At 41.2% G+C, this 57,671-nt stretch carries 50 protein-coding genes (2 of these 50 running past the window's edge); 39 read left to right on the top strand and 11 right to left on the bottom strand.

Going from position 1 to position 57,671, the window contains the following annotated elements:
• The 21 genes from mshL to tldD all read left to right on the top strand — a co-directional run.
• Window positions 1-953, top strand: partial view of a pilus (MSHA type) biogenesis protein MshL gene (mshL, locus tag FW757_RS10165; RefSeq protein WP_182717713.1) — the 3' portion only. The gene continues 715 nt to the left of window position 1, outside the view; 953 of the gene's 1,668 nt are visible here — the last part of the coding sequence; its start codon lies beyond the left edge, outside the window; it ends in the stop codon at window positions 951-953.
• A gap of 2 nt (window positions 954-955) precedes the next feature.
• Complete coding sequence (locus tag FW757_RS10170) at window positions 956-1,858, top strand: ExeA family protein (RefSeq protein WP_182717714.1); 903 nt, start codon at window positions 956-958, stop codon at window positions 1,856-1,858.
• Window positions 1,855-2,922: a tetratricopeptide repeat protein gene (locus FW757_RS10175; protein WP_182717715.1), complete on the top strand. Its 1,068-nt coding sequence runs from the start codon at window positions 1,855-1,857 to the stop codon at window positions 2,920-2,922. Before FW757_RS10170 ends, FW757_RS10175 begins: the two co-directional genes overlap by 4 nt.
• On the top strand, window positions 2,919-4,646 hold the full coding sequence (locus FW757_RS10180; RefSeq protein ID WP_182785119.1) for a GspE/PulE family protein: 1,728 nt from the start codon (window positions 2,919-2,921) through the stop codon (window positions 4,644-4,646). The genes FW757_RS10175 and FW757_RS10180 overlap by 4 nt, the downstream gene beginning before the upstream one ends.
• A complete protein-coding gene (locus FW757_RS10185; RefSeq protein ID WP_404699704.1) occupies window positions 4,633-5,856 on the top strand; it encodes a type II secretion system F family protein in 1,224 nt (407 codons plus the stop codon). The genes FW757_RS10180 and FW757_RS10185 overlap by 14 nt, the downstream gene beginning before the upstream one ends.
• Before the next feature lie 2 nt (window positions 5,857-5,858).
• Window positions 5,859-6,452 carry an agglutinin biogenesis protein MshB gene (locus FW757_RS10190; RefSeq protein ID WP_182797531.1) on the top strand — a complete coding sequence of 198 codons (594 nt, stop codon included), beginning with the start codon at window positions 5,859-5,861 and terminating at the stop codon, window positions 6,450-6,452.
• 22 nt (window positions 6,453-6,474) lie between these two features.
• Window positions 6,475-7,008, top strand: a complete 534-nt coding sequence (locus FW757_RS10195) for a prepilin-type N-terminal cleavage/methylation domain-containing protein (RefSeq protein WP_182760715.1) — start codon at window positions 6,475-6,477, stop codon at window positions 7,006-7,008.
• Between the two features lie 10 nt (window positions 7,009-7,018).
• Entirely contained in the window at window positions 7,019-7,510 is a 492-nt protein-coding gene (locus FW757_RS10200) for a type II secretion system protein (protein ID WP_182740309.1), read from the top strand.
• Window positions 7,497-8,033 carry a type IV pilus modification PilV family protein gene (locus FW757_RS10205; RefSeq protein WP_446441186.1) on the top strand — a complete coding sequence of 179 codons (537 nt, stop codon included), beginning with the start codon at window positions 7,497-7,499 and terminating at the stop codon, window positions 8,031-8,033. Before FW757_RS10200 ends, FW757_RS10205 begins: the two co-directional genes overlap by 14 nt.
• Complete coding sequence (locus tag FW757_RS10210; RefSeq protein WP_182740311.1) at window positions 8,033-8,863, top strand: PulJ/GspJ family protein; 831 nt, start codon at window positions 8,033-8,035, stop codon at window positions 8,861-8,863. Before FW757_RS10205 ends, FW757_RS10210 begins: the two co-directional genes overlap by 1 nt.
• Entirely contained in the window at window positions 8,853-9,347 is a 495-nt protein-coding gene (locus FW757_RS10215) for a pilus assembly PilX family protein (protein ID WP_182717722.1), read from the top strand. Before FW757_RS10210 ends, FW757_RS10215 begins: the two co-directional genes overlap by 11 nt.
• Window positions 9,344-13,084 carry an H-type lectin domain-containing protein gene (locus FW757_RS10220; RefSeq protein WP_182760717.1) on the top strand — a complete coding sequence of 1,247 codons (3,741 nt, stop codon included), beginning with the start codon at window positions 9,344-9,346 and terminating at the stop codon, window positions 13,082-13,084. The genes FW757_RS10215 and FW757_RS10220 overlap by 4 nt, the downstream gene beginning before the upstream one ends.
• 335 nt (window positions 13,085-13,419) lie before the next feature.
• Window positions 13,420-15,441: an SUMF1/EgtB/PvdO family nonheme iron enzyme gene (locus tag FW757_RS10225; protein ID WP_182831172.1), complete on the top strand. Its 2,022-nt coding sequence runs from the start codon at window positions 13,420-13,422 to the stop codon at window positions 15,439-15,441.
• A 139-nt stretch (window positions 15,442-15,580) separates the two neighbouring features.
• On the top strand, window positions 15,581-16,624 hold the full coding sequence (locus FW757_RS10230; RefSeq protein ID WP_145238587.1) for a rod shape-determining protein: 1,044 nt from the start codon (window positions 15,581-15,583) through the stop codon (window positions 16,622-16,624).
• Window positions 16,624-17,466 (top strand): rod shape-determining protein MreC, encoded by an 843-nt coding sequence (gene mreC / locus FW757_RS10235; protein WP_182717725.1) that lies wholly within the window; start codon window positions 16,624-16,626, stop codon window positions 17,464-17,466. The genes FW757_RS10230 and mreC overlap by 1 nt, the downstream gene beginning before the upstream one ends.
• Window positions 17,459-17,938 carry a rod shape-determining protein MreD gene (gene mreD, locus FW757_RS10240; RefSeq protein ID WP_149982649.1) on the top strand — a complete coding sequence of 160 codons (480 nt, stop codon included), beginning with the start codon at window positions 17,459-17,461 and terminating at the stop codon, window positions 17,936-17,938. Before mreC ends, mreD begins: the two co-directional genes overlap by 8 nt.
• Window positions 17,938-18,507 carry a Maf family protein gene (locus FW757_RS10245; protein WP_145238593.1) on the top strand — a complete coding sequence of 190 codons (570 nt, stop codon included), beginning with the start codon at window positions 17,938-17,940 and terminating at the stop codon, window positions 18,505-18,507. Before mreD ends, FW757_RS10245 begins: the two co-directional genes overlap by 1 nt.
• A gap of 1 nt (window position 18,508) precedes the next feature.
• Window positions 18,509-19,981, top strand: coding sequence for a ribonuclease G (gene rng / locus FW757_RS10250; RefSeq protein ID WP_145238597.1), 1,473 nt, complete (start codon window positions 18,509-18,511; stop codon window positions 19,979-19,981).
• Window positions 19,981-23,826 carry a YhdP family protein gene (locus FW757_RS10255; protein WP_446441187.1) on the top strand — a complete coding sequence of 1,282 codons (3,846 nt, stop codon included), beginning with the start codon at window positions 19,981-19,983 and terminating at the stop codon, window positions 23,824-23,826. Before rng ends, FW757_RS10255 begins: the two co-directional genes overlap by 1 nt.
• A gap of 20 nt (window positions 23,827-23,846) precedes the next feature.
• Window positions 23,847-24,656: a carbon-nitrogen hydrolase family protein gene (locus FW757_RS10260; RefSeq protein ID WP_182740324.1), complete on the top strand. Its 810-nt coding sequence runs from the start codon at window positions 23,847-23,849 to the stop codon at window positions 24,654-24,656.
• Window positions 24,653-26,092, top strand: a complete 1,440-nt coding sequence (gene tldD / locus FW757_RS10265) for a metalloprotease TldD (protein ID WP_182717727.1) — start codon at window positions 24,653-24,655, stop codon at window positions 26,090-26,092. The genes FW757_RS10260 and tldD overlap by 4 nt, the downstream gene beginning before the upstream one ends.
• Window positions 26,093-26,178: 86 nt before the next feature.
• Here the strand turns inward: tldD and FW757_RS10270 are convergent, their stop codons facing one another.
• Window positions 26,179-27,069, bottom strand: a complete 891-nt coding sequence (locus tag FW757_RS10270; RefSeq protein WP_182785116.1) for a LysR family transcriptional regulator — start codon at window positions 27,067-27,069, stop codon at window positions 26,179-26,181.
• Window positions 27,070-27,184: 115 nt separating this feature from the next.
• On the opposite strand from FW757_RS10270, the gene FW757_RS10275 reads away from it, so the two are divergent.
• The 6 genes from FW757_RS10275 to FW757_RS10300 all read left to right on the top strand — a co-directional run bounded on the left by FW757_RS10275 (window position 27,185) and on the right by FW757_RS10300 (window position 31,299).
• A complete protein-coding gene (locus tag FW757_RS10275) occupies window positions 27,185-27,589 on the top strand; it encodes a lactoylglutathione lyase (protein ID WP_182785115.1) in 405 nt (134 codons plus the stop codon).
• Between the two features lie 39 nt (window positions 27,590-27,628).
• Window positions 27,629-28,729 carry an alkene reductase gene (locus FW757_RS10280; protein WP_182767502.1) on the top strand — a complete coding sequence of 367 codons (1,101 nt, stop codon included), beginning with the start codon at window positions 27,629-27,631 and terminating at the stop codon, window positions 28,727-28,729.
• A 33-nt stretch (window positions 28,730-28,762) separates the two neighbouring features.
• Window positions 28,763-29,302 (top strand): YbhB/YbcL family Raf kinase inhibitor-like protein, encoded by a 540-nt coding sequence (locus FW757_RS10285; RefSeq protein WP_182785114.1) that lies wholly within the window; start codon window positions 28,763-28,765, stop codon window positions 29,300-29,302.
• A gap of 19 nt (window positions 29,303-29,321) precedes the next feature.
• Entirely contained in the window at window positions 29,322-30,254 is a 933-nt protein-coding gene (locus FW757_RS10290; protein ID WP_182785113.1) for a polysaccharide deacetylase family protein, read from the top strand.
• 196 nt (window positions 30,255-30,450) lie between these two features.
• Window positions 30,451-31,020, top strand: a complete 570-nt coding sequence (locus FW757_RS10295) for a DUF2799 domain-containing protein (protein ID WP_182760724.1) — start codon at window positions 30,451-30,453, stop codon at window positions 31,018-31,020.
• A 90-nt stretch (window positions 31,021-31,110) separates the two neighbouring features.
• Window positions 31,111-31,299, top strand: coding sequence for a hypothetical protein (locus FW757_RS10300; protein ID WP_259399154.1), 189 nt, complete (start codon window positions 31,111-31,113; stop codon window positions 31,297-31,299).
• Window positions 31,300-31,370: 71 nt separating this feature from the next.
• Here FW757_RS10300 and FW757_RS10305 read toward each other — a convergent pair whose 3' ends face one another.
• From FW757_RS10305 to gorA, 5 genes are all read right to left on the bottom strand, one after another.
• Complete coding sequence (locus FW757_RS10305) at window positions 31,371-32,207, bottom strand: mechanosensitive ion channel family protein (RefSeq protein ID WP_145238627.1); 837 nt, start codon at window positions 32,205-32,207, stop codon at window positions 31,371-31,373.
• A gap of 115 nt (window positions 32,208-32,322) precedes the next feature.
• A complete protein-coding gene (locus tag FW757_RS10310) occupies window positions 32,323-33,054 on the bottom strand; it encodes a glutaredoxin family protein (RefSeq protein WP_182760726.1) in 732 nt (243 codons plus the stop codon).
• 114 nt (window positions 33,055-33,168) lie between these two features.
• Window positions 33,169-34,842, bottom strand: coding sequence for a hypothetical protein (locus tag FW757_RS10315; RefSeq protein ID WP_182760727.1), 1,674 nt, complete (start codon window positions 34,840-34,842; stop codon window positions 33,169-33,171).
• Between the two features lie 204 nt (window positions 34,843-35,046).
• The gene (locus FW757_RS10320) at window positions 35,047-36,093 is read right to left on the bottom strand and encodes a helix-turn-helix domain-containing protein (protein WP_182760728.1); all 1,047 of its coding nucleotides are present in this window, start codon (window positions 36,091-36,093) and stop codon (window positions 35,047-35,049) included.
• A 178-nt stretch (window positions 36,094-36,271) separates the two neighbouring features.
• Entirely contained in the window at window positions 36,272-37,633 is a 1,362-nt protein-coding gene (gene gorA, locus FW757_RS10325) for a glutathione-disulfide reductase (protein ID WP_182740612.1), read from the bottom strand.
• A 131-nt stretch (window positions 37,634-37,764) separates the two neighbouring features.
• On the opposite strand from gorA, the gene prlC reads away from it, so the two are divergent.
• From prlC to FW757_RS10350, 5 genes are all read left to right on the top strand, one after another.
• Complete coding sequence (gene prlC / locus FW757_RS10330; RefSeq protein ID WP_182719252.1) at window positions 37,765-39,816, top strand: oligopeptidase A; 2,052 nt, start codon at window positions 37,765-37,767, stop codon at window positions 39,814-39,816.
• A 127-nt stretch (window positions 39,817-39,943) separates the two neighbouring features.
• Window positions 39,944-41,125, top strand: a complete 1,182-nt coding sequence (locus tag FW757_RS10335; RefSeq protein WP_182719251.1) for a response regulator transcription factor — start codon at window positions 39,944-39,946, stop codon at window positions 41,123-41,125.
• 57 nt (window positions 41,126-41,182) lie between these two features.
• Entirely contained in the window at window positions 41,183-41,938 is a 756-nt protein-coding gene (locus FW757_RS10340; RefSeq protein ID WP_145238699.1) for a class I SAM-dependent methyltransferase, read from the top strand.
• A gap of 121 nt (window positions 41,939-42,059) precedes the next feature.
• Entirely contained in the window at window positions 42,060-43,985 is a 1,926-nt protein-coding gene (locus FW757_RS10345) for a methyl-accepting chemotaxis protein (protein ID WP_182740614.1), read from the top strand.
• Window positions 43,986-44,090: 105 nt separating this feature from the next.
• On the top strand, window positions 44,091-44,564 hold the full coding sequence (locus tag FW757_RS10350) for a peroxiredoxin (protein ID WP_145238704.1): 474 nt from the start codon (window positions 44,091-44,093) through the stop codon (window positions 44,562-44,564).
• A 108-nt stretch (window positions 44,565-44,672) separates the two neighbouring features.
• Here the strand turns inward: FW757_RS10350 and FW757_RS10355 are convergent, their stop codons facing one another.
• Window positions 44,673-46,799 (bottom strand): S8 family peptidase, encoded by a 2,127-nt coding sequence (locus FW757_RS10355; RefSeq protein ID WP_182831093.1) that lies wholly within the window; start codon window positions 46,797-46,799, stop codon window positions 44,673-44,675.
• A gap of 324 nt (window positions 46,800-47,123) precedes the next feature.
• Between FW757_RS10355 and FW757_RS10360 the strand changes: the two genes are divergently transcribed.
• The 7 genes from FW757_RS10360 (at window position 47,124) to FW757_RS10390 (ending at window position 54,020) form a co-directional block, all read left to right on the top strand.
• The gene (locus FW757_RS10360; protein WP_145238710.1) at window positions 47,124-48,308 is read left to right on the top strand and encodes an NAD(P)/FAD-dependent oxidoreductase; all 1,185 of its coding nucleotides are present in this window, start codon (window positions 47,124-47,126) and stop codon (window positions 48,306-48,308) included.
• Window positions 48,309-48,563: 255 nt separating this feature from the next.
• Window positions 48,564-49,214 (top strand): hypothetical protein, encoded by a 651-nt coding sequence (locus tag FW757_RS10365; protein ID WP_182794245.1) that lies wholly within the window; start codon window positions 48,564-48,566, stop codon window positions 49,212-49,214.
• Between the two features lie 574 nt (window positions 49,215-49,788).
• Window positions 49,789-50,973 carry an RNA ligase RtcB family protein gene (locus FW757_RS10370; RefSeq protein ID WP_182831094.1) on the top strand — a complete coding sequence of 395 codons (1,185 nt, stop codon included), beginning with the start codon at window positions 49,789-49,791 and terminating at the stop codon, window positions 50,971-50,973.
• A gap of 2 nt (window positions 50,974-50,975) precedes the next feature.
• The gene (gene prfH / locus FW757_RS10375; RefSeq protein ID WP_446441188.1) at window positions 50,976-51,626 is read left to right on the top strand and encodes a peptide chain release factor H; all 651 of its coding nucleotides are present in this window, start codon (window positions 50,976-50,978) and stop codon (window positions 51,624-51,626) included.
• Window position 51,627: 1 nt separating this feature from the next.
• The gene (locus FW757_RS10380; RefSeq protein WP_446441189.1) at window positions 51,628-51,957 is read left to right on the top strand and encodes a low molecular weight protein tyrosine phosphatase family protein; all 330 of its coding nucleotides are present in this window, start codon (window positions 51,628-51,630) and stop codon (window positions 51,955-51,957) included.
• Window positions 51,958-52,108: 151 nt separating this feature from the next.
• A complete protein-coding gene (locus FW757_RS10385; RefSeq protein WP_446441190.1) occupies window positions 52,109-52,753 on the top strand; it encodes an RNA ligase family protein in 645 nt (214 codons plus the stop codon).
• A 1-nt stretch (window position 52,754) separates the two neighbouring features.
• Complete coding sequence (locus tag FW757_RS10390) at window positions 52,755-54,020, top strand: AAA family ATPase (protein ID WP_182794247.1); 1,266 nt, start codon at window positions 52,755-52,757, stop codon at window positions 54,018-54,020.
• Between the two features lie 37 nt (window positions 54,021-54,057).
• Here FW757_RS10390 and FW757_RS10395 read toward each other — a convergent pair whose 3' ends face one another.
• The 4 genes from FW757_RS10395 to FW757_RS10410 form a co-directional block, all read right to left on the bottom strand.
• A complete protein-coding gene (locus FW757_RS10395) occupies window positions 54,058-54,897 on the bottom strand; it encodes a hypothetical protein (RefSeq protein ID WP_064668610.1) in 840 nt (279 codons plus the stop codon).
• Between the two features lie 94 nt (window positions 54,898-54,991).
• On the bottom strand, window positions 54,992-55,582 hold the full coding sequence (locus tag FW757_RS10400) for a TrmH family RNA methyltransferase (protein ID WP_149982672.1): 591 nt from the start codon (window positions 55,580-55,582) through the stop codon (window positions 54,992-54,994).
• 49 nt (window positions 55,583-55,631) lie between these two features.
• The gene (locus FW757_RS10405; protein WP_182732045.1) at window positions 55,632-56,450 is read right to left on the bottom strand and encodes a nucleotidyltransferase domain-containing protein; all 819 of its coding nucleotides are present in this window, start codon (window positions 56,448-56,450) and stop codon (window positions 55,632-55,634) included.
• Window positions 56,437-57,671: the 3' portion of a multifunctional CCA addition/repair protein gene (locus FW757_RS10410; protein WP_182785183.1), read on the bottom strand. The gene runs 34 nt beyond the window's last position; only the last 1,235 of its 1,269 coding nucleotides appear in the window; the start codon falls outside the window, past its right edge; it ends in the stop codon at window positions 56,437-56,439. The genes FW757_RS10405 and FW757_RS10410 overlap by 14 nt, the downstream gene beginning before the upstream one ends.

Consider the following 57,671-nt stretch of genomic DNA (forward strand, 5'->3'; position numbering starts at 1 on the left):
TAAAATCCTTGATTGGCACCGGTGATGGGCGCTATGTTATCGCCAGCCCACAAGCCAGCTTAGTAACGGTTAATGCATTACCGAGTGAAATAATGCAGCTAAAGGACTTTTTGCGGCAAACCCAAGAAAACTTACAGCGACAAGTGATTTTAGAAGCCAAAATAGTCGAAGTCACGCTTAAAGATGAATACCAGCAAGGTGTTAATTGGAACGAAATTGCGGGTTCAATTGGCAGTACAAGTCTGTCGTTCGCGACCACTGCAGCAGGGCAAATTAGTAATAGTATTACGGCCGCTCTAGGTGGTGTATCAAACTTAGTTATTAATAACGCAGACTTTACTGGGGTGATTAGCTTATTAGAAACTCAGGGCGATGTACAGATGCTTTCAAACCCCCGAGTGACTGCGACTAATAACCAAAAAGCGGTCATTAAAGTAGGTCAAGATGAGTATTTTGTTACGAATGTTTCAAGTACCACTGTAACAGGGAATGCCACCACAACAACCCCAGAAATTGACCTAACTCCTTTCTTTTCAGGGATTGCCCTCGATGTAACCCCACAAATAGACAAATACGGCTCAGTGATCTTACATGTTCACCCCTCCGTCACTCAAACTGAAGAGCAACAAAAGGTCATTACCCTTAATAATGATGAGTTTATTTTACCGTTAGCACAAAGCAACATTAGGGAATCAGACACGGTAATTCGTGCGCAAAGCGGTGAAATTGTTGTGATTGGTGGCTTAATGCAAACGATAACCACCGATGAAGAGTCTAAAACACCGGTATTAGGTGATATCCCCTTATTTGGTAATTTATTTAAAAGTATTAGTAAACGCCAAGAAAAGAAAGAGCTCGTTATATTGCTAAAGCCAACAGTTGTAATGCCAGATACGTGGAAAAAACAGCAAACACGCAGCCGCCAACTACTTAATACTTGGTATGAGAACTAGCTATGTATTTGAGCTTTTTTAATTTAAGTGAAATGCCTTTCACCTTAACCCCTAACACCGAGTTTTTCTGTGCGCTTGCACCGCATAATGAAGCAATGCAGGTGCTTATTACTGCACTTGAAATGGGAGAGGGGTTTATTAAGGTAGCAGGAGAGGTCGGCACGGGTAAAACTTTATTGTGCCGTAAATTACTTAATCAAATTGAGCATGATTACACCGTTGCTTATCTACCTAACTCATATTTAAGCCCAGATGAGCTACGCTGGGCACTCGCTGTAGAGCTAGGTATGGACGTTGATAAACAATTAGATCAGCAAGCACTAAGTCAGTTGATCAATCATCATTTATTAGCGTTACAAAAAGAAGGCAAAAAAGTTGTTTTACTGATAGATGAGGCGCAAAGCCTAAGCTGGGATGCTCTTGAAGCGTTACGACTATTTACCAATATTGAAACTGAAAGCGAAAAACTGATTCAAGTGGTGCTGTTTGGGCAGCCCGAATTAGACGAAAAACTAGCGCATACACGGGTTCGCCAATTACGCCAGCGTATTAGCTTTTCTTACCAGCTAAGACCAATGACTAGCGGCGAAGTAATTTACTATATTAATCATCGATTACAGGTCGCAGGTTTTAAAGGTGCACCGCTATTTACCAAGCAATTAGGCTTAAAAATAGCGCAAGCAAGTCGTGGTATTCCTCGGTTAGTAAATATCTTATGTCATAAAACCTTGCTGCAAGCTTACGGTGAAGGGCTCACCGCAGTAAGTAGCCGGCACATAAAGCTTGCGGTAAAAGACACCGAAGATTGCACCGTGAATAATTACATCAATGGTTGGAATATTGCAGTGGTGAGTCTATCGGCTATTGCCATTATGATAATTTGGGCGTGGAGGCAATGGCTATGAGTGTCATTAATTCTATGCTTAAAAATATTGAGCAGCGACAGCCAACAACTTCGTTAAATGAGCAAGGTACAGTTGTAGTAGACCCTGTTTATGATTCGCATGGTGTTATTAAAAAGCTACTAATAATCGCCATTGCCTTGTTAGTGGTTGTATTGAGCTATATTTATTTACCTACAGCAAGTGATGATGCTGCTCAATTACCAGAACGAATGGATCTAGTTACCAAAGCTCAAAGCTCAAAAGAGGCTGAGCAAAATAACACGCCAGTGTTAATTAATGCTCCTGTGGTGAGTAACTCTGATGTAATTAAACCAGTTGCTAAAGTAGAACCCATTATTGAAGAAGTCGCAGCGGTAAAAACGGACACCAAAGAGCCGTTTGTAGCTGAAAAACCCATGGTTGCAGCTATCACGGTTGAGCCAAATACAGTGCCTAGTGCCAATAAACAAAGTAGTTTTCAGGTTAAAAAAGTGACTCAGCAACGAACAGAGCAACAGCAAATAGCTGAGCTACTGCGCCAAGCTAAGCAAGCCCTCGAATTTGGTTTATATCAGGAAGGCATAGATGATTTAAGCCAAATTCTTAATCGAGATAAAGGGAATATAGCTGCAAGAAGTTTACTCGCAGCAACTTATTTTCAGCAGCAAGATATTTTATCCGCGCAAAGTATTTTAGAACATGGCATTGCGTTTGACTCGCAAGTACTCGAGTGGCGAGTGCAGCTTAGTAAAATTTATATTACGCGCAAGCAATATTCAGTGGTACAACAATTATTAAGCGATGATTTTGATAGCCAAGGTGATGCGCAATATTGGGCGCTTAAAGGCACTGCTGCGCAGCAGTTAGGTGATCATACTCGTGCATTGGTTTGCTTTGAGCAATTAACACAGTTACAGCCTCAGCAAGGTAAATGGTGGTTAGCTATGGCGACTTCTAAAGATGCACAAGGTGATTACCTCTCGGCGAAACGTTATTACCTAGCTGCAATCGAAGTGGGTAACTTAAACCCTGCAGTGTTAAAACATGCAAAGCAACGTTTGCAGACCTTAGGAGGTGTGTCATGAGACCCAGTCTACGTCTAAGGTTAGGTGATTTATTAGTTGAAGAAAACATGATCACTGAAGCGCAATTGAGTGAAGCGTTAAACGTGCAGGCTGCAACCGGGCGTAAGCTAGGTGCAACGTTAATTGCTCTTGAGTTTATTAGTGAGCCACAATTACTAAGGTTTTTAGCTCAGCAATTAAAAGTTCCCTTTTTAGATATTTCGCAACGCAAAATCTCACCTGAAGTATCCAAGTTGCTTTCTGAAGTAATGGCGCGCCGCTATAGAGCGCTCGTTATAGAAGATAATGGTGACTCAGTACTTGTGGGGATGAGTGATCCGGCCGATTTAAGAGGGCTTGATCAACTCGCACCAATTTTAGCGCCAAAGCGAATTGATTTAGCGGTAGTGCAAGAAAGTCAGATCATGACTGCTTTTGATAACGTTTACCGGCGGACAGAAGAAATTACCAGCTTTGCCGAGCAGTTACATGAAGAGTATGAAGATGTAGAAGAATTTGACTTAAATTCGTTAGGTGATGAATCCTCTGATGCGACCGTAGTAAAATTATTACAATCGATTTTTGAAGATGCGGTTCAGGTCAGAGCGTCAGATATACATATTGAACCAGATGAAGGCATGTTACGAATTCGTCAGCGTGTTGATGGGGTATTACAAGAGCATGTTCTCAATCAAGTTAAAATAGCATCAGCATTAGTTTTACGACTTAAATTGATGTCTGGCTTAGATATTTCAGAAAAGCGTTTACCACAAGATGGCCGTTTTAATATTAAAGTGCACACTCATAGTATTGATGTTCGTTTGTCTACTATGCCGGTTCAATATGGCGAATCGGTTGTTATGCGGCTGCTTGATCAATCTGCCGGGTTACTATCATTAGATGAAACCGGTATGCCTGCAGCGTTGCTAAAACGGTTTCGCTCAATCTTAAAGCGCCCTCATGGCATGATTTTGGTAACCGGGCCAACAGGCTCAGGTAAAACAACCACTTTATATGGTGCGTTGAGTGAGCTAAACCAGCCAGAAAATAAAATTATTACAGTAGAAGATCCGGTGGAGTATCGCATTGGCCGGATAAACCAAGTACAGATTAAAAATAAAATAGGGCTTAGTTTTGCCAGTATTTTAAGAACCGCGCTACGTCAAGACCCTGACATTCTAATGGTGGGGGAAATGCGTGATAAAGAAACGGTTGATATAGGCCTGCGGGGCGCATTAACAGGGCATTTAGTGCTTTCAACTCTGCATACTAATGACGCAATAACCAGTGCAATGCGGTTAATTGATATGGGAGCGCCAGCCTATTTAGTTGCCAGCTCACTAAGAGCCATTATTGCTCAGCGTTTAGTTAGGCGGGTATGTCAAAATTGCAAGCATACATATACACCCGATGCTCAAGAGGCAAGCTGGTTAAAGTATTTAAATGTTAATGTAGACAAAACCGAATTTTTTTATGGTAAGGGGTGTACCGCGTGTAATCACTCAGGTTACAAAGGTCGGGTCGGTGTTTTTGAGTTACTCGAAATGGATGAAGCCATGATGGAGTGTCTTCGTCAAAATGACACTCAAGGTTTTGCTCGGGCTGCCAAGAACAACCCTTACTTTGCGCCGTTATCTACCATGGCGTTAGGGTATGCCAAGCAGGGGATAACCACTTTAGATGAAGTATTTAAAGTGGCTGAATATATTCCTGAAATGGTAGGAGGTGATGATGCACCTTTATAACTATCAAGCTAAAGACCAAAAAGGCATTTTAATTAAGGGGCAACTTGAAGCTGCTAGTCAAGCCGGTGTTGCCGATAGCTTGTTAAAACGCCAATTTACGCCGATATCGATTACCCAAATTGATAGAGAAAGCGATATTAACCTACCGCTAGGCCAGTTATTTAAAGAAAAAATAAACCTTGCAGACATGATTATGTTTTCTCGGCAAATGTATTCGTTGCTCAAAGCGGGTATACCGATTATTCGTGCCATGGTGGGGTTAGCTGATACCACACAGAATAAAGAGTTTAAGCTAGTTTTAACAGACATAATCAAACAACTAGAGCAAGGTCGGGATCTTTCCAGTGCCATGACCATGCACAATAAAGTATTTAGCAGATTAACTATCGCAATGGTTTTGGTGGGCGAAGGCTCAGGGCGATTAGAAGATGCTTTTCACCAACTCGCTAGTTATTTTGAGAAAGAACAAGAAACGCGCAAACGCATAAAAGCCGCAATGCGCTACCCCACTTTTGTGATTGCTGCGTTATTAGTTGCCATGGTGATTTTAAATATATTTGTGATCCCGGTGTTTGCCACCATGTTCGCTAAATTTGATGCAGAACTACCATTAATGACCCAAATTTTGGTGGCAACAAGTTACTTCTTCGTTAATTACTGGTGGCTTTTATTACTAATACTGGTTAGCAGTGTGATCGCTTGGCGCCGATACCTAACAACAGAAGTTGGTTTATATAATTGGGACCACTACAAATTAAAAATTCCTATAGTGGGAAACATTATTCATCGCTCATTACTTGCAAGGTACAGCCAAAGTTTAGCTATGGTATTGCGCTCGGGTGTACCTATGACTACAGGACTATCGTTGACTGCAAAAGCGGTTGATAACAGTTATATGGAGCGAGCAATTTTAAATATTCGTCAAGATATAGAAAAAGGTGACAGCCTGTTAAGGGCCTCAAGGAGTAGCGAGCTTTTTTCCCAGTTAGTGCTACAAATGGTGGCTGTTGGTGAAGAAACGGGCCGAGTAGATGAACTTTTGCAAGAAGCTGCCGATTATTATGAGCGAGAAGTTGATTACGATTTACGCAGTTTAACCGCCAAGATAGAGCCTATTTTAACCGTGATAGTGGCTGTTATGGTGCTTATTTTGGCATTGGGTATTTTTATGCCGATGTGGAACATGATGTCAGCAATTAAAGGTGGTTAGTAATGCTGGGTAGAGTGCGCCATATGGCTGGTTTTTCGCTTTTGGAACTTGTGCTTGTGGTTATTTTATTGGCGATTGTAATGAGTGTTGCTGTACCGCAGTTTTTAGATATTAAGGAGCGAGCCCATCGTTCAAATATTGATGCCGTTGCTGGTGGTTTTGCCAGTGCTGTTGGTTTAATTAGGGGGCAATGGGAGCTGGACGCGAGACCATCTGGAAATGGGGTTTCGCAGTTTGTTACGCATATAAATTATGGAGGTGTAGTTGTTGGTGTTGATGGCAGTTTAGGCACGCCAACAAGTGATGATACAGAGCAAGAGAACACGCAGGCATTAGCGATGAGTTGTACCAAATGCCAACAGGTGCTGAATGTAGTTTTACAAGACGCGCCAAGCAATACCCTAAGTAGTGACGCGTCAGTAGTTAAAGATTCAATGTTTTTAGTGAGGTATAACGCAGATAAGCTGCAATGTATTTACTATTTAACTCATTCTTTAGATGCGAAAAATATTCCAATAGATGGTGAACCACACGTTGGCACCAGTGGATTTTCGTATTTTCCTGTAACAGGCAAAGTACAGATTTTTAAATCTTAAGTAATAACAAAGAGGCTTACTTATGAAAACGCAATCAATGAACAGTAACATAGTGAATAAACAAGCAGGTTTTACTTTAGTAGAACTGATAATCGTAATCGTCATTTTAGGTATTTTGGCCGTTGTTGCAGCTCCTCGCTTTTTGAATCTGCAGGGAGATGCTAATGCATCAACACTTGAGGGCGTTCAAGGCTCTATTCGCAGTGGGATGAATATAGTCAATGGTAAAGCGATAATCGCAAACGTGCAAAATTATGCATATGACGACGCCAATGTAACCCCAGAAGTGGAAGGCGTAGCACTTCATTATGGCTACCCTGTTGGTACCATTGAAGCATTTGAGAAATTCTTAGATATTGATTTTGCAGATGTGACTGCTGTTGCTTCAAATGTAAATGGTGCTGATTTCAATCTGGTCGATGGTGATAGTGAAACCACAATAGTTACTATCTTCCCTAATAGTTATGTTGTAACCGATAATTGCCGTGTTGAGTACACACCAGCAACGAGTAAAGATAATCCACCAGTAGTTAATATCGTATTGGATGAGTGTTAATTCATTAACAATGAAATATACGTGTAAGCAACGATTGCGTGGCTTTACTTTGGTTGAATTGATTATCACCTTAGTTATTTTGGGTATCCTGTCGGTAACGGCAGGGCCCAAGTTTCTAGGGAGTTCAACGGAAGACGCTTATGCATATCGCGATCGGGTATTAGCAGTGCTAAGAACAGCTCAGTTACGAGCAATGCAAGATACTGGGCTTACGAGTTGTCATAAATTGTACATAACCGCGACCTTAATTGCAGGACCGACACCGGATACCTGCACAGGTGGTGCTGATGTAAATAACCCGGAAGATTCAGTAGTAGCTATTAAAACGCAGCGCAGTGATTTTGTTTTTACTGCATTGGACGATAAAGGGGCCCAATTTACGCAGATTAATTTTGATCCTTTAGGTCGAAGCGATCAAAGTTGTGATGGCACTTGTCGCATTGATATATCGCTTGCCGGTGTGTGTATCAGTGGCGAAGGGCTTATTTATGCGTGCCCATAATTATGGGTTTACCTTAATTGAATTGATTATCAGCATTGTCATTTTTGCCATTGCACTGACGATTATTACAGGGTTAATTGCACCTCAAGCACGGCAAAGCGCAGACCCTATCATACAGTTGCGGGCAAATGAGTTAGGGCAATCATTAATGAATGAAATTTTGGCCAAGTCATTTGATGAGCACAGCGAGCGTGCACCGCCATTTAGGCGTTGCTCTGAAAGTTCATTAGATGCTGAAGATTGTACAAGCTCAGAGAACTTAGGCTCAGAAGAGGGCGAAACACGCACCACTTATGATGATGTTGACGATTATATTGCATTGAGTGATCAGCCTATAACAAATAGTTTGGGTCAAGTGCTTACCCAATATCAAGGCTTTAATGTGGTCGTTACCGTTGTATATGACAGTGACTTTAATAGCGCAACAGCAAACGATGGTGTACTAGCAAAGCGTGTCACGGTAATTATAAGCAGTCCCAATGGCGAAGAATACGGTTTTAGTGCATATAAGGGTAATTATTGATGAGTAAGTACCTAAAACAATCAGCATTTACCTTAATAGAGCTTCTGCTTGTTATGGTTATATTGGGGATACTGGCTGTTACTTCTTTTGCTTTTATTAACTCTGGATTTAATATTTATAGTCAAGGGGTGGAGCGCCAAGAGGCTGTAGCACAAGCACGCTTTATGTTGACACGTTTAGCAAAAGAGCTACGCCATGCGATGCCAAACTCTTTACGTTTAAGCTGTGAAAATAACTGTGGTTTGAGCCAATGCCTTGAGTTTACGCCTTTTCAATCAGCTACCCATTACACTGGCTACTTACCTAACACTGCTCCCTTTATTGTTACGGCAGTAGATTTTGAATTAAATGACTTAACTCAACCAAGTCTTGGCGATTGGGCCAGTATTTATCCATTAGATCCAGCAGAAGTCTACGACGTAAGTAATAATAAACGTCTGCAATTAACTAATTTCGTATCATCTTCAAACAGTGAGTTAGATCAATGGCAATTTGATCAAGCATTTGCACAAGAGTCACCAGCAAAACGAATTTACTTACTGGCGACGCCTGTTAGTTTTTGTGTAGAAGGGACACAGCTTTATCGTTATCAAGATTATGGCTTCAATAGCTCCCAGCTGGATGCAGTTGAGCTACAGGCTACAACAGGCGTTAAACGTGATCTATTAGCGCTCCATATAGAAAATAACCTAGCAAATAATGCATTTTTTAGAATTGGGGATATTGCATTAACTCGTAATGCAGTGCTGAACATTCACGCGATTATGGCGTTTAATGATAATGAAGCTATGATGTTTAATCATGAGGTGCATATACCCAATGTACCTTAGCCCACGAATAAAAAGAACGGTTATAAATAAAGCTTATCAAGGTGGTAACCTACTGATTGTCACTTTGGTGATCATTGTTGTGATGCTAGTACTTGGCTTGGCTTTAGTCAGGATTTTATCGGCATCTTCGCAGCAAAATGTGATCGAGTATTATGGCTCTCGCGCTTATTTAGCTGCACAAAGTGGGTTAGAAAGCGGGCTAACTGAAATATTTCCACTTAATAGTCCAGCACTAAACTGTGCAGCAGTAACTACCTCCCCTGTTTTTCAAACTCAGTATTTAGAGAACTGCACAGTAACGATAACTTGTCAGCAATACTTGAATGTACCTGATAGCAGTAATAGCGCAGGCTCGGTGAATGTTTTTTATTTACAAAGCCGTGCCACATGCTCGCCAAGTAGTTGTGCTATCGGCGAAGCATGTCGTAAAGACTACTGGCAAACTCAGCGTACACTCTCTGTCGAAGCGAAGACTTTGCCATGATATATAAGTTATTCATCTTCATAATCATAATGATCTTTAGTGCTAACAGCATTGCTGTAGTTCCTAAAATTGAAGGGCGCTTTATTGAGTTGCAAGACACTTATGTCTCACCGATTTGGACCAAGATAAACTTTCAACAAGAGTACGAAACACCTCCCGCGGTGTTTATGCTATCAACTAATCAAGGGGGTAACCCTGCGATTGTACGAATTCGTAATGTAACAACAACCGGATTTGAAGCTCTACCTTTGGAACCTACCGGGGAAGACGGTGAGCATATTACTATGGGAGCACATTACTTAGCGGTCGAGTACGGTGTTCATGAATTTCCAGATGGCACAATAATGGAGGTTGGCAGTACAGATATCCAATTAGAGATTCAATATGGTCCTAAGTCTAACTACGTTTTGCCTAAAAGTTATCAGGCAATAAATTTTGCTCAACCTTTTGCTGTTAGGCCGAACTTTTTTCACTCTCTACAAACCATTAATAGTTTGGAAAGCAATCCACCTACAGATGCATTACGACCATTTTTAACGATTGCCGTAGAAACTAACTCGCTAACAACTTCGGGGGTTAATATTGCGCTAGAAGCCTCAGAGACACGAAGTGGCTTAATAAATAGTGAAAAAGTGGCTTATTTAGTTGTTGAGCCTGGCAACAATCGTACCTTTGTTGATGATAATCAGGTAGAAGTTTTATGGGAGAGCTTTTTTACTGGTTACAATGTCGATGGTTGGAGTGACGGTTGTAACTATTTTTATTTCTCAAATAATTTTGCTACTGCTCCATTGGTTGTTGCAAGTAAAAATAGCCGAGTGGGCGAAGATGGTGGTTGGCTACGAAGTTGCAATTTGACTCGTACGCGTTTGGGAATAGTTGTTGATGAAGACCGTGATGGAGACAATGAGCGTAGGCACCCAGACGAAGAAGCCTCTATCTTAGCTATGACCAGTACGTTTGTGTCAAATGGCGATGTTCTAAGTTGTGACACATTATTCCCCGGTGCGATTGCAACCTATAACAATGGCCAAATTCAGTTAGTCCAAGGAGTGACAGTCACCGATAACAACGCGAATATGCTTACGACCACAAACTATATTTCAACGGCATTAACTAATATCCCTCTTTGTAATGGTCAGCCTTGCGCTGCAAAAGGTGAAAATGCGTTAACTGCAGGACAAGCTTCACAAGTACCAACAGTGGCCAATGATGGCTCATCGGGTAGTGCAATTCCTACAACACTCGGTGGTGACTATTTTTTTGATGAGTTACAAATGACCATGATTGCGCCTGAGTATAGAGTAACCGCACCCACACGTATTTTTTTACAAAACTCTACTACGTTACTGTCGACGTCATTTTTAACTGTGGCGAATACTAAAATTACAATAGAAAATGGGGCGTATTTAGCGATTTATGTAGATGGTGCGGTGTCGATTGGTGCCGCAGTCGATTTTTCAGCTTTTTTAGTGGCAACAGGTGAAGTACGCATTGCACAAGAAGCTCATTATACTGGCATGATCACCTCAGGCACGGAGATAATTGCTGAAGAAAGTTCATCATTTACTGGTACTGCAGTACCAAATAACATTCCTGGTTTTTGTGGTATTAATACGCCGGTTTTATTGGATCATTACCGATTATCAATGAGTGATAATAAAGGCCTTACCTGCGAAGCCAAAGAACTAACGCTAACTGCTTGTGCTAATGATGCATGCGATATAATTTATGATGAAGTATCCACTTTAGATTTATCACCAAATAATAGTACTCAACAAAGTTGGGTGACGGGTGAGGTGATAACTTTTACTGGCATTACAGATTTACAGTTCGCTAAGCGTACTACAGGGCAAGTGCAATTTGGTTATAATGTTGCAGACCCATCAGCGCCGCTACGTTGTTATATTGGTGGTACAAATGTGGGCTTAGGTGGTTGTAAGGTTACTTTTTCAGACGCGGGGTTTATTTTTAGCGATGAGACTAATAACACCACATCAATTTTAAACCAATTATCAGGTAAACCGTCAAACACCGGGTTCAATGCATCACAATTAGCAATCCAAGCTGTGAAAACGAATACCACAACCGGAGTGTGCGAAGCTGCTTTTCCTGCTGGTGGAGAGGTGGCTATAGATTTAGCCTATAGCTGCAGTGCAGGCTCTACGTGCATCGATAATCTTGCTCTAACAAATAACAGCACAACCCATAGCATTGGTCAAAGTTATCAAACAGTGCCTTTAAAGTTTGATAGTGATTCAAAAGCACCGATTGTGATTAATTATCCCGATGCTGGCAAACTGAGTTTGAATGCAAAATTAAACTTAGTGCTCGATCCCGTGACTAATTTATCGGTGAATTTAACGGGTAGCTCAAATGAATTTGTGGTTAAGCCCTTTGGTTTAGCAATGAACTTTGCTGATACCAGTGCGCAAGCTAATGATGCCAGCGGCAGTTTATTTAAACTAACCGGCGAGTCATTTTCGCTAAAAATGAATGCGGTGCAATGGCTTGATAACCAAGACACCAATAATGATGGCTACCCAGATAATTACAGTGCTATTTCAAGTAATCCAGTCGCTAAGCACTTTATTGGTGAGCAACCGGATGTGCAACCCAGCGTTTATTTGCCAACAGCGGGTGTGCTGGGTACGTTACAAGAAGAAAATTTAGTTGCGTTTGCAGATACCGGTAACTTAAGTGAATCAATATCAAGTTATAGCTACGACCAAGTTGGTATTATTGATTTAGTTGCGGGGCTCAAAGATGCCGACTATTTGGGGGCCGGTGATGTGCGCGGAGCGATTACTCGTGTTGGTCGTTTTGCGCCTTCGCAATATGCGGTACAAAATATTCAAGCCAATGCACAGTGCACCCGTTATGGCAGCAATAGCACTTATTTGAGTGAACCGTTTACGTTAGGGTTTACTGTTCAGGCGCTTAATCAAAATAACCAAGTAATGAAAAACTATATAGGCGGGTTTGTTAATTCAACGGTAAGCATTAATGCAGAGAACAGTGAAGTAGGAAATTATGTCTCGGGTAGTAGTTTAACTCCTAGATTGCAAAACTTAGAGGCTAGCCAGTGGGGCAGTACCGCAGCCCTAGCAGGACTTTTTACTATAAGTGATAGCGATACTATTTTAGCTCGACGCGGCTTTAATGATCCCGATGGCCCATTTGAAAGTGTAAATTTGATGGCAACTGTGACGGGAATTGAAGGGGCTGTATTAACAGCTGCCGACGATAATCCTAATTTAGCAACCGACTGCGCAGCAAACAGCAGCTGTAATAGTGTTGTGCTTAACGATACGCCTATTAGTTTTCGCTTTGGCCGCTTAGTGCTGGGTGATAATGCAGGGTCTGATTTAGATAATTTACTTGTGCCTATGCAGGCGCAGTATTTTAATGGCAGCGAGTTTGTACTTGATACTAATAATAATTGCACTGTCTTTGCACACCCACAAATAACACAAATCACTCCTAGCACGCCTGAGCTCAGTTATATTTATGGCAGTGGAAGAAGTGGTCAACTCGAACAAGGCATTTACCCAGCGAGTAATGGTATCTATGCTGAGCCTAAAGGCGCAGGTATTTTTACACTTGAGTACGATACAGAAAATTGGCTTGAGTGGGATTGGCAAGGAGACGCAAGTCAGTTAAATCCGCAAGGAATTTTACAATTTGGCCGTTTTAGAGGAAATGATCGTGTTATTTACTGGCGTGAAGTACGGTAATAACTGTATGTCAAACCAGCTTAAAATTCAGAGCTTAATGTTTCACAAAGTTGGTTCCTATAAAGCGCTTTATGGGCTGGTTAAAAGCTAATTTATATTAGGTTACTTTTACAGGGGGCTGATCTTAACAAGGGAACAGCCATCATTTGCAACTAATGCCTAGCTTAAATCACTTTTAATTCCAACTGAAGCTCGCATCTTGAGGCTAATTAGGTATAAACTCAGATAATTTTTGAACAAAGCTTGTGTTTTGCCTTGCAAGTACATAGCATAAGAGTTTAATTATAAAAAATAAATAATGACCAAATAATTGCCGCTTTTTGGGAATGGAATATATGCGAATTGCTCCTTTATCTCTGTTAATTTCAGCTAGCTTGTTTGCATCAAGTGCATTTGCACAAGATACAGCCACAGTTACTGGAATTGAATCTGAGATCAGTATTAAACAAGCTGAATACGATAACGCTACACAGATACTTGAAAAACATTTAAAAGAAGAAAGTCAGTTACAAAGTCAACTTGATTTATTACGCACTCGTTCGACTGAGCTGGACAAAGAAAAAAATCAAGCACTTGATGCCATGAATGAAATGTATCGTCGTTTAATTGATGATCCCACTATTGATATAAGTGCTGCACAGGCGCGATACCAGCAAGCTGTGGTTGATCATAAGCAAAATAAAGACGATATCGCGATGCAGTTGGCGGCAATTGCATCCCACCGCAAAGACATTGAACAAATTCGCGTAGCAAAACATACCCAGTTAAATACACTCGAAAGCTTAAAAGAACAATTAACAACAGCCCGAGTTGAGCGCTTACGTAATGAGTTTACCCGTGAAGGGACGCTAGAAGTTAATCACACTATCAACTGTAAACGTACAGAAACATTGGCAGCCTGTGAGCAACGAGGCCAGCAAATGGGCTTACAAAAAGCAACCAAGCGTTTTGTAGATCAAATATTTGCTAACTTAACTGAAGAGCGCCTAGTTGAACCAAAGCGCAATATGGCTGGTGCGCAAGTACAGGTTTTAAGTAGCCATGTGGTCAATAGTGCTTTTAGCGGCCAAGGCAATTATAACGTTAACTTAAGCGTCACTATGCGCGGTGATGTGAATAGCAGTCGCTTATGTAATTTATTGAGTGTTGATAATCGCTATTGTTCAGAGTACGGCACGCCGCTAACGGCAACCTATCAAACTCGGTATGACACTACTTTTACTGATAGTCAGTTAACATTCAGTGATGGTCAGGATAATGCCAACGTTTCGGTGTCACGCTTGAGTGAACAACCAATACGTGATTATTCAGTCAAACCAATGCCAACGGTTAATACACAAGTCGTTGATAGTAATAAAATGATTGAATTTACACTGCGTTCAAACGTATACGATGACGAAGTGTTTATTGATGGCGTAAGTTTTGGTTCAACACGTTTAGCAACGACTTTACCAAGTGGTATTCATGATGTTGAAGTTCGCAAGCAGGGTTATAAACCTTATCGCGTGCGTGTTGATTTACGAAAGCCGCAGACGATTCATGCTAAGTTGGTAAAAAAGCCTGAGTCGATTGCTGCACCGACATACACCAGTGAGCAACGTAATACGACATCAGTAACCAGTACAGCTATAGGCAATGCCGCAGCTGCTGACGTGGTAGTCATTCCCGCAGGTAAGTTTGAAATGGGTGATATCAATGGTAATGGACTTGCAAATGAGCGTCCAGTTGTTGAAAAAACCATTGCAAACTCATTTGCGATGCAAAATAAAGAAGTGACAGTCGGTGCTTATCAAAAGTTCGTCAGCAACACTAATTATAAAACTGAAGCTGAGCGTAATCGTGGTTGCGCCTATTATTTAAATGGCGAACCAGTCTGGGAAGCAAATTTAAACTGGCGTAATCCAGGTTTTGAGCAAGGCAGTGATTTTCCTGCCGTGTGCTTAACCTACAACGATGCGAAAGCATACGCTGATTGGTTGTCTGGTCAAACAGGTCAACAATACCGGTTACCTAATGAGGTTGAGTGGGAGTATGCAGCACGCGCTGGTACTAAAACTGAATACCCGTGGGGTAATGAAATAGGTAAAAATTTAGCCAATTGTGGATGGTGTGGTAGTGAGTGGTCAAATAAAAGTGCATCGCCAACTGGCTCCTTTGCACCTAATGCGTTTGGTCTCTACGACACGGTAGGAAATGTATGGGAATGGACTCATAAGTCAGCTGAACAAGCGGATGTTACTGTCCGAGGTGGTGCGTGGAATTTTGCACCTAGTTTAGCTCGTGCTTCAACTCGTTTGATTTTAGCGCCAGACTTTCGTGCAAACTATATCGGTTTTCGTCTAGTACGCGAACGATAAAATTAATTTAAAAAGGAAGCGTTGCTTCCTTTTTTACCCAATTAACAAAGGTAGCTGCACTTTTTATTGCCGAACTGATTCAGCATGGTAAAGTTGCATAAGCTAATATAAGAACGTTTTTCAAAGGTCATCCAGCCTCATGTTTAAAAAGCTCCGTGGTATTTTTTCAAACGATCTATCGATCGACTTGGGTACAGCCAACACCCTCATTTATGTTAAAGACGAAGGCATTGTCCTTAATGAACCATCTGTAGTTGCGATCCGCCAAGAACGCGCTGGTGGTCCTAAAAGTGTTGCCTCAGTAGGGACTGAAGCAAAGCAAATGCTAGGTCGAACGCCTGGTAATATCAAAGCCATTCGACCAATGAAAGACGGTGTAATTGCTGATTTTTATGTAACTGAAAAGATGTTGCAACACTTTATCAAGCAAGTGCATAACAATAACTTTTTACGTCCAAGTCCGCGTGTGCTTATTTGCGTACCGTGCGGTGCTACGCAAGTAGAAAAACGCGCAATTCGTGAATCGGCTATGGGCGCAGGTGCGCGTGAAGTTTATTTAATTGAAGAGCCAATGGCTGCGGCAATCGGTGCCGGTTTACCGGTATCAGAAGCAACAGGTTCAATGGTTGTAGATATCGGTGGTGGAACCACTGAAGTTGCAATTATTTCACTAAACGGCGTGGTGTACTCATCATCTGTACGTATTGGTGGGGATAAGTTTGATGAAGCAATTATCAACTATGTACGTCGTAATTTTGGTAGTTTAATTGGTGAAGCAACGGCTGAAAACATTAAACATCAAATTGGTTCTGCGTTTAAAACAGATGAGCCAATTGAGATTGAAGTACGTGGCCGTAACCTTGCCGAAGGTGTTCCGCGTTCATTTACGCTTAATTCACATGAAATATTAGAAGCCTTGCAAGAGCCATTAATGGGGATTGTTAGTGCGGTAATGGTTGCCCTTGAGCAATCGCCACCAGAGCTGGCGTCAGATATATCAGCCAAAGGCATGGTATTAACAGGTGGTGGTGCATTACTTAAAGATTTAGACCGTTTATTAATGGAAGAGACCGGCATTCCTGTTGTGGTTGCTGATGATCCATTAACGTGCGTTGCGCGTGGCGGCGGTAAGGCACTTGAGATGATTGATATGCATGGTGGTGATGTATTTAGTTACGACTAATGAAGTTAATGTTCGGGCGTGCCATTTCTTTGCAGCTGCGACTTTTTGTCGCAGTGCTTTTGAGTATCGTGTTGATCGTAGGCGATCGTTATACGCAAGGTGGCACCACAGTACGCACTAGTTTAAACACCTTAGTTAGTCCGTTATTGTATTTAGCCAATTTACCTTATGAAGTATTTAGCCTCGGGGCTAAAAGCTTACACACGCGCGATCAATTATTAACTGAAAACGAAGCCCTCAAGAAAAAACAATTACTGCAAAGCGAACAGCTTCAGCAATATCAATTCTTAAACAAAGAAAATCAAAAGCTACGCGCGTTACTTGGTTCTTCTGCTAAGCAGTCAAATCGTAAAATTATTGCTCAAGTTCTCTCAGTTCATTCAAATCCTTATAGCCATCAAGTGGTGATCAATCGTGGCACGATAGATGGCATCAGTGAAGGCCAAGCGGTGATTGATGAAATGGGGGTCGTCGGACAACTTACCAAAGTAGGCTCAACGACGTCTCGGGTGTTACTGATGACCGACACAACCCATGCCACACCGGTACGTATTTTACGTAATGATGTGCGTACCGTGGTTGAAGGGATTGGTAAAATTAATTTAGTTAAACTCTCCCATGTACCCCATAGTTTAGATGTACGGATTGGCGATGTGTTAGTGACATCAGGACTTGGAGGCACTTTTCCTGAGGGCTACCCGGTTGCGGTGGTAACTGAAATTAATCGCGATGAGGGCCGCCCGTTTGCTCAAGTATACGCCGAGCCGATAGCTCAGTTAGATCGTATTCGCTTATTAGTGATCTTATGGCGTAATCAGCAGGAAACTATCAGTAATGAATAGTCGTTACTTTTTATTAATCGCCGTGAGCATCTTCCTTGCGTTGATCATGGCATTGATGCCATTGCCTTTTTCGTTTGAACCCTTTCGCCCTGACTGGGTGTTATTAGTATTAATGTACTGGTCTTTAGCTGTTCCACATCGATTAAATATTGGTACGGCTTGGGTAGTTGGCTTGCTGATTGATTTAGCCACAGGGTCACCGCTGGGAATTAATTCACTCACTTACTCAATTTGTATTTTTGTAACCGCAAGTAACTTTCAAAAAATTCGTAATTTTTCAATTTGGCAGCAAGCGATACTCGTGGGCTTATTTTTAACCTTATATCACTTAATGCAATTTTGGCTTAATCACTTTTTAATGGACGTTTATTTCAACCCGCAGTATTTATGGCCGGTCGTGACTGGCATGTTAAGTTGGCCTTGGATTTTCTTATTGCTACGTAAATATCGCCGTCATTTCAGGATCAGGTAATGCAAACTGCCATTTATTTAGCGTCAGCTTCTCCTCGGCGCAAAGAATTACTAACTCAACTTGGTATCGAATTTTCACAATTTAGTGTTGATGCTGATGAAAGCCAGCTAGCAGACGAAACTCCCCTTGAACTTGTTGAGCGTTTAGCGCGTCTAAAAGCTCAAACCGGTGTTGCTATGGGGTATACAGATCGCCCCGTACTCGGCAGTGATACCGTAGTGGTCATAGATAATCAGTCACTAGGTAAACCCCGTGATAAAACTGACTTTATGGCAACCCTAAAACGTTTATCTGGGCGCAGTCATCAAGTGTTAACGGCAATTGCATTTGCTACTGAACACAAGGTCATGAGTTGTGTAGTAACCACGCAAGTGAGTTTTAAAACACTCTCAGAACAAGAATTAGCAGCATATTGGCAAACTGGTGAACCACAAGACAAAGCCGGTGGCTATGGTATACAAGGACTCGGTGGGCGCTTTGTTACTAATATTTCCGGTAGCTATTTTGCGGTAGTAGGCTTACCTTTATATGAATGCGAAAAATTATTAAGCGAATTCCTAAGTAGGTAACATGAGTATAGAATTACTGATCAACGTCACCCCGAGTGAAAGCCGTGTTGCCCTGATTGAAAACGGTGTATTACAAGAAATTCAACTAGAGCGTATTGGCAATTTAGGTATCGTCGGTAATATTTATTTAGGTAAAATAAGCCGAGTGTTACCGGGTATGCAAGCTGCGTTTGTTGATATTGGTTTAGATAAAGCGGCTTTTTTACACGCGTCTGATATTGTAAATAGCGCCTCTATTGTTGAAGGTGTTGACGAGCAACCAATCAAAAAAGTACAAGATATTCGCGAGTTAGTGCGCCAAGGTCAATACATTATGGTGCAAGTGGTAAAAGATCCACTGGGTACTAAAGGCGCACGTTTAACAACTGACATCACCATCCCTTCTCGTTATTTAGTGTTTATGCCAGATGCCACCCATGTTGGTGTGAGTCAGCGTATAGAAACCGAAGAAGAACGCGCGCGATTGAAAAGCATTGTAGGTGAGTATGGCGATGAAGACGGCAGCTTTATAGTTCGTACTGCAGCTGAAGGTGCCAGCGAAGCTGAGTTGCGTCACGATGCCGAGTTTTTAAAAAAACTATGGAAAAAAATCGTCACTAAACGTAAGAAAACCAGCAAAGAAAGTATTTTGCATGAAGATTTAACCTTAGCATTTCGAACTCTACGAGATTACGTAGGGGAAGACATGGAACGTATTCGGGTTGACTCAAAGCTAACCTATGAAGAGCTAAAAACCTTTACCGCAGAGTTTGTACCAATCCTTTCCGATGCTTTAGAGTATTACCCAGGCGAGCGACCAATTTTTGATTTGTTTGATGTTGAAAGTGAAATACAAAAAGCCTTACATCGTAAAGTGACGTTAAAGTCAGGTGGCTATTTAATTATCGACCAAACCGAAGCGATGACCACGGTCGATGTTAATACCGGTGCCTTTGTTGGCCATCGAAATCTCGAAGAAACTATTTTTAACACCAACGTAGAAGCTACTTCTGCGATTGCCCGTCAGCTTAGGTTGCGTAACTTGGGCGGTATTATCATTATTGACTTTATTGACATGGTTAGCGAAGAGCATAAGCGCAGGGTATTGCATTCACTTGAGTCTGCACTGGGTAAAGATCGCGTTAAATCAAATATTAATGGTTTATCGGCATTAGGCTTAGTGGAAATGACCCGCAAACGTACTCGAGAAAGTCTTGAGCATATTTTATGTGATGTATGTCCGGCCTGCTCTGGGCGCGGTTCACAAAAAACCGTTGAAACCGTATGCTATGAAATACTGCGTGAAATTGTCCGAGTAAACCGTGCTTACGCGGCTGATAAATTTATGGTTTATGCAGCTCCCGCGGTAAGTGAGGCATTACTTAACGACGAGTATCATAATCTTGCAGAACTAGAGTTATTTATTGGTAAGCAAGTCAGCATTCAAACCGAAAGCCTCTACAGTCAAGAGCAGTTTGATGTGGTTATGATGTAATGAAAGCAAAGACGGTCTGTTTTTTTTGTATCCGTAAGTTATGGCAAGTGTTCGCCATAACGCTGGTACTGCTTGCCGTTGTTGTTTCGGTTTTAAAATATACCCTGCCGTATGCCAATGACTATAAAGGTGACCTTGAAAGTTACCTATATGATAAGTTTGCAGTTAATTTATCAATTGGGGCTATTTCTGCCAGCTGGCATGGCCAAGGTCCTTCTATTGTCTTGGAAGATATCACCTTTGAAGATAATAAAAGCTCACCCATCGCACTGACTATCGCTAAAGCTAGCCTTGAATTAAACGTCTGGGAAACCATCAAAACACGACAGTTAAAATCTAACTACTTTGTGATCAACGGTTTCCATGCTGATGTTGATATGCCGACTATGTTGCAGTCGAACAGCAGTGAGGTATCGTTTGAACAAAAAGAGCTGATTGAAGGCTTATTCTTAGGTAAAACCGGTCATTTTGCGGTTGAAAATAGTAGTCTTAATTTTATCTTGGCAGATGGTAAAGAGCGTCGGGTGATGCTTGAAGACATCGTTTGGCAAAATCAATACGAACAACACTTAGCTAGTGGTACTTTAGCTTTGCCCGGGATTTCAGTGGGTACATTTGATGCTCGCTTGGCATTAACCGGATCGACGCTAGAAACCATGCTGGGTGATATTTATGTGCAAGCAAATAATGTTGATGTGTCGAAATGGCTGGCTCAGTATATTAATGCTAGTAAAGAGCAGCTCAATTCTGACATTAACTTAGAATCATGGTTGAGTATTGAAAAAGGCCTGATCAAAGATGTCACAGTTAAATGGTTGCCAAGCTTTATTAATTGGCAGCAAGATACAAAAAGTCATCAATTTAGTTTAAGTGAAGGGGGTTTTCGCCTTTACCCTTGGCAGCAAGGTTGGCGGTTAAAAAGTTCAGGGGTGCGGCTCTCAAACGATCAACAGCATTGGCCCGACTTTCAATTTGAAGCGCAGCTGGATAACAAGCAACAACAAATTTGGTTGCAAGAACTCGATTTTGACTTGGTTACAAGGTTAGCCCAGTTAAGTGATTTTGCTGAATTAGAGCCGCTGTTAAGTCGTCAACCCAGTGGTCAAGTTAAGCGCGCTTATGTGCAGTTTACATCAACACAGCAATGGCAATTATGGTTTGAAGCCCAGCAATTGGGCTGGTTTGCAGAGCAAGGTGTGCCAGGTGTGCAGGGCTTACTTGTCGATGGTTTGTTAAATCAAGAACGTGGTCGCATTAATCTGTTTGGCGAAAATAGCGAGTTACTTACCGCTGATACTTTTAGCCAGCCAATCAAATATAACCAACTGAATATGCAAATTGATTTAGCCAATAGTGAGCAAGGTTGGCAGATCAGCAGTGATAATATGTGGTTGGACAATTCAGAGGTAACAGTTGCAGCTGAGATGAAGCTTAGCTTAGGCGAACAGCCTCGGCTTGATTTATATGCAGAAGCATTTGCACCAGATGCCAGTGTTGCCAGCCATTATTTCCCACGCCCTGTGATGACTAAAAATTTAGTTGATTACTTAACTGGGGCTATTAAAGGTGGTGAACTTACGCAAACACAAGTGCTGTTTTCTGGGCCATTAACGGGCTTTCCGTTTGCTGATAATTCAGGACAGTTTGAAGTATTAGCGCAGGTAGATAACGCCAATTATCAATTTGCCCCTGATTGGCCTGCAGTAACTCAAGCGAGTGCAAAATTATATTTTGAAAATCAGCGTATGGATATTTACTCTGAGCATGGGCGGCTTGTTAACTTAGCGGTCGGTGATGCCGTGCATGTCAGTATTACAGATCTAATGAACGCAGATGTACTGAGCGTAAAAATTAATAAACGTGCTGAGATGGAAACATTACTGCCGTTTTTTAAAGCAACGCCAATTGCTGAGCCACTAGCAAATGTATTTGAGGTGATCCAAGGTAACGGCGCTGCCAGCGCTGATATTGAGCTACTTGTTGATTTAAATGAGTTAGATGTAACAGCTAAAGGCATGGTTAATTTAAAAGATCTGCCAGTGTATTTAGCACAACCTGGGCTTCAGCTTGAAGGTGTTACAGGTCAGCTCTATTTTAATGATGATCAGATCACTTTAGAAAATGCTAACGCAAGTTGGTTAGGAATGCCGCTGAAAGTTAACTTTAATGGTAAAAATATTGGCCCAAACTATCGTGCTGACGTTGATATAAAAGCACAGTTAAATGCTGATACGTTAATTTCTCATGGTCAAGACTTACTAAAAGGTTACTTGCATGGTGAAAGTGAAGTGGCTATTAATCTTGCCCTAAACTTTTTAACGGACGGCTTTGATTATCGCGCTAATGTCAGCTCACAACTCGAAGGGCTTAGTAGTGAGCTGCCCGCACCGTACACAAAAAGTGCCGATCAAGTATGGCCGCTAACGGCTGTTATTCAAGGTGATAATATTTCTAATTTGATCACCGCTAATATTAATAACAACTTATATTTTAATGGCATCTTAGCGAATAACGTTGGCAAACTAACCAATGCACAGTTTATTTTAGGCGAGCATGATCTGGGTTTAAACCAGCAAGACTTAAGTGTTGCAATTGATTTAGAGCAAACCGATCTATTACCTTGGCTTGGCTTGATCCAGCAGATCATCACCATCAGTCAAACAGAATCAGCTGAGAAGGGCGTACTACCACCATTAAAAGAAGTGGTGGGTAACATTCAGCAATTAACCATTGGTGATATTGCATTTAATGATTTTGAAATGCGTTTAGCGCCGACCCCAAGTGACATGAGCTTACGGCTAAACGCCAAAGAATTACGCTCGCAAGTACTTATTCCGCTAGATAAATCAAGTCGGCCGATTCATATTGCCAGTGATTATTTACGTGTTAACTTTACCCCTACTACAGACGAATTACAGCCATCTGAAACACCTCAAGATTACACTTGGTTGAGTGACATACCGGCCATTGAATTTGAGTGTACTGATTGTAAAGTGGCAAGCTATCAATTAGATAAAGTCAGCGCATCGCTTTATGGCGATGGTCATAAGCTCACCATATCTGAGCTGGTGGTTGATAAAGGCAAGCATGTGTTACGTGCTAAAGGGCATTGGCAAGATGGCATAAGTCAATTTAGCGGTAATATGCAAAGTGATGACATTGGTGAGCTATTTGATGAGTTTGATATAACCACCACAGTTAAAGATTCACCCGCAGATATTAAATTTACGCTTGAATGGCAAGATGCGCCTTATTTATTTGATATTGCCAGCCTCAATGGTAATTTAGATTGGCGTTTAGGCGAAGGACATTTAGCTGAGGTAAGCGATGGCGGCGCACGGGTATTTTCGTTGCTGAGCCTGGATTCATTAGTGCGTAAGTTAAAACTCGATTTTAGAGATGTATTTTCGAAAGGTTTTTTTTATAACAGTTTGCAAGGCACCATGCAGGTAGATAAAGGCATCGCTTACACGCAAGATACGAAAATGGATGGGGTGCCTGCTGATCTGACGATTAAAGGCCATACTAACCTCAATACCATGGAGATTGATTACGATTTAGCGGTTGCGCCACAAGTGACCTCGAGTATTCCGGTGATTGTTGCGTGGATGGTCAATCCGGTAACCGGGCTTGCGGCACTGGCGATAGATAAAGTGATCCACTCGGCGCGCGTTATTTCTGAGATTAACTTTAAAGTGACCGGTAGCATGACTGATCCTGTAGTGAAAGAAGTAGATCGTAAAAGCCGTGAAGTGACTCTTCCGCAAGCCGCACAAAACCAACCTCAAGCCGCCGCCTCCAGTGAGTTAACACTCAAAGATGCTGTAGATACAGCCACCCAATGAGGCCTTAAACGATGCAAGCTATGATAGTCGCTCTACAAATGTGCTCCGGGCTGTGTGCTGATGGCAACATGAATCAACTTAGACAACAGTTAACCACGCTTCCTGCAATACGCCCGTTACTGGTGTGTTTACCTGAAAGCTTCTTAGTGTTTGCTAATAGCGGTCATGAAACACTTGTTGTAGCAAAGCAAAGTGATGTTTATCAACAACAATTAAGTGAGTTATGTCGCCAACATGATATTTGGCTAGCTGCCGGTACTGTGCCGATTGCCACAGAGCATGGCAAATATTTTGCAGCGTCTTTGCTGTTTAATGAGCAAGGTGAAGTGCTGGCCCAGTATAATAAAATGCATTTATTTGACGTTGATGTTGCTGATGGGACTGGTGCGTATCGCGAGTCTAACTTCACCGAAGCGGGCAGTGACATTGTGGTGGTAGATTCACCGTTTGGTAAAATAGGTCTTACAGTATGTTATGATCTACGCTTTAGTGGCTTATTTAGTGCTTTGCAACGAGCCGGGGCAGAGGTTATTTTAGTGCCTAGCGCATTTACTACCATAACAGGTGCAGCTCATTGGCAACCGTTATTAACGGCCAGAGCGATAGAGACGCAAAGTTATGTGATTGCTGCTGCGCAAGTAGGGCAACACGAAAATGGTCGCGCGACATACGGCCACAGTATTATTATTTCTCCTTGGGGCGACGTCCTCAGCGAGCTTGCAAATGGCATTGGGTTTATTGGTTGTCAGCCAGATCTAAACCGCTTACACGCCATTCGTCGAGATATGCCAGTGCAATCTCACCAACGATTTAGAGAGCATTTATTATGAACACGGTTGAACAGCATTTATTACACGACAGCCAGCTAAATCGAGAAGAACTCGAAAAAACGCTTGGTTTTATTCATCAGCATAAAGTTGATTACGCGGATCTTTACTTTCAATCTAGCCACCATGAATCATGGGTGCTTGAAGATGGCTTAGTAAAAGAAGGCTCGTACAACGTTGAACGCGGCGTCGGCGTACGCGCAGTTAGTGGCGAAAAAACCGGTTTTTCGTACTCTGATGCAATTAATTTAGAAGCACTTAACAAAGCCGCAACCGCTGCGCGCAGTATTGCCGAAGCAGGTGAAAGTAAAGCCATTCAGGTATTTAGTGATGTAGCAGCAAAACAGCAGTTTGCACCACTGCAGCCGATTCAAAGCATGAGTGATACCGACAAAGTAAATTTGTTACGTGAGCTTGAAAATTATATTCGTGAGCTTGCTCCTGACGCAGAGCAAGTTATTAGCTCTATGTCTGCGGTGTATGAAGAAGTATTGATTGCGGCCAGCGATGGTACATTTGCCACCGATATCCGCCCATTGATCCGTTTAAATTGCTCGGTATTACTTGAAAAAGACGGCCGCCGTGAACGCGGTGGCGCAGGTGGTGGCGCACGTTTAGACTATGGTTACTTTAAAGAGCTGGTGGATGGTAAACCCCGTTGGATGGAATACGCAGAAGAAGCCGTACGCCAAGCAAAAGTAAACCTTGAAGCTATTGACGCTCCAGCGGGCACGATGGAAGTGGTACTTGGCGCCGGTTGGCCAGGAGTATTACTGCATGAAGCCGTAGGTCATGGCCTAGAAGGCGACTTTAACCGTAAAGGAGCCTCGGCATTTAGCGGTAAAGTGGGCCAAAAAGTCGCATCAGAGCTGTGTACTGTAGTTGATGACGGCACCATTGCCGATCGCCGTGGTTCACTTAATGTGGATGACGAAGGTACGCCTGCAGCGTACAACGTACTTATCGAAAACGGTATTTTAAAAGGCTACATGCAAGATAAAATGAATGCGCGTTTGATGGGCGTTAACCCAACTGGTAATGCGCGCCGTGAGTCATACGCGCATTTACCTATGCCACGTATGACCAATACTTATATGTTAGGCGGCGAGCACAGCCAAGCCGATATTATTAGCACAGTTAAAAAAGGTATCTTCGCCCCAAACTTTGGTGGCGGCCAAGTAGATATCACTTCAGGCAAGTTTGTATTTAGTGCCTCAGAAGCCTACTTAATTGAAAACGGCAAAATTACTCGGCCAATCAAAGGCGCCACATTAATTGGTAACGGCCCTGAAGTTATGCAACAAATCTCTATGGTAGGTAATGATTTAGCGCTTGATAAAGGCGTAGGAGTATGTGGTAAAGACGGCCAAAGTGTACCAGTAGGCGTTGGCCAGCCAAGCCTGAAAATTGATCAGTTAACGGTAGGTGGTACTGCTTAACTTTATAACTGCCAAACGCTATAAATAAAACCTTGAAAGTGCAAACTCTCAAGGTTTTATTTTGTCGGCTGCTTATTGTTTTGAGGTTAAATTTGCTGCTGAAAAAAATCCATAAATGCGGCAACTTGTCGTGGCTGAAATTGCCTTGATGGGTAAAGAAACTGTAAGCCAACTTGCTGTTTATCTTTATTACTAAAACCGAGAATATAGTCATCAAGTAGCGTCACTAAATTACCCTTAGTCAGATCATCATTAATATCTACCATTGATTTTAGAGCAATACCTGCACCGTTAATTGCCCACTGTCTGATCACTGCACCATCACTGCTACTCATAGCTACAGGTACGCGAATTACCTCGTCTTTAAAATGCCAATCATGCATCGATTGACCAAGTCGCTCCATTACTAAGCAGCGATGGTTTAATAAATCGCTTGGTTGTAAAGGTTGGCCATGTATTTTTAAATATTCAGCTGAAGCACATAACACACGTTTATTGGCTTTGATCATTCGGCTAATCAAATTACTATCGGGTAAGTTTCCAAAGCGAATAGCAATATCAATGCCTTCTTCCACTAAATTGACTAAGCCATCGGTTAAATGCAGGTGTGGTTTTACTTGTGGATTCAGTGCTACAAATTTAGCTATTGCAGGGGCAACAAACTGTTTACCAAAGTCAGAGGGTGCGGTTATTTTGAGGCTACCCGAGAGAGTGCTTTTACTAAGCTGAATACTTTGCTCTGCGGCATCAATTTCAGCAATCACTCTTAAACAGCCTTGAAAAAAGTGCTCTCCAGCCTCGGTTAATTTAATACTTCGAGTATTACGTATTAAGAGTCGGGTTTGATAGTGATTTTCAAGCTGGTTGATACGTGCCGTCATACTCGCAGGCGATAAACCAATTTTTCGCCCAGCTGCAGCAAGCCCGCCAGAGCGCACCACATGAACAAAAAGCTGCATATCATCAATCTTAGCCATCGTTCCTCACTCTTTATAATTCAGTATTAATGAATAGTGTTTTTGATATTAACTCAATTATCAAATTTAAGTAAATAGTTAAACTGGTTGTACTCATTATCAACAGAGAAAGTTTATGCGTTTAGATCATGTATTAATTTCTAGTTGTGATTACCAAGCGATGCGACAGTTCTTTATTAATTCAGTTGGGCTAAGTGAAGGGTATCGTCCGCCTTTTCCTTTCGAGGGAGCGTGGTTATACGGCAGCGATAACGTTGCTTTGATTCATCTGGTTAATGCCGCGGGTAATAAAGCGCAACAGGGGTACTTATCAGCATTTAACAGCAAAATCCAAGGGCGAGGAGTGGTAGAGCACATTGCCATTCGTAGCATGGGTTACCAAGGATTGAAAAGTCGCTTAGCGAAAACAGGTATAAGCTACTTTGAGCGAACCGTGCCAGAGCTATTAGAGCAGCAAGTATTTATACCTGGACCAGAAGAGATAAAGGTCGAAATGCTATTTAGCAGTGATGAAATTTAAATTAAATCCAGATAAACATTATTTATAAGAGAGTTAGTTATGTCTATAGAATCCTTATTTGAAGCTAAAACACTCGGTGGCATGGTCACGCAAAATAGAATTGTGATGGCACCTATGACCCGTTCGCGAACTGCGCAACCGGGCGATATTCCTACTGAACTGATGGCCACTTATTATGCCCAGCGTGCTACTGCAGGGCTGATTATTTCTGAAGCAACACAAATTTCTGCTCAGGGCAAAGGTTACTCATTTACGCCAGGTATTTACACGCAAGAACAAATCGAAGGTTGGAAGCAAGTAACACAAGCTGTGCACAAAGAAGGCGGTAAAATATTTTTACAACTTTGGCACGTTGGTAGAATGTCGCACTCTTCATTTCATCATGATGGAACGCCAGTTGCCCCATCTGCACTTGCTCCAGATGCACAAGTTTGGGTGGTAGGCGATGATGGAGAAGGACGGATGCTTGACTGCCCAACCCCTCGAGCACTAAGTGTTAAAGAAATTAAAGAAATAGTAAATGATTATAAGCAAGCGGCAATTAACGCGATTGAGGCTGGTTTCGATGGCGTTGAAATACATGGAGGTAACGGGTATTTAATTGATCAGTTTTTAAGACGTTCAGCGAATAAACGCACAGATGAATATGGCGGTAGCCAAGAAAACCGTATTCGTTTTGCCTGTGAAATTATTGGCGCAATTAGTAATGCCATTGGAGCTCATAAAGTGGGTGTTAGATTAGCGCCTTTTATCACTCAGCGTGGTATGGATGATAGTGAAGCAATTGACACTATTTTATTAGCAGCAAAGCAATTTGAGCAAATTGGTATTGCGTATATTCATCTTGCCGAAGCGGACTGGGACGATGCACCTACCGTAACACCAGAGTTTAGAGCCGCACTTCGTCAGTATTTTAGTGGCGCAATTATTGTTGCAGGTAATTATACCGAGCATTCAGGTGCGCATCTTATTGAACAAGGTCTTGCTGATTATATTGCATTTGGTCGCCGTTTTATTGCCAACCCAGACTTACCGTATCGTATTCAAGAGCAACTGCCACTAAACACTATTACCGATGGGAGTACATTGTTTGGCGGTACCGCCAAAGGTTATACCGATTACTCAGCGTATCAAAAGTAACTTTCGTTTCAACTGAAAATATAAGGACTGAAAATGGTTAATTTTTCAAACTCAGCAGTTACTTTACTGATCAGCGGGCTGTTTAGTAGTGCCAGTTTTGCGGCTGAATTTAGTTTATCGAGCCCTGACTTACAGCAAGGGCAGGCAATAAAGAGTGAGCAATACTGGAATAGCTTTGGTTGTAAGGGGAGTAATGCTAGGCCACAACTTAAATGGCAAAACGCGCCTAAGAAGGCCAAAAGCTTTGCCGTGACAGTGTATGACAATGACGCACCAACTGGCAGTGGTTTTTGGCACTGGGTAGTACATGATATTCCTCTGACTAGTAACTCGTTATCTTCAACGACTTTGCCCGAAGGGGCCATTGAAGGTAATACAGATATGGGTAAGCCCGGGTACTTTGGACCATGTCCACCAGAAGGACGCAAGCATAGCTATACCTATAAAGTGTATGCATTGGATGTAGAAAAATTAGCTGTTCCACAAGGGGCAACAAGTGCACTTACAGGGTTTTTCTTACATCAGCACTCTTTGCAAACAGCCGAGATCACAGTAACGGCAGGACCGCGTTAATTAGCTTAGGAGATAAAAAATGAAGGCTTTACCTTTACTCACTGTTTTAATAGCACTGTGTAGCAGTAGGCTGTTAAGTGCGGCCCCATTATCTGATAAATCAGGCTATTGGCCTGATGATGCACAATTAGTGATTTCTATTTCAATGCAATTTGAGGCAACAGCACAAGATAGCTCTGATGCAGGGCCGTTTCCTCAAATAGAGCAGGGTTATCACGATACGATTTCGCCTACTTGGTATCAGTATGGGATGAATGAAGGGATCCCACGATTACTTGATCTATGGGATAAACATAATATTAAAGTTACTTCTCATATGGTGGGTAGGGCTGTGGAATTAAATCCAGCACTTGCTAAAAAAGTGGTTTCACGAGGGCATGAAGCATCAGGTCACGGCCAAACATGGACACCACAATATTCTATGAGTGTTGAACAAGAGCGCGCTTCATATATTAAAAGTGCAGATATTATCGAAAAAGTGACAGGAATGCGGCCGGTTGGCTTTAATGCATTTTGGATGAGACACTCAAAAAATACACTTACGCTTTTGCAAGAGCTGGGGTTTATTTATCATATTGATGATCTATCGCGTGATGAGCCTTCTTTTACACCAGTAAATAATAAGCCTTTTGTGGTTGTACCTTATACTTTTCGTAATAACGACATTGTGCGCTATTCAGGAAGCACTGCAATGACGGCCCAAGCCTACTTACAAGAGTTAAAAGATGAGTTTGACGTGTTATACGCTGAAGGAAAACACAGAAGACGAATGATGTCGATTAGTGCTCATGACCGTATTGCAGGAACGCCTGCACGAGTAAAAGCGCTTGATGATTTTATCCAGTATGCAAAACAGCATACTGGTGTTAAGTTCATGCGAAAAGATAACATAGCCCGTTGGATAATGAAGCAAAATAATGTACCAACTAATCCGACTCAAACGGTTAGATAAAGAAAATATCTATGAGGCAGCTTTTTAATATTATAAGTGTGCCTCATGTTATTTTTAGTGATGAAGGGATTAAGTTTTGTCGTAAATTTTAAACTTCAACGGAATTAGAATAGCTTGTTACATTTTTATCATTCACTTTAAACGAGTATCTCTTAAAATGGGTACTTGAATAGTCTATGACATTTTAGGAAATAGCATGTTTAGCCGTTGTATGTTTATTTTATTTCTACTATCTCTATCAGGATGCTCTTCTTTGTCTCAGGATGAATGTATACAGGCCAATTGGACAAATCTAGGTTTTAGTCATGGTGAGCAAGGGTATACATTTGAACATGGCAGAGAAATCATATCTGCTTGTAGTGAATTTGGCATCATTGCAAAATTAGATGATTATCAAGCTGGTTACAAACAGGGGCTCGCAGCCTTTTGTGAACCTGAAAATGGCTTTACTCTCGGTTTACGAGGCGATGCGTATAACGGGGTTTGTAATGACACACAGTTTAGAAAAGCATGGCAAGAGGGTAATGAGCGTTATCAATTTGAAGCAAGAAAAGCCGAGATAGATGATCGACTCAATGAGATTAATTGGCGGTTGCAATCTATTAGTAATGAATTAGCGAGTGATAAAGCGTCAAGTAGCCAAAATAAAGAGTTACGCCGAGAGCGAGAGCTATTGGAGAGAGAGCGTCGTGATTTAAGAAAAGAAAAAGCACTTCTGCCATTACTCAACAAGTTTCCTTCATGGCATTTTGAGTATGAACTATAATTTATAACGTATTCTTTTACGATGATTAATATGAAAGTAATGTCAATTTTAATAACACTTCTGCTCCTCAGTGGGTGTGCGTCACAGGAAATGCCAGACGGATATAGCAATGAGGTGTTTGCTGAGCATGAGTGCTTAGGTGGTGAAGTTGAGACAGACTATAACTATACAATCTTTAGTTCTGACGAAGATGAAAGTAATAAGAGCACGGTTCAATCAACTTGTCAGCCAGTAAAAACTAAAACTGAGTTTGAGCGAGATATTAGATCGGGAGGCTAGCGTTAAAAGCTTAACTCACTTCAGTTTTAATCAAGTGAGTTAAACTATGTCCATATAGTGGCATATTCTTATTATATGTGAGAGTTACTGCTTTGTTGTTTTGCAGCTTCACTGTACCAAAGCTCCATAAAAAAGGCAGTTAGCTTATGCTCTATTCCCAGCGCCTTGTCAGTGGGACAGAATAAAGTGAAGCTGGCTTTAAACTCGCCTAATTCGGTGGTGCTAAAGTGTATTTCAGGCTCAGGGCCAGAAATTTTTGCATCTAATTTTCTTTCGATAATCGAATTATAACGACCAGCCACATCTTGAAACTCTTCACAATATTGCTTCGCTTTCGTGGTTAGAGTTTCGTAAATTGGATACGGATTAAAACTTTCTTTACGCACAATACTAAAGTGATGAGTGGTAAAACGTTTTACAAAGTTTAAGTTTTTAATCGGGTTAGTGATCAGCTTATTATTCGGAATATAAATGGTTTTGCGAGAAAACTGATAGGTGTGCATGTCAATTTCATGCATGGTGGTTTTGATCCAATCGGTTTCAGCAATTTCACCATAGTATTCACCAACCTGTACCCAGTCACCAACCCGAAACGGGCGCGTGGTAACTAAATAGAAAAAGCCAATTATACATTGAATAAACTCTCTGGTCGCAAATACAATAGCCACTGCAAATGCCGCGATCGACAGCGCAAAGTTCTGGATTTCAGTAGACCATACAAATAGCAGTAATAGCACCGTTGCTAGGTTAATAGAGTGCTTAATATTGTGCGAAATATAGCGAATATCTTTTTCTTTTTTTTCTGCTTTATGGCGCGCAAATCTGTCAACCAGCGCCTTAAGAGTAAACGCAATAGTGATCATTGCTAGTGAAATAAGTACCGGATGGAGCAGTAAATCTTTGTTCATAAATTCCTAATTGATGGAGCGTTAATAAAAAATAACACGTGACCATACTAACTAAATTTTGCAGATTTAACCACGGTAGAACAGTAATAAAGGGGCAAAACCGTTATATGTTTTATCAACTAACTAGCATCCAAAGACCCGCTGTTATCATAAATAGATTCTCGGTTAATGAGATAAAACCTAGCGGTACATTGCTGTTGCCACCGACGCACGCGCACTTGAGTTCACGTTTATCTATATATACAGCTTTAAATACTGATACCGCACCAATACCACCAATAAATAACGAGAACGGCGCCACCGCTAAGGCCGGAAGTTTGGCCACCATCCCGATGGCAACATAGGCTTCAATAAAAGGATAAACATAAGCATAAGGCACAACGCGCATGGCAAGTAAGTCATAGGTAATAAATGAGTTTGAAAAGCTATATAAATCTTGTAGCTTTTGAATTGCTAACACCGCCATCGACAGTGCAATAAACAGCATTAAGTTTTGCATAGACAATAAAGCGTCGCCATTGGCATAGCTAAACCCGCAGCTGAGTAATAGTGTGACTGCAAAAATAGCTAACACTGGCGTGTAAGTTGTGCCTTGTTGACCCGCTTTGGTCAGATTGAAAAAATCGCGCAAATCATCGTACCCACCTATACGTTTATCATCAATAAAGGTTTGTGGCGTGGTTTTTACATTATGCTGCTGTTTGAATTCGTCAGTTTGCTCACGGCTGGTTAAGTGACGATCATCAACATCGTAACCATGTCGCTCTAATAAATCTTTTGATTTTAAACCGAAGGGGCAAATATGCTCATCGGTCACCATGCGATATAAAATTGCAGATTTAGACACAGTGCCTCCTTGTAAAAATGCCTTGAGTACTGCGTAAAAGTTGCTTAATTACACAGTAAACAAGGGCAAATTGTTGCTATAACTGAATAGTTACAAGGTTTATGCCAGCACTGTTTATTGCTTAGTTATGGTTAAAACAGCATCCATCACCGGATCGACACCTGCAAAGTAATCTTTTGCAGAAAGTGTAATTGGCATATCGGGCGCTAACCAAATACGATGATCTTCAGCTCTGCTTTGCTGGTGGAACTGGCTCGAAATAAGTCCTGTTTGTTTACTGTATGGTAGGTTAAACCAGCCTGCTTCACCAGCCACGTTAGGGCGGGTGCCTGATGGTTCACCTACAAAAATCGCTGGCACTATATTGGCAATCTTAACTGCTACATCATGGCCTGCCGAAAACGTATTGCGGCCAATTAATATAAATAACTTTCCTTGTGGCTTTAATACTTTAAAAAATGCGGCAGTTGCCACCATAGGTGGGTTGAGCGAGCCATTACCACCACTGTTATGGCGAAGGTCTAGCACCATATGCTCAATGTCATCGTATTTGATTTGTGCTTGTAGCTGCATAGCAAATTCAGCAAGTGTGAGATCTTTGCTATTTCGCACATCATTGAATTGTACATACAGTAATTTATTCGTTTTGATTTGTTCGCTCCAAAACGGCGTGTTGTTTTTTGCTAAGTATCTAAGCGTAGGGTGTTCAGTAAGTTTTGGTAACTTAGGAAAACCTGCAAATTGCATTGACTTGAGCGCTGGTGTAACTGTGGTGATAGCCCCTTTTGGTGAGCTGAGCGTGAGTGTTACCTCGTTACCTTTGCTAATGCCAAGCCCGTTTAGTACATCAAGCAAACTTAAATAATATGGGCCCAACCACAGGGTTTGCATTTCATTATCACGAGCATTAACACGTTTAGTTAACTCAAGGGCTTGATCGGCTGGTGTATCGGCAAATGCTGCAACTTTATAGCCAATATATTGCTGGTAATCACTACTTGCTTTGGTGATGTATAAGCCATCACTAAATTGATAAAACTGAAATGGCAATTGCTGAAAGTTGCCTTTTTCACCCCATGCTGGGATCAATAAATTATGACCATTGCCAAGTAGTGCAATTAGCTCCATAAACTGAAAAATAATTTGCTGATCAATCATAATAGGAATCGCTTTATCAATGCTTGCTACTTTTTCAGCAAATTGTTGAGGGCTTATGTTTTGATACATTGCCACGTGTAAACGTTTAATCTCTGCAGCTAAAAACGCTAAATCGGTGCGCCATTTTTGATCTCGATTGAGTTCAGTCTCCAAATTATTACCTGCAAGTGATTTATAACTGGTTGATTGCGCAAAGCGTTCAAAGTGAGGGTTAGTACCAGATTTAAATAAGCTGGTGCCAGCAAGTGTTGGGCGGTCATCCCATCTTGCTGCCAGTGCTTTTTTGAGCCAATACTCGGCTTGCTGTTGGTTATTAAGCTCTGCGTATGCCTCTGCAATTTTCACCATTAAATCGTTAGGATTACTAGCCCCATTAGGAATGCCTTTTAAGCTAGTCCCAATTGCAAGTGCGCGTTGCAAAGCATTGCTGGCATTTTGATAATCGGCCAATTGAAAATAACTGAGACCAAGTAAATACCAAGTATCGCCATCATTTTGATATTCATTAATGAGCTGTTTTGTGAGTTTATTCACCAGAGCCCAGTTTTGTTGTTTAGCAAATTCTATTGCTGCTGTTTTCGATTGAAAGTAAGCGATTGGGTCTGTTGCACCAACGCGATTTGGTTGCACTTTTAAGGCTTGATTCGTTACCTCTAAAGAATGATTCGTTGCTAACGCAGACGCAGAACCCGAAAAGTTTATTAATAGGCACAATATTAGTAGTAAAAAATAGGACTTGTACATCTGGAGTCTCAAAGCTGTTTTTTGTTTAAATTAGCGTTTGGGCTGTAAAAAAGCGTCCTAAAACAGGATTTAGGACGTTTTTTGTCTGTTTTATGAGCTGGTTTTTAGTGTTTGCTTCTTAAATTGACTCGGCGTTAATCCCGTTTCTTTTTTAAACACCGCATTAAAAGTCGATTTAGAATTAAAGCCAGCTTGAAATGCCAGTTCTATCAGGCTGAGTTTTTGAGGTGAGTCTTGCTCTATTTCGCGTTTAACATCATTCACTCTATGCTGGTTGATGTACTCACAAAAGTTGTTCCCCGTTGTGCTGTTAATAGCCCAAGATATTTCTTTACTACCGAGCCCTGTTTGATCTGCTAAGTCGTTTAGTGACAGCCTAGGTTGTCGATAAAGCGATTCATTAATAATCAAGTTATCAATGGTTGAGAAAATTTGCTGTGCAAGTTGCTCATCAGACGAATCAGCTTCTTCAGCTTCGGTTTCTTCAGGTAATGTGACAGGCTCGAATTGAAAGCTATTCTTGATGGTGTGGAACAACAAAAAGCTAAACATAAGCAGTAACAGTATTTCGTTTAATAAGTACCAGTACATCTTTAAATCGAGCGGCGTGATTGGTTGCACATTCATGCGCAGCAAATCGAATACGACAATAATGGCAAAAATAAATAATGCTTTGAACAACCACTTTAACTTAAGGCTCTCAGCATCTGAGCGCGCATGCATAAGTTGTTTGTGGTAGCCCTTTAAAGTGCCATAAGCAAAGTAGAAGTAGCCAAGTTGACTGAGCGAACCGAGTAAAATGATCGCCTGCGTGTAGTGGGTAAAGGCCAAGGAAATAGCCGCAGGAATTAAGTGAACCGCGTAGTGTGATGTTATAAAGGGCTGCTTACCTGTAATCGACAAGGTAAAAAAGTAAATCATAGGCCCATACAGTAATGTAAATGCCGGTGTGATTAAGTAATCAGAAAGGCCTAACCCTTCTAACAGGTTAAAGGCGCATACACAGCCTTGAAATACAAATAGCAGCACCAAGGAACGACTTTGTTTTTGGCTATTAATTAATAATGCACCAAATAACATTTGGAACAGAAAGATACTCTGTACAAGGTGTACAGGGAATAAAGAGATTGATTGCAAAGTAGTTTACGTTCTTATTCTTTTAACTGAGTTTAACAACTCACCATCACCTTGTAATCATAGGCATAAAAAAACCTTGTGGCAGCACCACAAGGTTTTAATCTTTGCCCGAAGCCCGAAGCCCGAAGCCCGAAGCCCGAAGCCCGAAGCCCGAAGCCCGAAGCCCGAAGCTCGAAGCTTATCTCATAGTAACAAACTCTTCTGAGCCAGTTGGGTGCAGTGCAACAACGGCATCAAAATCTGCTTTGGTTGCGCCCATTTTCATGGCCACGGCAAAGCCTTGGATCATTTCATCAACAGCAAAACCTAAGCCGTGTAAGCCTACAACTTTCTCGTCAGGGCCTGCGCACACTAGCATCATGTTACATGCTTGGCGGTGCTGAGTAACCGCAGTGTACATAGCAGCAAAGCTTGATTTATACACTTTTACGTTCTCGTTGCCGTACTGCGAAATTGCTTCTTGCTCAGTTAAACCAATGGTACCAATTGGCGGGTGGCTAAATACCACGGTAGGAACTAAGCTGTAATCCATTTTTAAATCATCTGGCAGGTCTTTATTGAACAAACGCTCTGATAAAGTACGGCCTGCTTTTACTGCAACAGGGGTAAGCTCTATACCGCCTTCGATGATATCACCCACAGCATAAACATTTTTAGCCGTGGTATTTTGGTACTCGTCTACCTTAACGTAACCGCCTTCGTTTACTTCAACACCCGCTGCGACTAAATTAATCTTATCAGTCGTCGGTGTACGGCCAATGGCCCAAATGACTTGATCAACATTTTGACTGTAGCCATTTTCAAAGTGGATAGTTAAGCTGCCATCGCTTTCTTTAACTACTTCTTTTGGTAAGCATTCGGTATGCAGCGTCGGGCCTTCTTTGGCCATAATATCAACAAGGGTGTCGATGATGTATGGGTCAAAGGTGCGCAGTGGTTTATTTTTACGAACAAATAAATGGGTTTCTGTACCTAGGCTATGTAGTACACCGGCAATCTCTACCGCGATATAACCGGCACCAACAACGGCAACGCGTTTTGGTTGTTCATTCAGCTCAAAAAAGCCATTTGAATCGATGCCGTGTTCAGCACCTGGGATATTTGGAATGCTAGGGCGACCGCCTACGGCCACTAAAATATGATCGGCGGTGTAGTGCTCGCCGTCTACTTCGACTGTTTTACTGTCAACAAATTTAGCAAAGCCTTTAATAACTGTTACGCCGTTTTTAGCAAGGCCATTATCGTAACCTTTATGAATGCGGCCAATATAGGCTTCACGGCTTTCTACTAGTTTACTCCAGTTGAATTCTTTTACTTCAACATTAAAGCCGTAATCAGGGGCGTATAAGTTAATTGCTTCAGCAACTTGAGCGCCATGCCACATTACTTTTTTTGGTACACAACCTACATTTACACAGGTTCCACCCATATGTTTTGCTTCAATTAGTGCCACTTTCGCGCCACGCATTGCTGCACGGTTAGCTGACGCTATCCCGCCGCTGCCGCCGCCAATCGCAATGTAATCAAAATGCTGAGCCATCTTTAGTCCTCAAGTTTATATAAAACGTATTTCTCTGATAATAACACATGGCAGACCCGTTAAAAGCCCCTTGTATTTCGAGACGTACGCCCCAACTTAAAAATCATATTCGAAACGATTTGAGAGCTAACATGAGCGATTTACAAAATAACCCACTAATAGGCCTTGAAGGCTTACCACCGTTTTCAAAAATTAAGCCAGAGCATGTTGTGCCGGCGCTAAAAGCGGGTATTAGCGAATGCCGCGCTAAAATAGACGAAGTGCTGGCTAATAAATCATTCACTTGGCAGGACTTAGTGTTACCTCTTGAAGAAGTTGACGATAAATTATCGCGAATGTTTTCTCCGGTATCGCATATGAACTCCGTAGTTAATAGCGATGAATTACGTGAAGCGTACGAACAATGTTTACCACTTATCTCAGAGTATTCAACCTTTGTTGGTCAACACCAAGGGTTGTATGAAGCCTACAACGCACTGCACAACAGCGATGAGTTTAAAACGTTAAGTACGGCTGAACAAAAAACTATTACTAATGCATTGCGTAGCTTTGAATTATCGGGCATCGCCTTGGCGCCTGAGCAGCAAAAGCGCTACGGCGAGATCAGCGCACGTTTATCAGAACTTGCGGCTAAATTTGGCAATAACGTGATGGATGCCACATTGGCTTGGCAAAAGCACATTACTGATGAAAGCGAACTCGCAGGTTTACCTGAGTCGGCGTTAGCGTTAGCGGCAGATACAGCAGCAAGCAAAGAATTAGATGGCTGGGTATTTACGTTAGATTTCCCGTCGTATTTACCTATTATGACCTATGCAGATAACCGTGAACTACGTGAAGAAACGTATACGGCATTTGTAACCCGTGCGTCTGATCAAGGACCTAACGCGGGCGAATTTGATAACTCAGCAATAATGAGCGAAGAACTCGCACTACGTCATGAAATAGCGCAACTATTAGGTTTTGCCAGTTATGCAGAAAAGTCACTCGCCACTAAAATGGCTGAAACACCAGAGCAGGTATTCTCATTTTTAGAAGACCTAGCGGCTAAATCTAAACCTCAAGCTGAGCAAGAGCTTGCTGAGTTACAAGCTTACGCCAAAGAAAAACACGGTATTGAGCAACTTGCTGCGTGGGATTATGGCTATTACGGTGAAAAACTAAAACAAGAGAAATACGCAATATCAGACGAAGTATTGCGCCCGTATTTCCCCGCAGATAAAGTACTAAGCGGCTTGTTTGAAACGGTAAATCGTTTATTTGGTATTAGTGTTAAAGAGTTAAAAGACATTGATAGTTACCATAAAGATGTACGCTTTTTTGAAATTTACGACAGTAGCAATACCCTGCGTGGCCGTTTTTATCTTGATTTATACGCGCGTGATCACAAACGCGGTGGCGCGTGGATGGATGACTGCATGGGTCGAAAAGTACGCGCCAATGGCGAGTTACAAACGCCTGTAGCGTATTTAGTGTGTAACTTTAATAAAGCGGTAGGCGATAAGCCTGCACTGTTTACTCATAATGAAGTCACCACTTTATTCCATGAGTTTGGCCATGGTATTCACCATATGCTAACCCAAGTTGATGCCGCGCCAGTTGCGGGTATTAATGGTGTTGCATGGGATGCCGTTGAGCTGCCAAGTCAGTTTTTAGAAAACTGGTGTTATGAAGAAGAAGCACTTAACTTTATTTCAGGCCACTATGAAACGGGCGAGTCATTGCCTAAAGAGTTATTGGATAAACTACTAGCAGCTAAAAACTATAACTCAGGCATGCAAATGCTGCGTCAAATCGAGTTCTCGTTATTTGATTTTAGAATTCACAACGATTATCAAGCGGGTGAAGAATGCCAAATTCAAGCGCGTTTAGATGAAGTGCGTAGCCATACATCAGTTGTTAAAGCACCAGAGTTTAACCGTTTTCAACATGGTTTTAGCCATATCTTTGCTGGTGGTTATAGCGCGGGTTATTATTCGTATAAATGGGCCGAAGTGCTTTCAGCTGATGCGTTTTCCAAATTTGAAGAAGAAGGTATTTTTAACCCAGAAACTGGGCAAGCCTTTATGCAGCATATTTTAGAAAAAGGCGGCAGTGAAGAGCCAATGGAGTTGTTTAAAAACTTCCGTGGTCGTGAGCCAAGTGTCGATGCACTATTGCGCCACAGTGGTATTGCAGCTTAAGCACTACGTATATTTAATCTTTAAAAAGCGCCGTTTGGCGCTTTTTTACTATTTAGAGTAATAAATTGTCGCAAAATCAGGGCTCCGTACTATGCTTTTTTAAGTAATTAATAAAAAGGAATTGGGCATGACAAAACTGGTACTGGCGATTGATGATGATAAATATGTTCATCGTGTAATAGAGGAATCATTAGCGGGGTTTTGTCAGTTAATTCATGCTAAAAATGGCGAAGAAGGTTTAAGGCAAGCTTATAAATATAGCCCTGACATTATTTTATTGGATGTTGAAATGCCCGGGAAAACGGGCTACGAAGTGTGTCGTGAGCTGAAAAATAATGAGCAAACCAAAGATACCCCAGTAATGTTTTTGTCGGGTAAAAGCGAATTATCAGAACGTGTTAAAGGTTATAATGCCGGTGCTGCCGATTACATTGTAAAGCCCTTTAATACCGAGGAATTAATGGCGCGTATTCGGGTGTTGTATCAATATCGTCAGCATTCTATTAAGTTAAAAAATGATGTAGAGCGCGCGCAGATCACCGCTGAAATAGCCATGACTGACTCCGGCGATATGGGTCGCATAATGCGTTATGTAGGGCAAACCTATCACGCCCATGATGTGCAATCATTATCGGCCCATTTTTTTGAATTCTTCCGACCGTTAAATCTCGATGTAGTTGTGGCTTTTTGGTATCAAGATGTAGGGGTTGTGTGCACTGATGACGGTGGTGTTTGTCCGTTAGAGCAAGAGTTATTAGAAAAGCACCGTTATTCTAATCGCTTTGTTGATTTTAGTAGTCATACTATTGTTAATTACCCGAAAGTGTCTATTTTAATTAAAAATATGCCTTTAGATGATGTTGTGTTGTATGGCCGCTATAAAGATTTATTCCCGCATATTTTGGAAGTAACCAATGCCAAAATCCAAGATATGGAAGTAAACGAAAAAGCACTGGCCCAAGCGCATGCGGTTGGTAATGCTTTTAATGAGCTTTCTTCGCAATTATTTGTCAGTAGCGAGGCGCGCGAAGAAGCCGTAGCTAAATTGACAACTCAGTTATCTGAATTACGTGCACTTATGCAGCATGAACCCGCTTTTGCTGCGAACCAAGCATTGGCATTGCAGGTTGAGCAATTAGAGCAAACACAATTACAGTTAACAGTCTTGAATGATGACTTGGCTTTTATTAAGCATCAGCTCAATCACATTATTGAATCGCGTAGCGAATTGATCGATAGCCTGAGTAAAATTGCTACGCCGGAGCACACTCAAGACGTTACTTCGCAAACGGATATTGAGCTATTTTAGTGCTATGGCGCTTAGCAGTTGATATACTTCGCGAGCTATTCACGGTCGGAGTTTATTTTGGTTATACAGTGTCCTTTTAAAGAAGTACGTCCTTATCTTAATGAAATTGAGCTGCGTTTTGGGCTCGCTGAGTGGGCGGCACAAAGCGAAGGCTTTTCACTTCATTATGATGATCAAGGCTTAAGCTTACGAAAAACCGATGAACCAAAACTTGGCGCTATTAGTGTTGATTTTGTTACCGGTGCGGTGGCTCACCGTCGTAAATTTGGTGGCGGTAAAGGGCAGTCTATCGCCAAAGCGGTTGGTTTAAATAAAGGAGCGACCCCCGTTGTTCTAGATGCGACCGCAGGGCTTGGCCGTGATGGTTTTGTGTTAGCATCGCTGGGTTGTAAAGTGATTTTACATGAGCGCCATCCGGTTGTTGCAGCATTACTTTATGATGGTTTGCAACGTGCTTATAGCGATAATGAAATTGGTCCGTGGATGAAGCAAAACATGAGCCTAGTGTTTGGCTCCAGTCATACCTTACTCGCGCAATGCGAAAGTATGCCAGATGTGGTTTATTTGGATCCAATGTTTCCACACCGTGAAAAGTCAGCACTGGTTAAAAAAGAAATGCGGGTGTTTCAAGACTTGGTTGGCGCAGATAATGATGCTGATGACTTACTCGCATTTGCCTACCCACTTGCCAGCAAGCGAGTGGTAGTTAAACGCCCCGACTACGCACCGTTTTTAAACAACCAAACGCCAAGCATGCAAATAAAAACCAAAAAGAATCGCTTTGATGTGTATGTCAAAGCCGCCATGGTGTGAAGCTTTATTCGTATTTTTTATTTTTGTTCCTATAAAGTTATAAGTGTTTCATATCGGCTTTCATTAAATTGTCATAAATAGTTAATAGTGTACGCGCAGTTACCCAAAGGAATTTAATTTCATGCGCGTGTCATCATTCACTCGGTTGCTGGCTATTTTGCTGGCATTGGCTAGCCTGCTGTTAGGCGGAACCTTGTACTGGGCAAGTCAAACCTTAGTTAAACTCGAACAACAAGACCAATCTTATAATCAATTAAAAAATAAAATACTTGTTGATTTAAAAGGCTTACTAGAAGATTACTTAGCACAGGGCGATAGTCAGTATTTAGGGAAAGCGTCGGATTTAATTAGCCAAGTAAAAGACACCCAACTTGCCATTTTACCAATTGATTTAAAACAACAGTTAGATCTGCAATTAAGCCAACTCGATACTGATATAAAAGGTAAGTATCGTGCTTTAGGTAAACTTTCAGGTAATGAAACAGCATTGCTTGATAATGCACTTAGGCAAATGGCGGGCTCAGCATCTTCCTTGATTGGTTATGCTAACAAAGCAGGGCAACAAAATACTAACGCGCAGGCTTATTATCAGCTTGCCAGTGATTACTACCGCGAAGTGACAAATTTGTCGTTGTTTACTTATCAGCTAATGCTTAGTTTTGATCAAGACACACAAACCAACTTACAACAAAGTATTGCTAACTTAAACCGTTTAGCAAAGCAGATTGACGAGCTTGAAAACTTGGGCGTTATGAGTGAAGTTGATGAAGATAGTTTGTTTATAGATGAAGAAGCCGAAGATTTAGCCGGTGAAATTAAGGCAGAGCTAAGAAGCTGGCCGAACCGCTACCCACGTGATTTAGAGAACACCATTGCACAAGCTCAGCAGCGTCAAACAGGCATACAGGCTCTGCGCAAACAGATCAGTACACTTTCTGACACGGTGATAAATGCTGAGCAGCAACTTAAAATTCAGCAAGGTACGTTAAAGCAGCGAGTATTCGTAGTGTTTTGCATTGCCATTGGCATGTTGGTTGTATTGGCTGTTGGTGTTTACTTTGTACAGCGAAATCAAGTATTAACCCCGCTTCGTCAACTACGTGATGGCTTTGCATTTTTAATCGAAAGTAACGAATTAAAAAATATTGAAAGTAGTAACTCAAAAACAGAAGTTGGTGAAATAGCTAGTTACTTTAACCAGTTAATTGAGCGTCAACGGTTAGAGGCTGAAGAGCGTGCACAAATGCTCAAGGTGATTAACGATTTTATGCAAGAAATGAGCGAGCATCTACATACGATAAGTCAGCAAACAGATGCCAGTCATCATCAAGTTGAACAAAATCAAGAATTATTGGCTGATATTCAACATATTGGTGAGCAAGTAAACGATATAAACGGCAAAGTAGCAGATAACGCCAAGCATACGTTTTCAGCAATGGAGCAAAGTTTAGGGTTTGCCCAAAACATGCTCAGTGCTAGCTCAAATACACAACAGCGGGTGGAGCATGGTTTACATAGCTTGCAAGAGTTGCTCAGTGGTGTACAAGATGTAGGGAAAGTTATTGAAGTGATCCGCAATATTGCAGATCAAACTAATTTGCTGGCACTCAATGCTGCGATCGAATCAGCGCGCGCAGGTGAACATGGCCGTGGTTTTGCTGTGGTTGCAGATGAAGTGCGCAAGTTAGCTCGGCAAACACAAGGTTCGCTGAGTGATATTAATAACCAGCTCAATCTATTGAGTGAAAACTCAACTATGGTGTCAACGCAAATATCAGCATTAGCTGATGATGCTCAATTGCAAACCGATAATGCCCAAGAGCTGAAACGAAACTCCGAAGGGGTAGCTCATAATGCACAGGATGCTAATAAAGTCGCTTTTGATGCCATGGAGTTGGCAAAGCAGCAAAACTCATTGTTAGAGAACTTCAGCCAGTCAATGCAAAGTATGAAAGGGCAGGTGAGTGAATCCAGTTTATTAGTGGCTGATATTCATCAGCGTTTACAGCAGCAAATGCATACTATTCGCAGTAGTTTAGGATTGTAACTTTGCTTGCAAAGGCACAATTACTCGCAACTCGATGTTAGGGTTGGTTGCGCTTTTGTGCTATTTTGGTGTTGTTCAAAACCCATCACTTTAAAAGGAAATATCATGATTTCTCAAGGTCAAACATTACCAGCCGTTAGTCTTACACAGCTTACTGACGACGGTATGCAAACACTTACCAATGAAACACTTTTTGCAGGTAAAAAAGTGGTGTTATTTGCAGTGCCAGGCGCGTTTACACCTACGTGTTCAAATGCACATTTACCTGAGTTTATTACTCTAGCAGATAAAATAAAAGCCAAAGGCGTTGACGCTATTTACTGTGTATCAGTAAACGATGCGTTTGTAATGAAAGCATGGGGTGAGCAACATAATGCTCAAGCAATCGAGATGCTTGCCGATGGCGATGCTAGCTTTACCAAAGCACTTGGTTTAGATAAAGACACTGCTGCATTTGGTGGTGTACGCTCAACGCGTTATGCAATGATTGTTGAAGATCAGCAAGTCACAGGTTTATTTGTTGAACAAGATAAAGAGTTTGCAGTAAGTCGCGCAGAAGCGGTACTTGAAAAGCTTTAAAAAAGAGCTAAAAAAGCCGAACTTTCATTCGGCCAAAGTTACCAAGGGAACTGGCAAATAGCACTTATAGGCATAGAGTTTAATACAAACCCTATGCCTTATTGCTAATTAAGGCTGGTATTGTGCGTCAAGCGTTAAACCGGCAAAGGTTTTATAAGCATTCACACTCATGTGCCAAGTTCCTGCTTGAGGATTGCTAAACGTACATGTCTCTGCGTTACCGTTTTTATATGGGCGGCAATCATAGCTAGAGCCTGTTGGTTGGCTGCCAAACTTAACAAATAAATCTGCATCACCTGAGCCACCAGACGTTGTTACGGTAAAGCTTGCCATTCCTGCTGGAACATCAAGGGTATAATGTTTCCATTGCCCTGCATTAGCTGAAATATCAGATACAGTTCCACCACCTGCTTGTGGATTACCTGTGTTACCAGAGGTTGTTAAATTACCAACTAAACTCACGCCTGAGTAAGCCGAGTAACCACGTACCATCACATGATATGTACCAGCAGTTGGGCTGTCTATAGAGCACTCTTCGCTGTTACCCCCTTTATACGGACGACAATCATAAGTTGATGTAGTGGGTTTACTACCTGAGCGTACATATAAATCTGCATCACCCGTTCCGCCACTCATAGTGAAAGTCACATTACTTGCGCCACTTGGTACAGTCATTGTATAAAAAGTATCACTACTCGCAGCGCCACTTAGGCCCGTTTGAGCTTGGCCATCAAGTAACTCATTGCCGCCAACGGGTGGTGTAGTACCACCGCTTGCAGCAGCAACTGCGGCTGCAGCGTCAACAATACCAGTACCACAGTTATTGCATGTGGCAGGGAATGAGCGAGTGCTTGATTTTAATATGCTTTCAATTTCATCAGGCGTTGCAGTTGGCTTTGCTTGTTTAATAAGAGCAGCAACACCAGCAACATGAGGTGCAGCCATCGATGTACCTTGTGAGTAATGATAGCTGTCACTTGAAGGACTTGATGAACCTGAGTTATGTGTAGATAAAATACCTTCAGAATCATTAGCAAAGCTTTGCGCACCACCAGGTGCTGCAACATCGATAGATGTACCATAGTTTGAGTAGTAAGCTCGACCACCATTACGACCAACCGATGCAACATTTACTACGCCATTACAGTTACCAGGGTTATAGTTGTTAGCATTGTCGTTATCATTACCTGCGGCAATGACAATTACAGTGCCGTTATTACGTGCTTGGTTAATCGCGTTTTGTGTTGTTGAGCTACAAGAGCCGCTGCCACCCAAACTCATGTTGATGACATCAGCAGGATTAGCATTAGCTGGTACGCCAGAAACTGATCCGCCTGAAGCCCAAATAATGCCGTCGGCAATATCAGATGTTAAACCACCACATTTACCAAGTACGCGTACCGGAACAACTTTAGCATCATAAGCAACACCAGCAACACCTTCGCCATTATTCGTAACGGCTGCAACAGTACCTGCAACATGGGTTCCGTGCCAGCTTGAACCTTGTGCACTGTTATTATTACCACACTCACCGGCAGATACTGCATCACCTGGATCGCGTGCATCACTATCGCGTGCGCCGCCGTCATTTGCGACAAATGTATCCGAAATCATATCGTAGCCAGGTAAAATATTGGCATTAAGATCAATGTGTGGACGATAACCAGTATCTAATACTGCCACTGTTACACCGCTACCTGTTGCGGTATCCCATGCAGTTGGAAGGTTTAACCCGCCAGCTTGCTCATAGTAATGCCATTGGTCGTCATAACGAGGATCGTTAGGCGTTGCAAATGGTTTTAACATCTGGTCGATTTCAATGTATTCAACATTGCCTGAAGCCATTACTTCTTGCATATATTGTTGGGCTTCGTCAGCGCTTAGTTTTTTATTTGCACGCATAACATGATGGTTGCTCAACGCCATTGCACGGATATATTGCGCCTTAACTTTTCCTTTTTTACTAGTAAAGTTTTTAACAAAGCCTTGGGCCTTTTTATTCATCATTTGTGGGCTAGTTTCAGCAGCCGACATTGTGCTCATTTCATCAGCGTTATTTTTATATTTGATGATAAAACGTGTACCGAGAGGAGCTTGGCTTTGTAGTTTTGTCGTTATGTCAGCAATAGATGGTGTCATTGCTTCGCTAGGATTTGCCATGCTTGATGTCGCTGCAAATATCGCGCTCACAGTAAGCGCTACAGCGCATTTTTTAAATGTTTTTCTTGTTGTCATAATTATCCCTAGATTGTTATTAAGCTTCACGATGAATTGTCGTGAAGGGGAATAAAAGTAAATGATCTGTTAAAGTAGTTAAAATAACGTTTTATTATTAATGTCTCTATTTTAGTTATATCGGGATGTTTATATGGCTAAATACGATTTTATGACTTTTATTATGCCGTTACAGTGGTTATAAAGTATTAATTAATTTATAGAATAGCGAGGTGAACATTTATTTTTTCAGACTTTGTTGTTAATAATAAAATAGTGAAATACCGCTCAGTTTGTACTTTTAAATTTGCTACAATTGCAAAAATTTCCTCATGAGATGAACAAATGACCCAAGTAGATGTAATAGTGATCGGTGCCGGAGCCGCAGGTTTAATGTGTGCAGCACAAGCAGGATACCGTGGCCGCAGTGTTACAGTGCTTGATATGGGCAAAAAGCCTGGTCGTAAAATTCTCATCAGCGGCGGCGGACGTTGTAACTTCACCAATGAAAACGCCAGCCCTGAAAACTATTTATGTGGTAATCCACACTTTGTAAAATCGTGTTTAAGCCGTTATACCCAGCATGATTTTATTGAGCTGGTGGACAGACACGGTTTGGCGTATCACCATAAAACCCTTGGGCAGTTATTTTGCGACAATAGCGCACAAGATATCGTTGATATTTTGCTAACTGAGTGCGAGTGGGCGGGTGTTAATGTTGCGCTGCGTAACGAAGTGCTTAGCGTTGAAAAAACCGCTACTGGCTATCTCGTGATCACAGAACAACAGTCATACAGCTGTGAGTCACTCGTTGTTGCCGCTGGTGGCTTAACCATGCCAAAACTAGGCGCAACACCAATAGGGTATAAAATTGCTGAGCAATTTGGCTTAAAAGTATTACCGACCATGGCAGCACTTGTACCATTTACCTTGCACCAACATGATAAGGACCGCTTTGAAGGGTTATCGGGTATTAGCGTGCCATGTATCGTCAGCAGTGAAGACGGCACAAGTTTTAAAGAAAACATCCTATTTACTCACCGTGGTTTATCAGGCCCCGCTATATTACAAATCAGCTCATTTTGGCGAGCAGGGCAAGCAGTGACTATAAACCTGTTACCAGAGCTTGATTTAACAGAGCAATTAGCAACATGGCGAGAAACCCAAGCACAAAAATCATTAAAAAATAGCCTAGCGACTATTTTGCCAAAACGCTTTATTGAAATACTGCATGAGAGTAAAGCTATTCCAGATTGCAATGTAAATCAGCTCACCCATAGCCAAATTGACGAGCTAGCTAATTACATTCATAACTGGCAAATTAAACCCAACGGCACCGAAGGTTACCGCACAGCGGAAGTAACTCTAGGCGGTATAGACACCGACGAACTTAGCTCAAAAACCTTTGAAGCGAAAAAAGCCCAAGGGCTGTACTTTATTGGTGAAGTAACCGACGTAACCGGTTGGCTAGGCGGCTATAATTTTCAATACGCGTGGAGCTGCGGCTTCGCAGCAGGGCAGTATTGTTAGCTTGTGCAGAGACAATAAAGTTTGCCCGTAGTGAGATATGCTACAACATGCTCATTTTCTCTAGCTGATTTAAGGTTATTGATAATGAGCAGTTGCATAATTCTTATTACATCCATTTTCAAACAAGAGTTTGAATATTTGGTCAATGCTAAGAAAAATAATAACATAGTGTTAATATTAGGAACTTTGTAGCGCCTATGTGGTCATATTAAATTAGTGTTATAGGGAACACTTATTGTTTAGGGAACAAATATTGTGACAACGTGGCGCTGGCCTTTTATTATTTCATTACTGCTCCACGGGATAATTTTTTCAATATTAATGAGTGTTAAAACCCCAAAATTTGTAGCGATAGATACTCCCCCAATTAAAGCATACATGGTTAGTATGGTGTTGCCTAAGTCATTGCCTACAATAGAAAAGAAGAGCAACCAGCACGACGAAGCCACGCTGTTGAAAAAGCTTGAAAAACCAATTATTCCTGCTGCAAACACGATTGTAAAAATTAAAAAAACAATAAAGCCTGTAACGCCCAAGGCACAAACAGACTCTAACAGCTATAAAAAAATAGACCTTAAATTAGGTTTAAAGAGCATACTAAAGCAACAGCAAAATACATTCCCATCAACACCTCCAACGTCACAAGCTTTAGCACAACCACTGCGTATTACTGTGCCAAAGGAGCACCAGCAAACCAGCATAGACCCATTAAAAGTTGAAAAGCAAAGCATGCAATTAACTATCTATCGCCTCGGAGATAACTGCTTTAAAAAGGTATCGATAGGAGCTGGTGTAATGCCAAAAAGTGACCTACCAGATAGTTATTTAGTAGGCACCACTTGTGCTAAAACAAAAGTAACCGACGCCTACGATCAAGCAATGAACAAATGGTTAGATAAAAAGTGACTACTGTGCGGAAGTCATTAGAAATAAAAAAGGACAGGCGCAATTTTTGTTAAGACAGCTATTTTGACAAAAATGGGGTTAACCAATTCAGCTCAAAGAAGAACCTATACCCTTACCTCACCATCGTCCCTGACTTAATCACAAAGTTTCCTGCTAATTAGTGAACAGTTATTTTATTATGTTTGTACTGCTGAACCTCTTCGTTTTACAGCTCTCGTATAACTACACAGATATAAAACATAGCAACACATAAAACACGCCATAATTTTTGTTTGCTTTATGTTCAAAAACTGATTAATATGCGCTCGTTCAATTATTCAGCACTTATCCTAAGTGTTGGGTTCATCAACTAACTGTGAAGGAGAAAATACTATGACATTTACATCAACATCCTTTGCAGGTCTTATCCGATAAGAGACTGGTTACTTAGCTACGTATTTATATATTAAGTACATTTAGGTAAGCATTGCGTTTAAACGCGTTCCTTTCGTTTGATTTCAAAATAGATCCAGACCTGCCAATTCGAATTTCGTTTTAATCCTATTTTTCTAATAAAGAAAAAGGAATTGGTATTATGGGCAAATCCGTCCAAAAAATTTCTGAACATGTGAGCCTTATTGCGTCTAAAAATACGTGGATTGAAGGGCTGGCAATACAGCAACTGATCAAAACATCAGAGCTAAATGGTATGCAACGCGTTGCGGGCATGCCTGATTTACACCCAGGTAGAGGGTATCCTATCGGGGCTGCATTTTTCACTACCAACAAAATTTACCCTGCATTAGTGGGTAACGATATTGGCTGTGGTATGGCGCTGTGGCAAACCACAGCAAAAGTAGCAAAAGTAAATCTAGATAAACTAGCCAAAAAATTTACAGATATTGAGCTGCCACTCGACGAAAGCTGGTCCTCAATCATAGAAAGTAGCAAAGCGGCAAAAAATATTACTACCAAGGGTTATGATAGTGCCTTGGGTACCATTGGTGGAGGTAATCATTTTGCCGAGTTTCAAGCGATTGATGAGATATACAATCAAAGTGCTTTAGATGAGTTAGGGCTAAGTAAAAAGCATCTTCAATTATTGGTTCATTCAGGCTCGCGAGGTTTAGGGCAATCGATATTGGTTGAACATATAGCGGGCCATAATCATGATGGATTATGTGAAAGTGAAGCTGACTTTAAAGATTACATGAGCAAGCATGATGAAGCGGTGCGCTTTGCAGAGCTTAATCGTGAGTTGATCGCTAAGCTGTTTTTAGAGGCTATACGAGCCAATGGTGAGTGTACCTTAGATATTAACCATAATTTAGTATCGGCTAAAAATATTAACGGTTGCGATGGCTGGTTACACAGAAAAGGTGCTACACCGAGTGATAAAGGCTATGTAGTGATCCCAGGCTCTCGTGGCGATTACAGTTATCTTGTAAAACCTGTATTTACAGAGTTAAGTGGTAATGATCTAACAGTGCAGGAAAGTATCAATACCAGTTTATTTTCACTTGCACACGGCGCGGGGCGAAAATGGCAGCGCGGTGAATGCCATGGCCGATTAGGTCATAAATATAAGCGCGAAGATTTATATCGTACAGCGTTAGGCAGCAGAGTTATTTGTGGTAATAAAGAATTGCTATACGACGAAGCCCCACAAGCATACAAAAAGTGCGAAACGGTTATAAGTGACATGGTTGATGCAGGGTTAATAGAGGTGGTCGCTAAGTTACGACCAGTTTTAACCTTCAAAACAAATGGAGGTTGTTGATCATGATATTACTGCAATTATCAGCAGGGCAAGGACCTATTGAGTGCTGTAAAGCTGTAAGTTTAGCGTTAAAAATGATTAAAAAACAATGCCTCGCACAAGGCATAGAACTCGAGATTGTTGAGGCTATTAGCGCAACCGAACGAGAATGTTTAAAGTCGGTTTTATTGCAACTTGATTCAACAGCCAATAGCGCGGCTAAGCAATTAGCTCAGTCATGGCAAGGTACTATGTTGTGGGTATGTCAAAGTCAGTATCGGCCTAAGCATAAACGTAAAAACTGGTTTTTTAGCGGGCAACTGTTCGATATTGATGAAAGTAAGCTTGATAAAGGCGTAACTTTTCAAACATGTCGCGCGTCTGGCGCTGGCGGTCAACATGTTAATACCACTGATTCAGCGGTCAGAGCCACCCACACAGCAACGGGTATTTCGGTACGTGTTGAGAGTGAGCGCAGTCAACATGCCAATAAGCGTTTAGCGAGAGTGCTGTTGTTTCAAAAGCTAGAGCAACTAGCGTTGGATAAAATGACTCAGCAAGAAACAGTACGTTGGCAACAGCACTGGGAAGTTGAGCGCGATAATCCTGTAAAAACATTTACTGGTGAAAAATTTGCTTTAAAACATGACTGCTCAGTTAATGAAGGAGCATAAAGTGACAAATGTACTTTTCATTTGTAGTCGCAATCAATGGCGCAGCCCAACGGGTGAGCAAGTATGGAAAAATCACCCAGAGCTCGCTGTTAGCTCAGCAGGCACCAGCCCTAATGCAAAGAAAACGGCAAATGCCAAAATGATGCAGTGGGCTGATGTCATATTTGTTATGGAGCAAAAACACAAAAATAGACTTAAAGCGCAATTTGGAGATTTATTAACGTATAAAGATATTCAAGTATTAGATATTGCTGATGAATACCAATATATGGATAACGAGTTAGTAAGTATTATAAAACAAAGCGTTGGCAGCTATTTAGCGCTAATGTAAATTGAAGTAAGAGGGTAGAGCAATGTAATTCCATCTCAGCACTGCATGTTTAACTTTTGTCTTTTCAGTATTGAAAGGGCAGTCATACGGTGCTTATAACTATTAGAAATTGAATTTAACAGTCAATCATAATATTTAAAATTGGAATTACATGATGAAAATTAAATACCCTCGCACCCCACATTTACCTTGGTCACCGGGTGCAACAGATGATGATATACACCAAGGTAATTTAAGCTGCTTTGCAAATAAGCAAGTTGTTGTTACTGAAAAAATGGATGGCGAAAATACGACTATTTACAGTGACTTTGTACATGCTCGTTCGATTGATAGTCGCTTTCACCCATCAAGAACATGGGTAAAAGCGTTGCAAGCGGAGCTAGGCTACAAAATTCCGCAAGGATGGCGTATCTGTGGCGAAAACCTATATGCAAGGCATTCGATTAGCTATGAATCATTAGCTAGTTATTTTATGGCATTTTCGCTATGGAACGAAAACAACGAATGCTTAAGTTGGCAAGACAGCAAACAGTTTTTTGCACAATTAGGGCTGATCACTCCAAAAGAGTTGTATGTTGGCTTATGGTGCGAAAAAACAATAAAAGACATAGTATTGGATACTCAATACCAAGAAGGCTATGTGGTTAGGCTTGCTGATGGCTTTCATTATTCACAGTTCAAAGAAAGTGTCGCGAAGTGGGTGAGAAGCAACCATGTGATCACCGATAAGCATTGGATGCATGCTGACGTGATCCCTAATGGGTTAAGCACTAAAAATACAAACAAGGGAGGCTAAGATGAAAAAATTAGCCACTTGGTTAGACAGTTTAGCTTTAAATCATTCACCAGATTTTGCTGAGTGTGTAGAGTATTTGGGAGATGTGTTCCCTTTACTGTATCAGTTTGCTGACACTGAGCAAGACAGTATCTGGCATGCTGAAGGTGATGTTGCCATTCATACTGATATGGTGTTGAGTCAATTGTATGAAATACTAGTCAATGATGCTGAACATATAAAAGGCGCTCAAAGGCAGGTATTGATCTTATCTGCTTTATTGCATGATATTGCTAAGCCAATCACTACAAAACGCAAGCTGATAGAGGGAGTTGAACGTGTAGTTGCGCCAAAACATGAGGAGGCAGGTGCAAATTATTTAGCGACTAAGTTACTTGAGTTACCCCTTGGGTATAAAGCAATTAATAGCATTATTGGATTAGTGGGTTTTCATCAAATGCCAAAACGTTTGGTGATTAAAAATCAAAGTTACAGTGATTACCTGCACCTTTCTTTAAATGCCAACTTAGAGTTACTTTATTGGCTTGAATTAGCTGATATGAAAGGGCGAACATGCACAGATCTAGCGCAACAAATTGATTTGTTGGAGCAGTTTAAAATGTTTGCGCAAGAGTATAAATTGTGGGACGAGATTAAGGCAACCCACTCAATTTTAAAACCTATTCAGGTCAAATCTTCACGTGCAGAACAAGCGTATTTAAATGGCTATGCTATTCGTCAGCTGGCAAATGGTCAAATTAGTATGGTTGAAGAAGCCCTAGCGAAAAATTATCAAGGTGCTTTAGAGTACAGCCATCTTTATGTGATGTGTGGCATTAGCGGCAGTGGTAAATCTACTTGGATTGCACAAAACTTAACAGGATTTGAAGTTGTTTCATTAGATGATATTCGTGAAGAGCTTAATGGGAAAAGGCACTGCCAAAAAAATCGAGGGCAGATGTTACAGTTAGCTAAATCACGATTAAAAACGGCATTAGCAAATAAGCAAAATATTGTTTGGGATGCGACCAATTTTCGTAAAGACTTTAGACAAATTATTTGTGATCTTGGGCTAAATTACGGCGCTTTAATTACGATTGTTGCTCTGCAAGTTAAAGAAAGCACACTACGTAGTCAAAACAAAAGTAGAAAGCATAATGTGGGTGATGACGTTATTACTAGTCAGTTAAATAAGTTTGAGTGGCCTTCAGTTACTGAAGGTCACAGAATGCTTATTATTGGCGGAAAAGGAGTAATTTTGTCTGAATACGGCTCCTTTTTTTATTAAATTAATTTATTGAATAAAGTAGGCTGGAAATACTAGCCTACTTATTTATAGTGATGACATTTTCTCGTCTTTTTAATTTTAAGTTATAGTTTTTTAGCTTTTTACCATTAGAGGAGATAGTGATGTAACCTTGAAGTTCACATGTGTCATAAGCACTATTATCAATTGAAGATAAAATATCAGCAGTAGCATATATCGATGCTGTATTTTTAGTGACGAAGTCTAGTTTATTCAGTTCAACTCCATCACACCAAAGATCCCTAGTTTTAGGGTTAATTGAAAGATAACTTCCTAAAAACCATTCTATATCCGATGGTAAAAATCCAAGGCTAGTAGAATCAGTTAAGCCTTTTTCAATAACGTAAAGCCCAGCGGCTATTATTCTTTCGTGACGTCTTACATCGTTTTTTAATATGCGTTGGCAAGTAAATCTACGCTGTAAACTTTTTGAACAATACTTCAAAAACTCTACGTTGGGATCCGGCTCTAAAGTAGTTTCACGAACAACTTTATCCTCTAAAATAACCTCTAATTTAAGATCCGAAACGGTGTATTGTTTATAACCATTGTATTCACTATCTAATATTACTTTTGGCAATAGCCCAACAAGCTTTTCCTCTGGTAACCCAATAAGCGGCTCACCATAAATACAAAAGTCGCTAGATGTGATTTTTATACGATTTAGCCTAAATTCATAGAATGAATCGAATTCAAGCTGTAAACCTAGTGTGTCATAACACCAAACTTCATGTATGGAATCATCTTCTTTAGCAGTCTGTTTTTTTGTTTGTTTTGGTTTACCAATAATTGATTGAACGTCTATTTGACTCATACCGAAAGTAATATTGCCAATACCGAATAAAGGATAAATTTTCATTTTAATTTAGCTAGGTGCTAAAGAAAGTTTTTTAAGATAAACCAATTTACCATTTAACTTTTTATTATCAATAGAAATTACGATTTAGACATTGCTAGGGTTTTCTATGGGCCCGTTTATATTTAGCTTGATATTCGCGGCGCTGCTTTGTGATTTCATAAAGAACTATGCCGGTAGTCGTTGCTAAATTTAGGCTCTCAATCATACCGAACATGGGAATTGAAATACAAAACTCACTGTTATCTACAACTGTATCACTTACACCTCGTGATTCGTTACCAAACCATACAGCTAACTTCGGTTGAGTATAATCCGCCTCATGAAGGATTTGATTTAGTTTACCCTTAATGTGTGGAGAGGTTATTACTGATACAAACCTATTTTTTTGCAGATGCGCAAAGCATTCTTCTGTACTATTAAAGCGTTTAACAAAAGTCCACTTTGAAGCTGAGACAGAGATTCTGGATAGTGATTTTCGCCCTCTTAATTCTTCCCAGTCATCAGACAAAGAATGTCGAGAATCAACAACATAAATCTTTTCAACACCAAGCGCATTTGCATTACGAATGACTGCGCCTATATTTTTAATATCCATAGGATTTTCTAGAACCGCGATTAAATTTTTACATTGGTATGCTTTAATTTCATCTGCTCTTTGGCGAATAGTACTCTTTGAATCATTCATATCTCAGTTCTCCTAAATGAGTCTAATGTTTATTTACTTTGAGTAATACTTAGTTGGACTCAAGCACTTCAACAAAAAATTGATTTAATTCTTCAAAATCGACGTCTCTTGTTTCAAATTTTGATGTGTAGTTTTCGTGTCTCGCTAGTTCTGACTCAATAAACTCATTAATCACTGGCACACTTTTAATATACTCTTTCTCTAAACTGACGCGTTTTGATGCCAGCAGTGCCGATATTGCCTGATTAAGCTGGGTATTGTCCGCTACTAACTTACGTAAAGTATCGAATTCGATAGGTGCCGGCTCGTTATATTTTTCAAGCCACATAATTGCTAATAAAGGCCTTAAAACATAGAAATACTTTTTCAGGGGGACTTGCTCTTTTTTAAGATATTCACGGAAATTGCCTTTAGCCATATGCAAGTAGTGATAAATTCCTCGTGTTGATGACGCGATAAGTGGCAGTAATTCGCGCGCTTTTGTTGCAAAGTGGTGGTCATCTACATACACAATGGGTGATTGTAGCCACTCGATAAACGCGGGGTTAGATTTATAAAATAATTTTAGGGCTTTGCGAATATCCCAGCCGTTTATATCTATTTCATCGACGATTGGGTATTCAATCACGTCGCGTTTATCTTCAAGGTTTACTGCTAAATACCAGTCTGTTGGGTGCGCGTAAATAAATCGCACGTCGTAATCGCTGTTAGGAGATTCAAACCCCCACGCTCTGCTACCTGACTCTATCGCGTAAAGTACCTTAACATTGTGCTCAGCTTCTGCGGCTTTTATTCTGCGTAGTATTTCAGTGTGAATATCTTTGTTGATGCGCTGATCTACCGTATTTTCTTGGTTATTTATTTTCATGGTGTAACTCTTTATTTTTTAATTCGGTTAGGCAATCGCGTAAACAATTTATTTCCGCTTCTCGCATTGCTGCACCAATTAGCGGGCCGCTTTTACCTCTTGAAATTGCTTGTTGTACTATGGCTTTTCTGTCGAGTTGCTTTAATGCATTTAATAGTGACTGCGCTAATTGGAATTGTGGATAGTCTTTATTTACAAAGTCTTCGCCCCTACCTTGCGCATCACATAAACACGCTTGAAGAAACTGTAAAAAACGGTGTGGATGTTCAAGCGCATTCATTTTTTCAACAATGAGTTTGTGTACTTTTTTAGGTGTTAGCTCAAATAATGTGTGACAGCGGGTGTGGTTATCACTTGTTAAAACTGCCAGCGCTTTTAATTTATTCGGTACTTTTAAGCGTTCGCAAAATTCATTAATTACCTTAATACCTCTTTGCTCATGACCAAGTAAATTCCCATACTGCTGATAGCAATAGGCTTTGCCAAAGTCGTGGGTGAGGGCGGCAAAGCGTGTTTCAATATCAAAACCTAAATCAGCAGCTCGCTTTAGTACCAGCATGGTGTGAATGTAAACATCCCCTTCAGGGTGGTGGTTTTTAGGTTGAGGGATACCTTGCATCGCTTCAATTTCAGGAAATAGCCCTAAACCATTAAGCGCTTGAAAAAATAACTGCGGGTGTTTCTCGCTCAATGCTTTTTCGGTCTCATTCCATACACGTTCGGGTACTAAGTGCGCAAGTTCGCCGCTTTCTTTTAGTTTGTTCATAAGCGCTTGAGTGTCTGGGTGTATTGACCATTGCTCACCAAAACGGGCAAGAAAACGTGCAATCCGTAACACGCGTACGGGATCCTCTGCAAAAGCGGCGGTAGTGTGCCTGAGTATTTTGTTTTTTAAATCAGCTTGGCCATTAAAAGGATCGATAATATTGCCTTGATCATCCATCGCCATTGAATTAATGGTTAAATCCCGCCGAGCTAAATCTTCTTCTAAAGTCACCGAAGTGCTGGCATCCACTGTAAAGCCAGTATAGCCTTTGCCATTTTTTCGTTCAGTACGGGCTAATGCGTATTCGTCTTTGGTTTTTGGGTGCAAAAAAACCGGGAAATCACTGCCAACAGGCTGATAATCTAATGCGATTAAGGTGGCAGGTGTCTCGCCTACTACAACATAATCTTTGTCTTTTGACTGATGGCCTAGTAATGAGTCTCTCACTGCTCCGC

The organism is Pseudoalteromonas sp. 1181_04 (assembly GCF_052850545.1).

Bases quoted from the DNA above. Each gene is read 5' to 3' on its own strand.
- FW757_RS10170 (WP_182717714.1), top strand. From the start codon at position 956: ATGTATTTGAGCTTTTTTAATTTAAGTGAAATGCCTTTCACCTTAACC.
- FW757_RS10175 (WP_182717715.1), top strand. From the start codon at position 1,855: ATGAGTGTCATTAATTCTATGCTTAAAAATATTGAGCAGCGACAGCCA.
- FW757_RS10180 (WP_182785119.1), top strand. From the start codon at position 2,919: ATGAGACCCAGTCTACGTCTAAGGTTAGGTGATTTATTAGTTGAAGAA.
- FW757_RS10185 (WP_404699704.1), top strand. From the start codon at position 4,633: ATGCACCTTTATAACTATCAAGCTAAAGACCAAAAAGGCATTTTAATT.
- FW757_RS10190 (WP_182797531.1), top strand. From the start codon at position 5,859: ATGCTGGGTAGAGTGCGCCATATGGCTGGTTTTTCGCTTTTGGAACTT.
- FW757_RS10195 (WP_182760715.1), top strand. From the start codon at position 6,475: ATGAAAACGCAATCAATGAACAGTAACATAGTGAATAAACAAGCAGGT.
- FW757_RS10200 (WP_182740309.1), top strand. From the start codon at position 7,019: ATGAAATATACGTGTAAGCAACGATTGCGTGGCTTTACTTTGGTTGAA.
- FW757_RS10205 (WP_446441186.1), top strand. From the start codon at position 7,497: ATGCGTGCCCATAATTATGGGTTTACCTTAATTGAATTGATTATCAGC.
- FW757_RS10210 (WP_182740311.1), top strand. From the start codon at position 8,033: ATGAGTAAGTACCTAAAACAATCAGCATTTACCTTAATAGAGCTTCTG.
- FW757_RS10215 (WP_182717722.1), top strand. From the start codon at position 8,853: ATGTACCTTAGCCCACGAATAAAAAGAACGGTTATAAATAAAGCTTAT.
- FW757_RS10220 (WP_182760717.1), top strand. From the start codon at position 9,344: ATGATATATAAGTTATTCATCTTCATAATCATAATGATCTTTAGTGCT.
- FW757_RS10225 (WP_182831172.1), top strand. From the start codon at position 13,420: ATGCGAATTGCTCCTTTATCTCTGTTAATTTCAGCTAGCTTGTTTGCA.
- FW757_RS10230 (WP_145238587.1), top strand. From the start codon at position 15,581: ATGTTTAAAAAGCTCCGTGGTATTTTTTCAAACGATCTATCGATCGAC.
- mreC (WP_182717725.1), top strand. From the start codon at position 16,624: ATGAAGTTAATGTTCGGGCGTGCCATTTCTTTGCAGCTGCGACTTTTT.
- mreD (WP_149982649.1), top strand. From the start codon at position 17,459: ATGAATAGTCGTTACTTTTTATTAATCGCCGTGAGCATCTTCCTTGCG.
- FW757_RS10245 (WP_145238593.1), top strand. From the start codon at position 17,938: ATGCAAACTGCCATTTATTTAGCGTCAGCTTCTCCTCGGCGCAAAGAA.
- rng (WP_145238597.1), top strand. From the start codon at position 18,509: ATGAGTATAGAATTACTGATCAACGTCACCCCGAGTGAAAGCCGTGTT.
- FW757_RS10255 (WP_446441187.1), top strand. From the start codon at position 19,981: ATGAAAGCAAAGACGGTCTGTTTTTTTTGTATCCGTAAGTTATGGCAA.
- FW757_RS10260 (WP_182740324.1), top strand. From the start codon at position 23,847: ATGATAGTCGCTCTACAAATGTGCTCCGGGCTGTGTGCTGATGGCAAC.
- tldD (WP_182717727.1), top strand. From the start codon at position 24,653: ATGAACACGGTTGAACAGCATTTATTACACGACAGCCAGCTAAATCGA.
- FW757_RS10270 (WP_182785116.1), bottom strand. From the start codon at position 27,069: ATGGCTAAGATTGATGATATGCAGCTTTTTGTTCATGTGGTGCGCTCT.
- FW757_RS10275 (WP_182785115.1), top strand. From the start codon at position 27,185: ATGCGTTTAGATCATGTATTAATTTCTAGTTGTGATTACCAAGCGATG.
- FW757_RS10280 (WP_182767502.1), top strand. From the start codon at position 27,629: ATGTCTATAGAATCCTTATTTGAAGCTAAAACACTCGGTGGCATGGTC.
- FW757_RS10285 (WP_182785114.1), top strand. From the start codon at position 28,763: ATGGTTAATTTTTCAAACTCAGCAGTTACTTTACTGATCAGCGGGCTG.
- FW757_RS10290 (WP_182785113.1), top strand. From the start codon at position 29,322: ATGAAGGCTTTACCTTTACTCACTGTTTTAATAGCACTGTGTAGCAGT.
- FW757_RS10295 (WP_182760724.1), top strand. From the start codon at position 30,451: ATGTTTAGCCGTTGTATGTTTATTTTATTTCTACTATCTCTATCAGGA.
- FW757_RS10300 (WP_259399154.1), top strand. From the start codon at position 31,111: ATGCCAGACGGATATAGCAATGAGGTGTTTGCTGAGCATGAGTGCTTA.
- FW757_RS10305 (WP_145238627.1), bottom strand. From the start codon at position 32,207: ATGAACAAAGATTTACTGCTCCATCCGGTACTTATTTCACTAGCAATG.
- gorA (WP_182740612.1), bottom strand. From the start codon at position 37,633: ATGGCTCAGCATTTTGATTACATTGCGATTGGCGGCGGCAGCGGCGGG.
- prlC (WP_182719252.1), top strand. From the start codon at position 37,765: ATGAGCGATTTACAAAATAACCCACTAATAGGCCTTGAAGGCTTACCA.
- FW757_RS10335 (WP_182719251.1), top strand. From the start codon at position 39,944: ATGACAAAACTGGTACTGGCGATTGATGATGATAAATATGTTCATCGT.
- FW757_RS10345 (WP_182740614.1), top strand. From the start codon at position 42,060: ATGCGCGTGTCATCATTCACTCGGTTGCTGGCTATTTTGCTGGCATTG.
- FW757_RS10350 (WP_145238704.1), top strand. From the start codon at position 44,091: ATGATTTCTCAAGGTCAAACATTACCAGCCGTTAGTCTTACACAGCTT.
- FW757_RS10355 (WP_182831093.1), bottom strand. From the start codon at position 46,799: ATGACAACAAGAAAAACATTTAAAAAATGCGCTGTAGCGCTTACTGTG.
- FW757_RS10360 (WP_145238710.1), top strand. From the start codon at position 47,124: ATGACCCAAGTAGATGTAATAGTGATCGGTGCCGGAGCCGCAGGTTTA.
- FW757_RS10370 (WP_182831094.1), top strand. From the start codon at position 49,789: ATGGGCAAATCCGTCCAAAAAATTTCTGAACATGTGAGCCTTATTGCG.
- prfH (WP_446441188.1), top strand. From the start codon at position 50,976: ATGATATTACTGCAATTATCAGCAGGGCAAGGACCTATTGAGTGCTGT.
- FW757_RS10385 (WP_446441190.1), top strand. From the start codon at position 52,109: ATGATGAAAATTAAATACCCTCGCACCCCACATTTACCTTGGTCACCG.
- FW757_RS10390 (WP_182794247.1), top strand. From the start codon at position 52,755: ATGAAAAAATTAGCCACTTGGTTAGACAGTTTAGCTTTAAATCATTCA.
- FW757_RS10395 (WP_064668610.1), bottom strand. From the start codon at position 54,897: ATGAAAATTTATCCTTTATTCGGTATTGGCAATATTACTTTCGGTATG.
- FW757_RS10400 (WP_149982672.1), bottom strand. From the start codon at position 55,582: ATGAATGATTCAAAGAGTACTATTCGCCAAAGAGCAGATGAAATTAAA.
- FW757_RS10405 (WP_182732045.1), bottom strand. From the start codon at position 56,450: ATGAAAATAAATAACCAAGAAAATACGGTAGATCAGCGCATCAACAAA.